This window comes from Catenibacterium sp. GCM10023432, assembly GCF_042651925.1.
Lineage (GTDB): Bacteria > Bacillota_I > Bacilli_A > Erysipelotrichales > Coprobacillaceae > Catenibacterium > Catenibacterium mitsuoka.
In genome coordinates this window covers 1-42,132 of the sequence record NZ_JBHSEB010000081.1, presented here as the reverse complement: position 1 = coordinate 42,132, position 42,132 = coordinate 1, and the positions used below count along the sequence as shown (strand labels likewise).

Here is a 42,132-nt window from a genome sequence, read left to right as displayed (position 1 = left end):
TACGAATATCGTTACGGTATTTTTGCTGAATAAGATAACCTAAAGCAACAATTTTCTTAAAAAGAGCGTTAAAAATAAAGAAATCAATATCAACAAAACTATTAATTTTGTCGGAAAAAATTCAATTATTGGACCACCAAAAACAAATAACAGCTATCGAATATTAGGGATGTCTAACACTGTTTTTAACATTCTTAAAATAGTCCAACAAGAACAAAATGAAAGAAAGCAATTTTTAAAAGAACAATATATTAATCCTGATATAGTTTTCTCTACTCCATTAGGAGATTATATACATAGAAATAATATCAATAAGAGATTAAACGCAATAAAAAAAGGAACTGATTATGAATATATAACAGTTCACTTCTTAAGACATGCTAATGCAACATTGTTACTTATGAACGATGTAGATATAAAAGTAGTCTCTTCTCATCTAGGCCATAATGATATTCAAACAACAGCTAATATATATGCTGATGTCTTAAAATCCAAGGAACATCAGATAGCTCAACTAATCGAATTCAATCTTGAAGATGACCAATAAAAAACAGGCTTTTTTATTTAATATATCCAAATTAGTGCGTAAATAAGCGTAAAATTTGAATATCAATTAAAAAAGTGATGATTATATCGGCACTTTTTGAGATTTGAATTTATTCTACACCAACAATAAATGAGTAAACTGGCTGTTTACCAACATGAACTTCACATTCTACATCTTCATAGTTTTCTTCAATGAAGCTTGCAGCTGCTTCCTGTTCTTCTTCTGTTACGTCTTCACCACAAATAAGTGTAACGATTTCAGATTCTTCATCTACAAGATTGCTTAAAACATTCTTTAATGCTTCTAGCTTATCTGGTACGCAAGCCACAATTTTCTTTTCACATAAAGCCATATAGTTATTTGCTTTAATTTCTAAACCATCAATTGAAGTATCCTTGATTGCGAAAGTCACCTGACCAGTCTTTACATTCGCAATAGCTTCCTTCATTTCGTCCACATTTTCATCTAATGTTGCTTCTGGATTATACATGATGGCAGCAGATAATCCCTGAGGAATAGTCTTAGTAGGTAATACTACAACGTCTACTTCTCCTTCTAATACTGTAGCCGCCTGCTGCGCAGTCATTACGATATTAGAGTTATTTGGAAGAATGATGACATGATTTGCATTCACACCCTTGATTGCTTTAACGATATCTTCAGTTGCTGGGTTCATTGTCTGACCACCAGATACAACATGATCACAATTTAATTCAAGGAACATATCCTTAATACCATCACCTGCAGCAACAGAAATAAGAGCCATTTCCTTAGCAGGAGCCATTGGGATTTCTTCTTCTTTTTCTTTTTCAGATACTTCAGTATTCACTACAGTTACCTTAGTGAATTCACCAAAACGAAGACCTGTATTTAATGCATTACCAGGCTTTAATGTATCTACATTACCAATAACCTTGTTATCTTTCTGTGCTACATCTACGTTCTTACCTGGTAAATTCTTTAACTCATTGATGAAACCATCTAAGTTGAATGCATTCATCTTTCTGTCATCAATCTTTAATGTGAACTGTACACGATAGCCATAAGGCTTTTCTTCTTCCTGTACAATTTCCACATCACTTGCCGCACCAACATTATCTACTTTTTCAATCACTTCACCAGCAAGAGCAGCCATGAAACCAGTTAATACTAATAATAAACCAGCTCCTCCTGAGTCAACTACACCTACTTCTTTTAATACCGGAAGAAGTTCAGGTGTATTATCTAAAGACTTTTCAGCACTCTTTACAAAGTAAGAGAACCAGTCTTCAATTTCCATATCTGGCTGGACATACTTAGCAGCTGCATCAGCAGATTCTCTGATAACTGTTAAGATTGTTCCTTCTACTGGACGCATAACTGCTTTATAAGCCACTTTAGCACCAGAAGAGAATGCATCAGATAATTCTGCAACATTGGCTGTTTCTTTTCCCTTAAGTGATTTAGCTACACCTCTAAAAATCTGAGAAAGGATAACACCAGAGTTCCCTCTTGCTCCCATTAATAAGCCCTTAGAAAGAGTTTTAGCGATATCACCAATAGATGTATCATCAGCAAGTTTTTCAACCTGTTCAGCTCCAGAATTAAATGTAAGAGACATATTAGTACCTGTATCTCCATCTGGTACTGGGAAGACGTTTAAAGCATCTACCTCAGGATGATTATTATGTAATACGATAGCCCCGCTTAAGACCATCTGTTTAAACATTTTACCGTTAATTTCCTTCATGCTTCATCCTCCTAGTCCATTACACGGATGCTCTGAACATAAACATTCACAGCTTCAATATCAATATCTAGAGTCTTTTCTAGTACATATTTAACTTTCTTCTGTACTTCATATACGATTTCAGAAATCTTCACACCGTAACCCACAATAATATAAAGATTAATAATAGAACCAGTCTGACCTTCTTCAACAACAATTCCTTTAGAATAATTATCTTTACCTAGAAGATCATAAAAACCATCCATCATCTTCTGGCTAGCCATACCTACAACACCATAACATTCTGTTGCAGCTCCACCACAAATAGTAGCAATAACGTCAGTTGAAATATCTATATTTCCAAGATCAGTTGTTTTTTTAATCATATTGATTCCTCCATTTTTATTCTTTTTTCATAATAGTAATTATATATCATATACACAAACATTACAAACAATTAGGATTATAGCAAACAATAAAGATTTTTCAATCCTTATTTTGTTCATATATTCAACTTTTTTTACATTTTGGACAGATTAATAAAAAAAATGATTGATTTTTGATGAGGTAGATGGTAAGATACACGAGTATGTGAAACAAGTAAAAGGATGGTGAATTCAATGTCTAGAAAATGTCAGATTAGCGGTAAAGGACCTATGTCTGGTAACAACCGTTCTCATGCATTAAACGCTACAAGAAGAAAGTGGAATGTTAACTTACAGAAAGCTACTGTCATCATCGATGGTAAGCCTACAAAGGTAAGAGTTTCTGCAAGACAGTTAAGAACTTTAAGAAAGAGCGCTTAATCGATATAATAATAGAGGCTGGTAACAGCCTCTTTTATTTTACTATGTCTAACACTTCTATAAGTTTGTCTATTTCATATGTGACAGCTTGAGAAGTGTTTTTTTGATGTGCTGGATTAAAGTAGCATGTATCTATTCCTGCATTCTCTCCACCCTTTATATCGCTTGTAAGTGAGTCTCCAATAATAATTGTGGTATCAGGATCATAGTGGGTCTTTTCTTTAATATAATTAAAGTAAGTGAGATCAGGTTTTTCATATCCTACATCTTCTGAGATGAATATATCATCAAATAAATCATAAAGACCCGTACCCTTTAATTTGCCTAACTGAGCGACTTTTGAACCATTTGATGCTGCATACTGCTTACAATGTGGTTTAAGCGCCAAAATGGCTTCTAAGGCAAATTCATTCAAACAATAATAAGTCCCTAATGCTTCCTGATAATCTTTATTAAAATGAACACCATCAATAGAAACATTAAGTAATGCAAAAAAATCCACAAAACGTTTCACCATGAGTTCATTTCTTCTTGAATGATCCTTTTCAATCATCTTCCAACATTCTTTATTAATCTTTTTGTATTCTTCAAATTGTGCTTCTGTCATAGATACACCATGCTTCTCCAAACATTTTTCCATGCTGATTTTTTCAGACATTTCAAAATTAAGAAGTGTGCCATCTATATCCCATAATATGGTTTTATATTTCATACTATCCTCCTTATTTTATTATACAAAAAAGACAGGAATACTCAATATTCCTATCTCTTGAATGATTTTTTAAATTGATCAAAAATAGATTCTTTTTCATCTAATTCCTTAAGTTTCATGTAAAGATCTTTTTCTTTCTTGCTGAGTTTCTTAGGAATAGAAACATTGACCTGAACATACTGATCACCATAAGTATCGCTACGCATGTTCTTGACACCTTTACCCTTAAGTCTCATGACTGTACCAGTTTGTGTTCCTGCTGGAATCTTCATAGTCACATCACCATAAACAGTAGGTACTTCTACTTCACAGCCAAGAGTTGCATCGACTGCAGAAACTGGAACTGATATAGAAATATCATTACCATTTCTCACAAAGTATTTATGTGGACGAACATAGATTTCTACATATAAATCCCCATTAGGACCGCCATTGACGCCACGCTGACCTTTACCAGCGACACGTAACTGCTGATGAGAATCAATACCAGCTGGGATAGTTAATTCAACAGTGACATTCTTATTAATATATCCTGAACCATGACAATGTGGACACTTATCCTTGACTACCTTACCTGTACCATGACAGTCTGGGCAGACTGATTCATTAATGATAGTACCAAATGGCGAACGCTGCTGTACTCTAATACGTCCTGTACCACCACATCTAGAACATGTATGCACATCATTAGGATTCTTCGCACCTGTACCATGACAATGAGAACACTGTTCATCATAGTTAATCTTAAGTTCAGTCTTTTTGCCCTTGATAGCATCCATGAAATCAATTTCTATCTGAACATAACGGTCTTCACCTTTTTGTGGTCCTGTAGGTCTTCTAGAACGTGACTGTCCTCCGCCAAAGAATGAACCGAAGATATCACCAAAGTCCATATCTTCAAATCCACCAAATCCCTGGCCACCAAATCCTCCAGCACCTGCACCACCCTGTTCAAATGCTGCATGTCCATAACGGTCATAAGCGGCCTTCTTATTCTCATCAGAAAGAACTTCATAGGCTTCATTGACTTCCTTGAACTTTTCTGCTGCATCAGGCGCCTTATTCACATCAGGGTGATATTTCTTTGCCATCTTACGATAGGCACGTTTTATTTCATCTTTTGAAGCATCCTTGGATACACCAAGGACTTCATAGTAATCTCTCTTATCTGCCATAAATCACACCTCATTTAATATAAGCCAAGGGGGATTCCCTTGGCTTTCTTGTTAGTTCTTTTCAGTAAAGTCTGCATCAACGAAATCATCGTTATTGTTGTTAGATGAAGTGTCTGCACTCGCTGTGTTACCAGCATTCTGCTGCTGATACTGAGCAGCAGCCATCTGCTGAGCAATATTTTCAAGTTCGCTCATCTTAGATTCAAGAGTAGCCATATCATTATTATCTAATGCAGTCTTAAGTTCATCTCTTAAAGCTGTAGCCTGCTTCTTCTGATCTTCTGGAAGGTTAGCACCCTGCTCAGCTAAAGCCTTATCAATCTGGTTGATCAAAGCTTCTGCTTTGTTCTTAGTTTCGATGTCTTTACGTTTCTTTTCATCGTCAGCTTTGTTGCTTTCTGCTTCCTTAACCATTCTATCGATTTCTTCTTCACTTAAACCTGTAGAGTTCTGAATAGTGATAGACTGTTCTTTGTTTGTCTTCATATCTTTTGCTTTAACGTTTACGATACCGTTAACGTCGATATCAAATGATACTTCAATCTGAGGAACGCCTCTTGGAGCTGGTTCAATACCATCAAGCTTGAATAAGCCTAACTGCTTATTATCTTTAGCCATAGCACGTTCACCCTGTAATACGTTGATATCTACAGCTGGCTGGTTATCAGCAGCAGTTGAGAAGATCTGTGATTTAGTAGTTGGGATAGTTGTGTTACGTGGAATTAATACTGTCATAACACCACCCATTGTTTCGATACCAAGTGATAATGGTGTAACGTCAAGTAATACGATATCTTTAACATCACCAGTGATAACACCACCCTGGATTGCAGCACCCATAGATACTACTTCATCAGGGTTAACTGACTTGTTCGGTTCTTTTCCTAATAATCTCTTAACTGATTCCTGTACTGCAATAATACGAGTAGAACCACCAACTAATAAGATCTGATCGATTTCTGATGGAGTAACGTCAGCATCATTTAATGCCTGTCTTACTGGAGTTTCAGTTTCAGCAACTAAATCAGATGTTAATTCATCAAATTTTGCTCTTGTAAGAGTCATATCTAAATGAAGTGGTCCATTAGCACCAGCTGTGATATATGGTAATGAAATCTGAGTCTGCATCATGCCAGATAAGTCTTTCTTAGCCTTTTCTGCAGCATCTTTAACTCTCTGCATAGCCATCTTATCAGCGCTTAAATCAACACCGTTTTCTTTCTTGAATTCACTAACCATGTAGTCCATAACTTTCTTATCGAAGTCATCACCACCTAAGTGGTTGTTACCTGCAGTAGCTAATACATCGAAAGTACCATCAGCTAAGTCAAGGATAGATACATCGAATGTTCCACCACCTAAGTCATATACTAATACTTTCTGTTCCTGTTCAGTCTTGTCTACACCATAAGCAAGAGCTGCTGCTGTAGGTTCGTTGATGATACGTTCAACATCAAGACCTGCAATCTTACCAGCATCTTTTGTAGCCTGACGCTGTGAGTCATTGAAGTAAGCTGGAACTGTGATAACTGCACGAGTCACAGGTTCACCTAAATAACTTTCAGCAGTAGCTTTTAAGTTCTGAAGAATCATTGCTGAAATTTCTTCTGGTGTATAATCACGACCATTGACATGTTCTTTATAGCTTGTACCCATATGTCTCTTGATTGATGCTACAGTATCAGGATTTGTAACTGCCTGACGCTTTGCAGCTTCACCAACAATGATTTCACCATTCTTGAATGCGACAACTGATGGAGTTGTTCTCATTCCTTCTGGATTTGCAATTACTTTTGCTTCACCATTTTCCATTACACTGACACATGAATTTGTTGTACCTAAATCAATACCAATAACTTTACTCATAATAAGTTCTCCTCCTATTAATCCTTATTCACTTTCACTAAAGTTGCTCTAATAACTCTATCTTTTAACATATAACCTTTTTGTAATTCTTCAGTCACAATATTTGGACCAAAGTCAGGATTGTCATCCTGCATGACTGCCTGGTGCATATTAGGATCAAATTCCTTTCCCTGTGCTTCAATCACAGTTACACCATTCTTGCCTAGAATATTCATTAACTGGTTTAAAATCATCTTGTTACCCTTAAGAATATTCTTACCTTCTTCGCTTTCAGGTTCTACAGTTAGTGATCTTTCATAGTTATCAATAACTGGTAGTAACTCTTCAATAAAAGACTGCATTGCATACTTTAACTGATTTGCATGTTCTGTTTTAAGTCTTTTCTTTAAGTTCTCCATATCAGCGAATACTTTATAATAATCTGTCTTCCACTGATTGATTTGAGATTCTAAATCTTTGATTTTTTCATCTTTAGGATCCACTTTTTCTTCAGTTGTCTCTTCTTTTACTTCTTCAACTGCTTCTTCAGCTTCTTTAACTGCTTCTTCAGTTTCTTTAACAGCTTCTTCAGCTTCTTTAACAGCTTCATCTTTATTCATTTCTTCTGCCATGGTCTCACCTCTTCTACTCATCATTTTCCTTGATGATTCTTTCAATATTTTCAGTAATATATTCTACAAGCGATACAACTTTCTTGTAAGGCATACGCGTTGGACCGATTACAGAAATCGTTCCTTTGTTAGCTCCTCCTGTATCAAAAGAAGATGAAATAACAGATACATCATCAAGTCCAGATACATTTGAATCATCACCAATTAATACCTTGATACCATCATCGTCAGTTGGTGCTAAGAAATTCCAGTTTGATGAATTTTCAAATGCACTCACTAGTTTTCTTAACTTATTGACATCATTGTATTCTGGCTGATATAACAAATGATCTTTACCAGAGAAATATACATTGTTTCTTGCAAATTTCATAAATGCTTCTAAGAAAGCATTAAACAAGATTTCATGTTCCTTGATTCTCGTATTGAGGATTGGCTTGACATCATTTTCTAACTTATCTGCGACCTGATTGATTGGTGTACCTACTAGTGTATCATTCATAACCGATACACAGGCTTGTAAATCATCCAAACTCAATGTCTCAGATAAAGTGAAAACTCGATTTTCTACATGTCCCTTATCCGTCACTATGATGGCTGTCACATTTCTTGTTCCAATAGGAACTAATGTGATATTCTGCAGACATTCATAACTTGAATTAGGTCCTAGAGCAACCGCCGTCAGATCAGTCAACTGGCTTAACATTTCGCAGCTTTCTTTAATCAAACTATTCAATGATTGATGTGTATCACTAAAGATTGTTGCAACCTGATTCTTCACCTGTTCATCAACATTTGGCTGAAGCAAAGTATTTACATAATAGTAGTAGCCCTTCTTAGAAGGAACACGACCAGAAGATGTATGCGTCTTTACTAGAAAGCCAAGTTCTTCAAGTTTGCTCATTTCATTTCGGATAGTGGCGCTTGAATAAGGTAATTCATATTTTGTCATCAATAGTTTAGATCCAACAGGTTCTGCTGTTTCAATAAACTCTTCGACAATATATTTAAATATTAGCATTTGTCTTGCCGATAGCACTCTCAAGCACCTCCTTAGCACTCTTTTTCCTCTTGTGCTAGATTCATTATACATTCTTTTTTAGCAGTGTCAAGCCTTTAGTGCTAGTTTGTGCTAAAAAACGGTTTCTATTTTCTAGAAACCGTTGTACTACTCTGGCAAGAAATCAAGGAGGATGGAATTAAGAAGATCAAGCGTATGATTTGTTTTTAAATGATTATTTTCAATAACCAGATTGTGGTTATCTAGATTCTTAGAGAGAGCTTCTTTATAGACCTCTTCTATAGCATGATGGTATCTTCTTTTAAATTCATCAAGGTCCAACCCTTCTTCAAGACGTAAAGACATCATAAGATGATTAAACATTGTATCTTCGATTGTTTCTTTTTCGATATATATTGTATTCTTCCCCTGCAGGTAATCAGTGAGACTGCGTGAGTGAGAAATAAGTTCATCATCTATTTTACCTGTGGCACCAATACCGACACCATAATAGTTCTCATAATGCCAATAGACTTTATTATGATAAGATTCATGATTTCCTAATGCATAATTAGATACCTCATAACGATGAAAACCTGCACGAGAGAGTGTCTCTACAATATAATCACTCCATATTCCTTCAGTTTCTTCATCAAGTGGTTCATAATTGTCATAAAGTCTTGTATGTTCTTCTAATATAAGAGAATAGTAGGATAAATGATTGATAGGAAGTGATAAGGCAATCTGTAAATCTTCTTTCACATCTTCTAATGTCTGTTCTGGTAATCCATACATCAAATCAATAGAGATATGCTTAAAGCCAATAGCCTTCGCATTTCTTACGACTTCTTTTGCTATAGAAGATGTATGATAACGTTCAATTCTTTTTAATAATGTATTATCAAATGTCTGTACACCTACACTTAAGCGATTAGCTCCATGAAGATGCATAGTTTCTAGTTTATCTAGCGTTGCTGATTCAGGATTGACTTCTATAGTATATTCTAGAGTTCCATCACCCACAAAAGGATCTATCATATTTAATAACATCTTTAATTGATTTAAAGAAAGTGCACTTGGTGTGCCTCCTCCTATATAAATAGTTTCCATCGGATGATGAGGAAGTGTATCAAGTTCTTCCTTTAGACGTTCTAGATACTGTAATACAAACTCTTCACGATAATAGACCTTTGCAAAATCACAATAAGAACAGATATGATCACAAAAAGGAATATGAATATAAAGTGCTTTTGTTTCCATATTATATCCTCATCAAGAAGAGTTCTAATCCTCTATATTTATCCACTGTCCCAGTCTTGATTGCATAATCAAGTTCAGATAAAGCATAAAGTTTTTCAATAAGTTCTGTAATATCAAAATGTGCCGCATTTTTACGGATTGGATAGATTGCACGAGGATTAAGTCCAAGGGCAGATGCAATATCAGTATCACGATAGCCCTTCTTACTCATAATAGAGACCTGATAAAGATTACGTAATGAATTCGCAATTAACCCAATCAACTGTAAGGGTTCATGGTTTTGAGAAATCAAATCCTGATAAACACGCATCGTATTTCTTAAATCATGATTCATAAGCGCATTTGTCAACTTAAATACATCTTCTTCAACACGTGGTGGAACAAGTCTTTCAACATCTTCCTTCTTTATATTATGTGTATAAAGACATAGTTTTTCTACCTGATTAGAAATAGTCAAAAGATCATTTCCACAGCGATCTAACAACAAAGTAAGTGCATCATCATCAATAGAGGCATTTCTACGAATGATTGCTTCTCTAGTAGTTTTATAAAGCTGATCAAAAGTCAGTTTTTCCATTTCATACCATTTTGCATGCTTACGTAATGATTTGACTACCTTCTTTCTTTCATCAAAATTACGCTGATCCTGATATATAACAAAGATTGTTGTCGGATTATCATGTTCAATATAATCTAAAAACAGCTTGATATCTTCATCTGTGACAAGCTTCTTTTTAGGCTTCTCTTTTGTAAGAAAGATTGGATTCTTTAAGACAACCATCTTATATTCTGTTAAGAAAGGCTGTGTTAAGGCATCTTCAATGATTTCCTTCATTGGTGTTTCACCTGCATGATAGACCATATAATTCATATCATCACTTGTACATTGATATTTCTTTTTTAAATCCTCTAATCTTTGTGCAAGTAATAGTTTTTCTTCTCCGTATAATACAATATTCATAGTTTTCCATCCTTTTGTCCTATTCTACCATATATTCATGATTAACGGTAAATAAGATGTTCTCCTAAATAAGTGATAATAGAAAAGCTGCCATCAAGATCAGTACGCAGTATTTTAATCTTTCTTTCTTCTAATCGTTTAATCACAATACGAGCTGGATGACCATAAAGATTATGTTCTCCTACACCAATCATCGCAATACGTGGATGTACCATTTGAAAGAATGTTACAGAAGAAGAATAACCACTACCATGATGAGCTACTTTTAAAACATCTATATCTATTTCTCCATATTTCTTATAAAGATCTTCTTCTACATTACTTGGGATATCACCCGTAAATAAATAGTTATAGCCTCCTGTTGTTACTAGCATGACTAAAGAATTTTCATTGGTAGAAGGATAAATCACATCACTTTTAAGCATTTTAATTGTAATCAGCTTATTCTTCTCTTCTTCCTGATAGGAGTCAATGATACGCTTGACTTTATATTTCTTCTTTAACGAATCCAAAGCACCGTAGTGATCATAATCGTGATGAGATATATAAACTCTATCAATGCACGGAACACCTTGAGATTTAAGAAATGGAATAACATTATGACTAGCAATATCATATTCCCTGTTACCCCCTGTATCAATCAAATAATTTCCTTGATTAAAAGGTAGGCGGATCAATGAACAATCCCCCTGCCCTACATCAATAGTAGAAACCTGAGTATATGGCTTATAGATACTATATATATGAAAGCTGATCATAAGTGCACATAATAGAGACATAGAAAACTGAACACTCTTCTTTTCTTCTAATAATAAGAAAATATAAAATAAGATGGCATAATAAAGAATAATAAATGAGAGCGTTGGTTTTTGAAAGATAATTTCTGCATTGAATGAAGTGATAAAGTTCAAAACCATCTGCTGGTAGTTGATCATCATCTTCATAATTAGATCTATTGGAAATATGAGAGAGAGGAGTGTCACAATATAGAAACAGGATATAAAAGGAGTAAGAAGAACCGTTAAAAAATAAGAAAAGATATTAATAGAGAAATTAAGCGTGAGGACAATAGGAATACCACCCAAATAGATAAGGAAAGAGCGATATGGGAAATGTTTAGTCATAATGACAAGGAAATAAATAAAGTAAGAGAAAACAAAGGAAATACTAAAGATGATATAAGGATTCTTAATAACATTAAATAAAACAAGTAACGATAGTACATCTAATTGATTGAACTTCTCTTTTACAAGATCATAGATGACGAGCATATAAAAAGCACGATGAAGAGATATATTATAAGGTATAGAAAAGACATAAAAACCTATGAGTATTTTGATAACGATATCCGCAATATCAACGCGTACAAATGTTTTAATAAGACTCAAACACTTATAAAGTAAATGTATATGCATACCTGAAAGAGCAAACATATGGATAAGAGAAAGACTTGTGAGGAGTGAATAGTCTTCTTTAATGGCTTCATCTTTTATTCCTAGAACAAAGAGTTTCTGATAACTTTTAATAGACTTTGAAGAAGAGAAATGTTTTTCTAGTAAATGACAAAAGGAAGGATGGGATGAAACAGTGGTAATATGGGTGATTTTAGCCTTTGCGACGATATTGTTAGCTTTGAATGAATGATATTCATCATAACCTATCGGATCCTTGCGATGCTTAATTTCAAGAAATCTAAGTTTAACAAGTACTTCGTCATTGTATTGAAATGAATGATCAGTATAGGCTTTAATCTTCCCATAATCAGTATTTAAAATAACATAATTATCTCTTATATCTTTCACCCTTCCAGAAACAATAGTAGGCACTTCTGATGAAGTCACTGGTCTTAATATAATAGGTAATAAAAAAAGAAGAAACAACATCTTTCTTCCAAATCGTTTTACTAGATAAATTAAATAAGCAAATAGAAATATATAAAATAGAGGATGAACAAGATAAGCAACTGACAGCAATAAGACAAATACAGCATAATATACTAAATGATATCTTAAAGGCACAGATAGTCACGATAGATGAGATATTTCTTCTCACCGATTCCTTGTATATTCATGATGTCTTCTATTGAATAAAAAGGCTGTATCTGTCTATAGTCAATAAACTTCTGTGCCGTTTTCTCTCCCACTCCTTTTAAAGTCATAAAGTCTTCTAAAGTTCCTTTATTAAGTGAAATCATATTTGCTCTTTTTTCTGGTAAATAAAAACGCATTTCTGCTTGAATACTTCTATTCATATTTAAAGAATCCATGCAGGCATTTTCTTTAACCCCTACTTCCTTTATTAAATCACTCATCGTCATACCTTCTTTAATTGGGACTTCACCTGTTTGGTTAAAAGCACCTTCTAATGTGATATAGACTTCTGATTTTTGTGTAGAGCTGACTCTTTCAGGCTTTTGATAACTATATATAAATGAGGCAATACTCAAAAGAATCAGCCCAATAATCTTAATTTGACGCATAAAAAAAAGAGAATTGATCTAATTCTCTCTTGTAATATGAAAATGTCTATAAGCAAGATCTGTCGCAATTCTGCCTCTTGAAGTACGTTTGATCAATCCTTTTTGTAGTAAGTAAGGTTCATAGACATCTTCTAATGTCATTCTTTCTTCACCAATACTTGCAGCAAGTGCTTCTAAACCAACCGGCCCACCCTGAAAACGATTGATAATACCAAGTAAGTATTTATGATCGACATCATCCAAGCCTAAATTATCAACCTTTAAACGGTCTAGCGCCTGCATTGTACGGTCTTTTGTAATGATTTCATCACCATAAAACTGTGCAAAGTCTCTTACACGTCTAAAGAGTCTATTCGCAATACGTGGTGTTCCTCTTGAACGTCTAGCAAGTTCCATCTTTGCTTCTTCTTCCATGGTCATATCGTAGACTTTACTTGTACGAGAAATAATATCTCTAAGTTCTTCATCTTTATAATAATCAAGTTTAGCCACAATACCAAAACGGTCACGTAATGGGGCTGAAATATCTCCTGCACGTGTAGTCGCTCCTACTAATGTAAAAGGAGGTAAATCAATACGTACAGAACGTGTTGTGGCATCTTTACCAATCATAACATCCACGCAGAAATCTTCCATTGCTGGATACAGTATTTCTTCTACAACTTTATTCAAACGATGAATTTCATCAATAAAGAGAACATCGCCTGGTTCTAAAGATGTAAGCAAAGCGACAAGATCTCCCGTTTTTTCAATAGAAGGTCCTGTTGTAATCTTGATATGCGTTCCCATTTCATTTGCAATAATCATCGACATAGTAGTTTTACCAAGTCCTGGAGGACCATAGAACAGAACATGATCAAGTGTTTCATCACGCATCTTTGCAGCACCCACAAAGACACGAAGGTTTTCTTTTAAATCATGCTGACCTACATATTCATCAAAAGAAGCCGGTCTTAAAGAGCTTTCTTCATCTTCGATATGCTCATTAATATCTAAAACATCACGATCCATAAGATTCTCCTTTCATTATTGTGTTAATAAGGCTAATGCACGTTTCACATAGCCATTTGTATCTAGATTTTCACTCGATAATACTTTCATAGCTTTTTCTACATCACTCTGTTTATAGCCTAATGCGATTAATACTTCAGTAGCTTCTTCATAATCCGGAGAGCCAAGAGGCTTCATTGCACGTTTATCAAACTTACCATGTAGATCAAGAATGATCTGCTGTGCCGCCCTAGGTCCAATACCTGGTATCTTCTTAAGATATGCTGTATTTTTACCTTCTATCGCATCAATAATCGCATCAATCTCACCTGTCGCAAGAATACCGATAGCCGTCTTACAGCCTATCCCTTTCACAAGAATAAGCTTTTGAAATAATTCTTTTTCTTCTTTCTTCTTAAAGCCAAATAAAGTAATATTATCTTCTTTGACCTGTTGATATATATATACTGTTGCATCATCACCCTTTTTAAAATTATAAGGATTAGATACATGTACTTCATAACCTATTCCATGATTATCTATGACAATATGATCTGAATACAAATCTGCAATGATTCCTTTGATATAACTATACATAAAATTCTCCTTTACGCATTCCCTAATTCTATCATATGTCAAAAAAAAATACCATTTCTAGAAATGGTATTAATTATAAAATTCAAATTCGAAGTCATATAGGCGTACAGTATCGCCATCTTCACAGCCTGCTTCTCTTAATGCATCATCGATACCCATATTACGGATCTGTAATGCGAATCTCTGGAAACCATCATCTGTAGTAAATGAGGCCATCTGTACAAGTCTTTCAACCTTCTTACCAGTGACTTCCCATACACCATTACCTTTATTATGGATAGTGAATGGTTTTTCTTCTTCCTTATAAGTATAAAGAACACTTTCCTGTTCTTCTTCCTGATTAAAGAAGTCTGGTGCAGTTTCTAATGCATCAGCAACTGCATAAAGGACAGCATCGATGCCTTCATGAATTGGTGCAATGATTGGGAATACTTTCTGATCTCCAAGTTTTTCCTTGAACTTCTTTAAGTTTTCTTCTGCTTCATCGCCATCCATCTTATTAGCAACAATAATCTGTGGTCTTTCTAATAAGCGATATTCATATTCACCTAATTCTTTATTAATAGTGACATAATCTTCATAAGGATCTCTGCCTTCGCTACCGCTCATATCAATAATATGCACGATAACACGACATCTTTCGATATGTCTTAAGAACTGATGACCTAATCCTTTACCCTGTGATGCCCCTTCAATAAGACCAGGTAAGTCAGCCATAACAAATGAACGACCATCCTTAACCTGTACAACACCTAAATTAGGCACAATAGTAGTAAAGTGATAATCAGCAATCTGCGGTCTTGCTTTTGAAACAACAGATAATAAAGTAGACTTACCAACACTTGGGAATCCTACTAATCCAACATCCGCAAGTAACTTTAATTCTACTCTTAAATTGAATTTTTCACCTGGTTCACCATTTTCACAGATTTTAGGTGCTGGGTTACGTGATGAAGCGAATCTTGCATTACCACGACCACCACGGCCACCTTTTGCGATAACAGCACGCTGACCATCTTTTGTAAGATCGGCAATAATATTGCCTGTATCATCATCATAAACACAAGTGCCCACTGGCACTCTGATGACTAAATCATCTGCATCAGCACCATGCATCTTTTTAGCATGACCTTTTTCACCATTTTGTGCTTTATATTCACGATAATATCTTAAGTCTAATAAAGTAGATAATGAGTTTGTTGCAACGAAGATAACACTTCCCCCACGACCTCCATCTCCTCCAGATGGACCTCCTTTAGGAACATGTGCTTCACGTCTAAACGCAACTGTACCATTACCACCAGTACCAGCTTGAACATAAATCTTTACGCGATCAATAAATTTCATGTATCCACCTTCTTTCTTCAAAAAAAGAATCCCATAGGGGATTCTTGAGATTAAGCTACTGGATAAACAGATACCTGTTTCTTGTTTTTACCAAGTCTTTCGTATTTAACGACACCATCAACTTTAGCGAATAAAGTATCGTCTCCACCTTTACCAACATTAGTACCAGGATGAACCTTAGTACCTCTCTGTCTATAAATAATTGAACCAGCTGTACAAGTCTGTCCATCAGAAAGCTTAGCACCTAAACGCTTTGATTCAGAGTCACGACCGTTCTTAGTAGAACCTACACCCTTTTTAGAAGCGAATAACTGTAAATCTAACTTTAACATAGTATTATACCTCCCTAGTGTTAATTTTAACATATTGTTCATATGAGTATTCAACAGTTTCTAGAATTTTTATCAAAGTTTCTAGAATAATCTGATAATCTTCACGATTATTGAATATCTCGAAATAAGAGTAACCACTCTCTACATTGGCAAGATTGCCATCTTTCATGAAGCCTTTGGCTTCAAGCATATTGTAAATACCTACTACTGCAGTACTGATTCCAGCACAAGCAATATCTTTTCCATATTCATTTTGTTCAGCATGCCCTTCAACCTTGATAGATTGAATCTGACCTGCATGATACACAACATCTACGTGAGTCATTAAGCGTTAATTTCTTTGATTGTTAACTTAGTATAAGGCTGTCTATGACCCTGTTTCTTATGATAATGCTTTTTAGGCTTATATTTGAATATAGTGACTTTCTTTTCCTTACCCTGTTTTTCAACAGTTGCAGTAACCTTAGCACCTTCTACATAAGGATGACCAACTTTAACACCGTTATCACCAACTAAAAGAACCTTTTCGAAAGTGTATTCAGTGCCTTCTTCAACATCTAACTTTTCTACAAAAATAGTATCTCCGGCTTCAACCTTTAACTGTTTTCCACCAGTTTCAATAATTGCGTACATCAGTGTACCTCCTTCATATTTTTTTCTCTTAGACTCGCCAACCAAGGCAGCACTTGCATTTAATACCTCTTATGTGCGGTTGTAGTCAGAGGTCTACAACGCTGATTATAATATCATTTCTTACCCTTATCGTCAATATTTTTTTCAATTTTCTTGAATTCTTGTCTAGGACAGGTACGATTATACACTTCTCTTAGGTGTTCTTGTGATACATGCGTATAAATCTGGGTCGTAGATAAAGAGGAATGCCCTAATAGTTCCTGTACAACACGGATGTCCATGCCTGCATCTAGTAAATGAGTCGCAAAGGAATGGCGAATTGTATGAGGATGAATCTTACGTAAAGGATCATAAAGATACATTGTGCGATCAATAATATTCTCTACTCCTCTATTTGTCAGTTTCTTTCCTCTCCTATTCACAAATACATAATCATGTGTTTCATGATATTCATTGATAATGCTGATACGATCATCATTGATATACTGCAGTAACCATTTTTTTGCATAATCATGAAATGGTACTTCTCTTTCTTTGCTTCCTTTACCAAGCACTCTAATCATTTGTCTATTAAAATCAATCTGCGACAAGCGCATTGACACTACTTCACTTACACGAAGTCCTGATGCATACATGAGTTCTAAAAGAGCTTTATTTCTTACTCCTAGAGATGTATGTGTATCAATTGAATCTAGATAGCCCATCATTTCATCAACATAAAGGAAATCAGGGTTTCTAGAGCCTGTTTTTAAAGAATGCACCTGTGAAAAAGGATTAGAGACTACAATGTTCTGTTGACATAAATATTTAAAGAAAGATCTAAGAGAACTCAAATAATGATTGATTGTTGTATGAGACAAATGTTTCTCATTTAAATAAATCAAGTAATTCTGAATTACATAATAGTCTACTTCCTGTAAAGAAATACTTTCTTTACCTATAAATAAGAGAAAATCAGTCAGTTCTCTTTCATAGGATTGTAAAGTAAGTACAGAGTAGTTCTTTTGATATTTAAGATAGTGAAGAAAAGCTTTCTTTTCATCCATTGATAAATTCTTCCATCTTTTCTAATGCACGCTGTGCATATTTTTCTTTCTTTTCTTTTTTCTTCACTTTACCTTCTAAATCAGGAAGAATACCAAAGTTAGCCTTCATCGGCTGAAAATCACTTGGGGACGCATGTGTAATATAATAAGCCAAAGAGCCCATGACTGTTTCTCTAGGATAAGTAAGAAGTTCTTCTCCCTTTAAATATCTCACCATATTCTTACCAGCCACAATACCACTCTGCGCAGATTCTACATATCCTTCTACACCTGTCATCTGACCTGCAAAGAATAAATCTTCACGATTCTTGAACTGATATGTAGGATTTAAATAAGTAGGTGAATTGAAGTAACAGTTACGATGCATGATACCATAACGAACAATAGAAGCATTTTCTAGCCCTGGAATCATATGAATAATACGGTCCTGTTCACCCCATTTAAGATGTGTCTGGAATCCTACAATATTATAAAGAGAACCCACTGCATTATCCTGTCTTAACTGAACAACTGCTTCAAAACGCTGACCATCCTTTTCTAGTCCTACAGGCTTCATTGGACCAAAAAGAAGTGTCTGCTTTCCTCTTCTTGCGATTTCTTCAAAAGGCATGCATCCTTCAAAGAACTTTTCTTCAAAATCATGAGGCTTTACAACTTCTGCATTGATAAGTGCATCATAGAAAGCATCAAATTCTTCTTTAGTCATTGGGCAGTTGATATATTCTCCATCCCCCTTATCATAACGTGATTTATAAAAGGCTTTATTAAAATCAATAGATTCTTTTGTGACAATTGGAGCCGCTGCATCATAAAAATAGAAATAATCCTGATTACCCATTAAATCCATAATTTCTTTTGCAAGTGCATCACTCGTCAAAGGTCCAGATGCAATAATAGCAGGTCCATCTGGAATACGAGTCACTTCTTCACGATGAACAGTAACAAGAGGATGATTTTCAATAAACTCTGTCACCGCATGAGAAAAGCCTTCACGATCAACTGCCAAAGAACCGCCAGCAGGAACTGCATGGTCCCTCGCCATCTTGATAATCAAGCTGTCATTCATTGTCATTTCTTGTTTTAAAACACCTACTGCATTCTTTAAGCCATCTGCACGTAATGAATTAGAACATACCAATTCTGCAAAATCACTTGTTTTATGTACATCTGTCTTCTTAACCGGTCTCATTTCATAAAGATGTACAGGAATACCTTCTTTAATAAGCTGGTAAGTGGCTTCAACACCAGCAAGTCCACCACCAACGACATTTACTTCCTTGATCATATTTTCCTCCAATGAAAGAAAATGAACTGCATGGGCAGTTCATTATTCTTCTTTCTTTTTCTTTTCTTTAATAATTGTTTTGCACTTTGGATAATTAGAGCAGGCTTTAAATGGACCAAAACGACCCTTCTTCCATACAACTGGACTGCCACAGTTAGGACATGTTTCACCTGTCTCTTCAAGTTTTTGAGGCTTGATATATTTACACTTAGGGTAATTAGAACATGCTTCAAAACGTCCAAAACGGCCCATTTTATATATCATAGGAGAACCGCATTGAGGACATGTCTCGCCTGTTTCTTCATTGATTTTATTTTCATCAGCCTTGACATATTTACATTCTGGATAATTAGAGCAGGCAACAAATTCACCAAAGCGACCTTTTCTAATGACAAGATCTCCACCACATTCAGGACATTTTTCTCCTGTCTTTTTAGGTTCAATCTTTTCCATACCGTCATATGCTTTTTCTAATAGCGGTTCAAAAGCCTGTTCAAATTCAGTTAAGGCATGAACATAAGTATCCTGTCCCTTTGCAATTTCATCAAGTTCATTTTCCATCTTTGCAGTATAGTCTACATTGATGATTGAATCAAAATATTCAAGAAGCTTCTTATTAGTCAAAAGTCCTGACTCTGTAGGCTTGAATGTCTTCTTTTCTAAAGTGACATATTCTCTTGTGACGATTGTATCGATAATAGTCGCATAAGTAGAAGGACGACCAATACCTAATTCTTCCATCGCCTTGATAAGCTTTGCTTCTGTATAACGTGCTGGTGGTGTAGTGAAATGCTGTTCTTTATTGATCTTCTTTGCATCAATCAATTCATTTTCATCCATATCTGGGAGTAATTCGTTCTTACTCTTATCATATTCACCATAAACCTTTAACCATCCATCAAACTTTAAGATAGAGCCTGATGCATTAAACTTATAATCATTGTTATCTAATACTAAAGATGTACTTGCAGACTGGCTTGGTGCCATTAATGAAGCAAGCGCACGTGCATAGATTAATGAATACAGCTTATACTGTTCCTGTGTAAGGTATTGTTTAATACTTTCTGGTGTACGATCAATACTTGTAGGACGAATTGCTTCATGAGCATCCTGTACATTTTCAGTCTTCTTAGAAACTTTAACACTTCCTACATATTCTTTACCATATGTCTTTTCAATATAATCCATTGCAGCTGCAGTAAATTCAGGTGATAAGCGAATAGAGTCTGTTCTCATATAAGTAATTAAACCGACAGTCTCAGTTCCAATATCAATCCCTTCATACAACTTCTGAGCAATAGACATTGTACGTCTTGCTTTAAAATTTAATTTAGAAGATGCTTCCTGCTGCAGTGTTGAAGTAATAAATGGTGCATATGAATTTCTCTTCTTTGTCGTTTTCTTAATCTTCTCTACAGTAAATGTAGGTGTCAATGCATCATAAATGGCTTGTGCTTCTTCACTATTATGGATTTCTAATTTCTTAGTTTTATACTTAGTGAGTTCTGCATTGAATGGAATATTATCCTTTTCAAAATCAGCATCAATCTTCCAGAATTCTTCTGGGATGAATGCATCAATTTCTGCTTCTCTCTCACAGATTAATCTTAATGCAACGGACTGTACACGTCCTGCAGACTTAGATTTAATCTTCTTCTGTAGAAGTTTAGAAAGCTTAAACCCGATAATTCTATCTAAGACACGTCTTGTTTCCTGAGAATGAACAAGATCCATATCAATCTTGCGGGGATTATCAATCGCTTTTGTAACTGCATTCTTTGTGACTTCATGGAATTCTACTCTTTTTGTAGTCTCAGGATCTAATCCTAACACTTCTGCCAAATGCCATGAGATGGCTTCTCCTTCACGGTCCGGATCGGTTGCGAGATAAACATCATCTGCTTTTTTGGCACATGCTTTTAATTCTTTTACAACATCTTTCTTATCTTTACTAATAACATAATGAGGGGCAAACTCATTTTCTATATCTACACCTAAGCCGCCTTTGCCAGAGATAGCCAGATCTCTGATATGGCCTTTTGATGATTTTACAACAAAATCATCGCTTAGGTATTTACTAATTGTTTTAGATTTAGATGGTGATTCGACAATTACTAAATGACTCATACATCTAACCTGCCACTCAAAATGTGATTAAATATACTCACATCGAGATAATGTAAGTTCTCACGAACATTACTTACTATGTCATCGTGCATGCTTTGGATTGACAAAAATCATATCTACTCACAAGTACTTGTACACTCCATAGTCGTAAATTCCCGAAATAGCCTTCGGTACATACCTACGCTTGCGTTTATTTATGCAACTTCGTAAGTCGTAGCATCTCTCAGATTAGTAGCAGCATTGAAATCTCTGTCTTCGATATAGCCGCAATCACATTTGAAAATTCTATCTGAAAGCTTTAAATCTTTCTTGATATTCTTGCAGCAGTGACATGTCTTAGATGATGGGAACCATCTATCTACTGTTCGTTGTTCAATTCCGTACTCCTTGCATTTAGCTAGAAGCTTTGATTTAAATTCATAAAACTTCTGCGAAGCAGCTGCCTTTGAAAGATGCTTGTTCTTCATCATTCCTGATACGTTTAGATCTTCAATCGTAATATAAGATGGCTTTGTTTTCACTATCTCTGCGATTATCTTATTGATGTAGTCAGTACGAATATTGTCTATTCTCTGATGAAGCTTCTGTATCTTAAGCCTTTGTTTTTGTATATTTCTTTTTTGAGTGGACCCTCCTTTCTTTATATTTTCATACTTTCGAGAAAGACTTCTCTGTTCTCGAATAAGCTTTTTTTCAAGCTTCCTTAATTTTGCAGATTTATTGATGTTCTTATAAGTCTTTCCATTAGAGACAATCGCAAAGTCCTTTAATCCAAGGTCAATGCCAATTCCTTCACTGGAATGACTGGCTATCCTTTTATTCTTGATTTCTATAAGAACTGAAACATAGTATCTGTCAGCTTTTATTGAGACATGACCGCTCTTAATTACATATCCGTCTTTTGTGGTTGGAATATATCCTTTCTCTTTGATACGGACCCAGCCAAGTGACGGAATCTTGATTCTGTGTCTTTCGCAAAGGCAATCTTTAGGATTATTCCTTACGAAATACATCTTCACATCAGATCTGCCTTTCTTCTTGAATTTTGGAAAGGCGCTCTTGTGATTAAAGAAGTTTTCAAATGCGGTCTGTCCGTTATTTACTGCCTGTGTTACCGATTTTGAATAAGCTTCCTTAATCCAGGAATATTCTGGATGGCTCGAAAGATACTCAGTGTTGAGCCATACTCTAAACTGGCTGCTGCTCATAAACTTTTTGCCACTTTCATAAAGTTCCTTCTCTATCTCAACGTTATAATATCTTAACAGATACGCCTAAAAGTTCAGCAAAATCCTTTAATTTGTAATTTATGATATTTGATATGTTCATTTTAACGCTCCCTCTATGAGCATATTTAAACACATTCAAACACAAAATGGTCGATATATTCAGTTACTTATAGTTCCCTCCTTCATCACATTATAATATGGGATTTTTTTATTTTGTCAACATCTTAGTGAGAATAAGAAGCGAAACGCTTCCTATTCTTCTAAGATATCTTCTACATTCATAACTAGTTTTGCACCCTGCTGAATCAGGGCATTACAGCCTTTTGAGTCATACACACGCCCTGGAACTGCAAGTACATCCTTGCCCTGTTCCAAGGCAAAACCAACTGTAATCATCGTGCCGCTTTTAAGATCAGCCTCTGTAACAAGAAGTTTCTTAGAGAGTCCTGCAATAATACGATTTCGTTTAGGAAAATGATCTTTACGAGGTGGCGTACTTCCAGGGTATTCACTTAAAACAAGTTCATTCTTCAATACATAATACAGATCTTCATTCATCGGTGGATAAGGATAATCGATTCCACTACCAAGCACTGCGACAGTATGTCCCTTTGATCGAATAGCTGTGCGGTGGCTGACGCCATCAATTCCCTTAGCCATTCCCGATACAATCACAATATCATTCTTCACAAGTTCTTTTACAAGTACACGTGTCGCCTGAACACCATACTCGCTGCAGTCTCTTTTACCAATAACCGCAATACAGTCTTTATCTAGTAAAGATAATGATCCATAATAATAGAGTACAAATGGTGGACAGTTGATATATTTAAGCTGTTGTGGATAATCATCACTAATAATAGTCGTATAAGAACTCTTAATAGTTTTAAAGAGTTCTTCTTTTAAAGATTCATCCACACGTTCCTTACGTTCTAAGGCCTTATAAATCAAATCAAACTGTCCCTTATACTTCAATGAAAAATAAAGTAGAATATCTTCCATATCAATCACCTCCTACTATATCTATTCTTAATAGAAGGCTTATTTTCTCAAAAAAGAGAAAGATCTTTAATCTTTCTCTTCAAAATCAAAGGATAATTGTTCATTCAGTACTTTCTGTACTGGCGCAAAAGAACGACGATGAATTGGAGTGACACCATACTTTTCTAATGCTTCTTTATGGGCTTTAGTAACATAACCCTTATGTTTTTCAAATCCATATTCTGGATATTGCTTTCCATATTCCTTCATCATGCGGTCTCGAGTGACCTTTGCAAGGATACTTGCTGCCCCAATAGAAATACTTTTCGCATCTCCTTTAATAATAGAAAGATGTGGAATATCTCCCAAGGGCATTGCATCACTTAATGTAAAATCAGGCTTTAATGAAGCAATAATACGTTTCATACCTGTACGAGATGCTTCATAGACATTAAGTGTATCTACTTCTTCTACTGATAAAACCTCTATTTGATAAGCAAGCGCATTTTCTATAATTAAATCATAGAGTGCTTCTCTTTTCTTTTCTGTGAGCTTCTTAGAGTCGTTAATACGTTCATCATAGAAATCTTCTGGAAAGATGACACCACCTACAACAAGTGGCCCAGCCATCGGTCCTCTTCCTGCTTCATCTACGCCCAGTATTCTAGAGTAGCCTGCAACTCTAGCTTCGTTTTCATATTTTAAACGTTCCTGTTTATTCATCGCTAAGCTCCCATGTGATTTTTCCAAGAGAACCGTTCTTTAAATCATTAAAGAATGTTTCCTGTACACGGTCATAATCTGTTTCGCCTCTTAATTTCTTAATATGACGATAATCTGAGATATGATCATATACTGGAATTACCCAATCTGAATCTAAATCAATAGTCAAATTATAACGTTGTTTCAACATGTCTGGATAATGTTTTGCCAGATAACCTATTGCATGAATAAATAAATCATCAAGTGGAAGGATTTCCATCTTAATAGAGCCACATAATGCGACGTTCATTGCTTTATTGATATCTGTGAATTTAGGTTCTAGTACACCTGGTGTATCGAAAAGTTCAAAATCCTTATCAACACGGATAATCTGCTGAGCCTTTGTAACACCCGGCTTATTTCCTACTGCAGCGGCTTTTCTTTTCGCAATCTTATTGATAAAAGTAGATTTACCAACATTAGGAATACCAGCCACTAGAGCACGAATTGGCTTAGGTTTTAAACCTCTTGCGGCTTCTTTTTCACGCTTTTCTTTTAACTGATAGCGACACATGTTCACAATCTTCTTTTCTTCCTTGAAGTTCTTTAAATCAACTGCGATAGCGCTATGTCCTTGTCTTTTAAATTCTGCAATAAGAGCTTCTGTTGCCTTAGGATCAGCTAAATCCTTCTTTGTAAGAATATAAAGACGAGGTTTATTCTTGATCATATGATCAAGTTCTGGATTATGTGTTGAAAAAGGAGCACGTGCGTCAACAAGTTCAATCACAATATCTACTAACTTTACTTTACTTTCGATTTCTCTTTGGGCTTTAGCCATATGCCCTGGATACCACTGAATCTGCTTTGCCATAAGTTCCTCCTCAATCATTTCTCTTAATATGCTGGATTGGATAAATAATATATCCATTTTTTGCACGAATATCTTCTATATGAACTGGTCCAAAATATCTTGAATCATAGGACATAGGACGATTATCACCTAGAATAAAGTATTCATCGTGTCTTAATTTAATTCTAAAATCTTTTGTATAATGTGTTAAATCATATTTAATCTTTTCTTTTTTCATGAAAGGAATCTTAAGAAAAGGTTCTTCTACTAATTGACCATTAATATATAAATGATCATTCTTGTAGCTGATTTCCTCTCCTGGAAGACCAATAACACGTTTAATGACATCTTCTTTTAATGAGCTGCTGCGAACATCAACGATATCAAAACGATGAATCTGTTTATAAGATGTCACTCCCGTCATTAAGATACAGTCACTATCATGAATAGTTGGCATCATGGATGTTCCTTTCACCTTAACCGGAAGTACGACAAATGTAAATAGACATAATATAAGTAGCGCCATTCCAGGTAAACACAGTTTTTTTATTTTATTCATAATATAGAAAAAAGAATGGGGTAAGCCCCCATTCTCTTATCGAATTTCTTTGATTCTAGCAGCTTTACCAGATAATCCACGTAAGTAATGTAATTTAGCTCTACGTACTTTACCAACCTTAGCTACTTCGATATGATCGATGATTGGAGAGTTTACTGGGAATACTCTTTCAACACCTACACCATAAGAAATCTTTCTAACAGTGAAAGTTTCACCAATACCATGACCCTTTTTAGCAATACAAACACCTTCGAACATCTGAAGACGAGTCTTATTACCTTCCTGGATCTTTACGAATACTTTTAAAGTGTCACCAGCTTTGAACTGAGGTACATCAGTCTTGATCTGGCTCTTAGTAATTTCATTTACTAACTGCATGTTCATGATAACATTTCCTCCTACACAAATTTAGTCTTGGAAGCTCATTCGTATATATAACCAGCGGAACTTCTGTGTCTTACGACTTGCCTATTATAGCACCGTCTTTTTTATAAATCAATTACTTTTTTAATTCTTTTAGAATTTCTAATTCTTCTTCTGTAAATGAGCGTTTTTCTAATAAATCAGGACGTTTGATCATAGTTTTACGTAATGATTCCTTTAAACGCCATTTACGAATATTTTCATGATGACCACTTAAGAGGACATCAGGAACCTTGCTGCCTTCATATTCATAAGGTCTTGTATATTGTGGATATTCCAATAACCCATTAGAGAATGAATCATCTTCATGACTTGCCTGAGTAATCACTCCATGAAGTAAACGAATCACACTATCCATGACTACCATCGCACCAAGTTCTCCACCTGTGAGTACATAATCACCAATAGAAAGTTCTACATCTACATAATCACGAATACGTTCATCAAAGCCTTCATAATGACCACAGATAATAACAATATGCTTCTGCTTCAAAGCCAATTCTTCCGCATAAGCCTGATGATGAGTCATACCCTGAGGACTCATTAAAATAACAAGTGAATCCTTTGTGACTACTGTCTTTAAACAATCTAATAATGGCTTACACATAAGCACCATACCCTGTCCGCCACCATAAGGTGTATCATCCACACTCTTATGACGATCTGTCGCAAATTCTCTAAAATCATGAATAGTCACTTCTACATGATCACTATCGATAGCTCTTTTAATAATAGATGTTGTCAAGAATCCTTCAAACATCTCTGGAAATAATGAAAGAACATCAATCTTCATCTAAGAAGCCTCCAATCAATGAGACATCAATACGCTTATGTTCAATATCCTTATTCTTTACAAAAGCATCAATATAAGGAATCATTACCTGTTTACCATTCACATCAACACCAATAATAGCCTGTGCCCCCTGATATACATCAGTGACCTTACCAATATAAGTGCCATTATTATAGACTTCACAATCTACAATATCAGAAATATAATGCATGCCTTCAGGTAATAAAGACGTATCTTTAGGAGCATAACAAATACATCCCTTATACTTTTCTACTTCATTAATATCTGTAAATCCTTTAAAGGCAATCATATCAAAACCCTTATGGATATAGTGCTTACTGATTTCAAAATCGAGATATTCTCTTGGTGTCTTAACAAGAATATGGCTGCCAGGGGCAAAGCGCTGTTCTCCAAAATCAGTTGAAGAAGCAATCTTTAAATCACCCTTGATTCCAAATGTATTAATGATTTTACCAATTTCTACAAGTTCCATTTGTACCTCCAAAAAAAAGGAAGTGTACACTTCCTTTATTCCTCACCATATGATTCAAATTTGATATCTAATCTTTTATGCATACCACGTGTACTTATAGACATAAGCTGTCTGATAGAATTAGCCATAACACCTTTTCTACCAATTAATTTAGAAATATCATCATGTGATGCATAAACATATAGAACAATCGCATTATCATCTAATGAAGGCATTTCTCTAACCTCTAACTTATCACGATTATTGACAAGTTCAAGACACATGTCCTGTAATGCCTTAACGTAATCCATAATTATTTAGCCTTCTTAGATTCAGCAAATTCTTTGATTACGCCTTCTTTAGAAAGGATGTTCTTAACTGTGTCAGAAGGCTGAGCACCGTTACCTAACCACTTTAAGATTTCTTCTTTCTTTAAAGAAACCTTAGCTGGGTTCTGTCTTGGATCATAAGTTCCTAACTGTTCAATGAAACGACCATCTCTTGGCATTCTTGAATCAGCTGCAACAATTCTATAAAATGGTGACTTCTTAGCACCCATTCTCTTTAATCTTAATTTAACTGCCATTGTATTTTCCTCCGATTAATTTAATTTGCCTTCTTATAATACCATATTCAAACTAGGTGTCAAGTATTTTCACTTGACACATTTATTTTTTTGAAAGTCATGATGACTTTAAAGAGATCACCATCTATTTCTATATCAAATGTACCACCCTGAGCAACAACAAAACTTTTCGCAATGGCAAGTCCTAGGCCACTACCTGTTTCATGGCGGGATTTATCTCCACGTACAAAACGCTCCTGGATTTCTTCGCTAGAGAAGTTCATTTCTACCTCACTCATATTCTTGAATATGATTGAAACATAGTCTTCTTCCTCATGAATATCAATATAAGCACGACTATGTGGCATGGCATACTTTCCAATATTAGTTAATAGGTTTTCAAAGACACGGTATGTCTTATCTCCATCTAAGTGTACGACAACATCCTCGACATTCTTAATAACCTGAATATCCTTAGATTCTAAGACTTCAATACATTCAGCTAAGGATTGATCAACTAACGCTTGTAATCTTAAATCAATAGGATGTAGGTCAATATTACCGCTTGTTGCTTTAGAAACATCAAAAAGATCTTGAATAAGATTAGAGAGTCTATTTGTATATTTTTCTAATTGGTTTAAATATTCAGTTCTTGTTGTTTCATCAGCTTGTGTATTCTTAAGTAAAATAACATAGTTCTTAATACATGTAAGAGGAGTTTTCAAATCATGCGAGACATTAGTAATAAGTTCCGTCTTCATATTCTGTGATTTTGTTTCTTCCTTCACAGCTGCTTCAAAACCAGTTTTCAGGTTATTTAAGCGATCACGCATACTATTGAAGATTCCTAGATCATCTTCTATTTCTGTATCAAAATGACCATGAGAAAGCTGTTCTGTAAAGTTAAGCATATTTTTATAATCATTCTTTACCTTCATTGTCTGCTTTCTTATATATAAGAAAGAGATCATAACATAAACAATCGCAAAGATTGTCTTACTTGGTGAGAGGACATACAAAATAATAACGAGCAATGCATTGCAGATAGTAAATTTCAAGATATCCTGATTGATATTATCCTTCAAATCAAATTCAGTCACTTTATTACCTAGTTCCTTTGTTTTTGCATAAAGTGCATAAGTACATGTATTATTCTTAAAATAGTTCATTCCATTCATAAACATATACTTAACAGTAAAGCATAACATTGAAAACAAGAAATAGAAAATGACCATACAGAAGAAATAGAGACCATAACTGATAGATGTAGCATAAGCTATATTATGTCTTGCAAGGGCACCTTGAAGTTCTCCCATCATCACAAGAGCACCTGTTACTCCTGATGCCCCCATAAAAATAAAACTAGTTAATCCAATAATGATAATAACAGTTAATAGCTTCCATTGTTTAATTGTGCGATATGGATTAATAACTTCTTCTACTTCTAATGAATTCATTAAAATATATATAAAGATAACTAAACCCAGAAGAAGAGCAACTCCTGAAAGGACTGCAATATCATATTCATCCACAAAATTACGTTCAATATATGTCATAGGCGATTCATACATTGTACAATAATAAGTCATTTCTATATCTTTAGGTAAATTAATACTTACCTGATTTAAATCTACATACGTATTATATACTTTAAGTAAAGATCTTTTTCCATCTTTTCCTTCTTCGAGCTTATATCCTGCATCAAGGTTACTAATAATATCACTTTCATCAAAAAGAGCTACAGTATCCGTGTAAAAATATTTCGAACGCGCACTAGATTTAAAAAATTCTTCATAGGCGACAGGATAATAAGATTTCTGATTCTTATAATACTGTCTTGTCTTTTCATTATATGCTTCATAGTGAAATCCATCATCATTCTGTTCCATATCTAAAACAGTTTTGAATATTTCATTCATCGTCGCAGTAGCTGCTTCTTGTGATTTTTCATCTAGCCCCTTAAAATTTAAAGGCTTATAATCAGGATCTGTTTTTGATTCAACTGCCATTGTAAGAAACTGCAGCATATATTCATTTGTATTGTCTGCGACTCTTTTCTTATAACCATCCTGCTGTTTGACTGTGATATAAATCATACAGCTCGGACAAGCCAATAATAAGACAATTAAACCAATAATAAATATACGTCTTTTCTTCATTCTCATCACTCCATCTTTTCTATTTTATAACCGACACCCCAGACAGCCTTTAAATATTCAGGATGCTTAGGATTAGCTTCAATCTTTTCTCTGAGTCTTCTTACATGAACCATGATTGTTTCTGTATTAATGGCTGTTTCTTCCCAGATAGATTCATAGATTTCTTCTGCAGAATACACCTTACCAGGATAACTCATTAATAGTTCTAATATCTGGAATTCTTTCTTAGTGAGTCTAACAGAACGTCCATTCACAAAGACTTCTTTAGTTGCCTGGTCTAATACTAAACCTCCTACAACAAGTTGATTGTTTGGCTTTTGTATATTTCCCTTTAAATTTAAGATCTGTTCATAGCGTCTTAAATTAGAATTCACTCTTGCAATCAATTCCATAGGTTCAAAAGGTTTAGTGATATAATCATCTGCCCCTAGATTAAGTCCTGTAATCTTATCAATATCTTCTGTCTTAGCCGTTAAGAAGATTACAGGGATATCTGATACTTCGCGAAGTTTCATTGTCATAGTCAGTCCATCCATAACAGGCATCATAATATCTACAATAGCTAAATGAATATCGTTATGTTTAAGTGCTTCAAGCCCTTCTTTTCCATTTTCCGCTTCAATGACTTCATAATTCTGGCTCTTTAAAAAGATCTTAACTGTTTCTCTAATACCTAATTCGTCTTCTACAAGTAATAGTGTATGTTTCATTAACTGAACTCCCCTTCTTCATAATCAGCGCGTCAATGTACTTAAATAAGCGATAATGCTGATCATAATAACAGGAAATAATAATATGAACATAAATGTTTCAAACATATGTATCCCTCCTTCGCTTATAAGTATAGTGACTAAAAATAAAAAGATTCGTGATGAAATTCTTAAATAATTCTAAAGAAAAAACCTCCGAGGAGGCTTTATTTCTTCTTTTTCTTATGTCTAGTCTTTTTACGATAAGGATTGAACTGCTGCTGAGTCTTCATTGGTCTTTGTGTTCGCATACCAGTTGTAGGATCAATGTTACCTAACTGCTTCATGACCTTACGTGACTGTTCAAACTGTTTTAATAGCTTATTAACTTCAGTCACAGGCTGACCACAACCCTTGGCAATTCTTTCTTTACGTGATGAATTAATCATATCAGGATTTGCACGTTCTGCTTTAGTCATAGAGTAGATGATTGATTCAGTCATCTTCATCTTAGCAGCGGCATCATCATCATTTAAATTAGGAATCTTAGGCATTCCTGGAATCATCTTTAATAAACCAGATAAAGGTCCCATCTTCTGAAGCTTCTTCATCTGTTCAAGCATATCATCTAAACCAAAAGTACCAGCCTTCATCTTATTGAAAGCTTTCATACTTTCTTTTTCATCATAGACATCCTGTACCTTTTCTACAAGGGAAACAACATCCCCCATACCAAGGATACGATCTGCCATACGGTCAGGATAGAAATAATCGATTTCATCTAATTTTTCACCTGTACCGATATATTTGATAGGAACATGAGTGACATGTCTAATAGAGAGGGCACCCCCACCACGTGCGTCACCATCTAGCTTAGTTAAAACGGCACCAGTGATTCCTAATTTTTCATTGAATGTTGAAGCAACATTCACGATTTCCTGACCAGCTAATGAGTCAACAACTAAAAGGATTTCATCAGGATGGGCAATTTCTTTAACGTTAGCAAGCTCCTGCATCAACTTTTCATCAATCTGTAAACGACCAGCGGTATCGATGATTACTACATCGTTGTGATCATCACGCGCTTTAGCTAAAGCTTCAGTAACGATTGTTTCTACAGGTGTATCAGTGCCTTTAGAAAATACCGGGATATTAAGCTGTGCACCTAATGTCTTTAACTGATCAATGGCAGCAGGACGATAAATATCACCAGCAACCAATAAAGGTTTCTTACCTTGTTTTTCAGTGATTAATTTGGCAATCTTACCAGCCGTTGTTGTTTTACCTGAACCCTGTAAACCAACCATCATGATGATTGTAGGATTTTTAGAGTAGTCTACAGTCACCATTTCTGTACCAAGTAATGATACTAACTCATCATGAACAATCTTAACAAGAACCTGTCCTGGTTTTAATGAACCAATAACGTTCTGACCAATTGCTTTTTCTTTTGTATTTGCGATAAACTCTTTAACTACCTGGTAGTTAACATCGGCTTCAAGTAAAGCCAAACGGATTTCACGAAGCATCTCCTCCATATTTGCTTCAGTAAGAGTTGCTTGTCCTGTTACCTTTTTTAATGTCTCTTGGAGTCTATCTGATAAAGATTCAAAAGCCATAATTACCTCCCTAGATATTCTTCAGCATTTCAAGATATTCGTCAATATCTTCATGCTTCTTATTCTTTTCTTCTTCAATCTTATTAATCAAATCAAGTCTCTTGCGATGATTTTCAAGAATATGTAATTTAGATTCATACTTCTCTAAACTCATCACAGAACGCTTAATATTATCAAAAACAGCATTCTTAGAGACGCCTAAGTCTTCGGCTATTTCTGATAGAGACAGATCTTCCTCATAGTAGAGAGAAAGATACTGCTTCTGTTTATCTGTCAACAATTCTCTATAACAATCCATCAAGAGGATGACTTGTTCTTTCTTTTTTAATTCTTCATCCATCATCTTACTCCATTAGATCATTACATAAACCATAAATATACTGTTCAAGATCAAATTCCTGTAAATCATCAATCTTTTCACCTAAACCAATAAACTTAACAGGGATATTGAGCATATCCTTAATTGAAAGAATAATACCACCCTTGGCAGTACCATCCATCTTAGTAAGAACAATACCAGTAATATCTGTAATCTTAGAGAATTCTACAGCCTGTGAAATACCATTCTGACCTGTTGTTGCATCTACAACAAGTAATGTTTCCTGAGGTCCTTCTGGCACAACTCTCTTGATGATACGATTCATCTTTTCAAGTTCCTTCATTAAGTTTACTTTATTCTGTAAACGTCCTGCTGTATCACAGATAAGTACATCATAACCGCCTTTTTTTGCCTGTTCAAGCGCATCAAATATTACTGAAGAAGGATCTCCCCCTTCTTTGCCCTTGACACAAGGAATATTTAAACGGTTTGCCCATTCAGCAAGCTGTTCAATGGCACCAGCTCTAAATGTATCACCGGCAGCCACCATAACCTTCTTGCCTTCTTCATGCATGATCTTATTGGCAAGCTTCGCAATAGTAGTTGTTTTACCTGCTCCATTAACACCAACCATCAAGATAACTGTTAAATCATTTTCTGCATAGTTGATCTTAGTTGTCATATATGAATCATTGGCATAGATAACAAACATCTTATCAACGATAATATCATTAATCGCATGAGGATCCTTGATATTTTCAAGACGTACTTCCTTCTTGATTTCATCCACAATCTTCATAACCATGTTGACACCAACATCGCTCATGATCAGGATATTTTCTAACTCATCAAAATATTCATCGTTGATTTCACGATATCTTGCTGCCAAAGCATTGATCTTAGATGAGAAAGAAGCAGATGATTTATCAAGACCAGCAACATACTTCTCATTCTGCTTTGTAGATTTTCCTACAAATGTTTCTTTAATCTTTTGAAAAAATCCCATAATGCATCCTCCTAACTGCTTGCATATTCAGTCGCATCCTTAAGCTTAACACTGACAAGCTTAGTGACACCTTTTTCCTGCATTGTAGCCCCATATAATAGGTCACATTCAGCCATAGTTCCTTCACGATGTGTAACGACAATAAACTGTGTCTGATCTGAGAAACTACGTAAATACTTCGCAAAACGCTCTACATTCGCAATATCAAGTGCGGCTTCTACTTCATCGAGAATACATAAAGGAGATGGCTTCACACTAATCATCGCAAATAAGCAGCTTAATGCGATTAATGCGTTTTCTCCTCCTGAGAAAGAATGCAGTTTTGCAGCCTTTCCAGGTGGCTGTGCTTCAATATCAATACCGGTTTCTAGAATGTTATCTGGATCAGTATATTTAAGTGAAGCATGCCCTCCGCCAAATAAATAACGGAATACATCGTTGAATGCCTTATTAATGGCTTCAAATGAAGTGCTGAACTTCTCAACCATAATAGCATCCATATCCTTAATAGCTTTTAATAAGCTATCCTGTGCTTCTAATAATTGTGAACGCTGCGTACTTAATGTCTCATAACGTGTACTTACATCATTGTATTGTTCAATAGATTCCACATTGACATGACCAAGAGATGCAATACGTTGTCTTAAGTCACGTACCTTATCCTTTGCCTTATCTATATCAATGGACATATCAGCTTTTTCCTGTGCATGTTCAAATGTCATAGCATAAGCATCATTGAGTCTTAATAAGTAGTTCTGAATCTCTGTTTCTAAACGGCTCTTAGCAACCTTCTTATCTGTACTCTGGCTTTCTACATTCTTTAAAGCAGCACGGTGTTCACGTAAACGACGAGACACTTCTTCATTTTCATTCACATAACCCATACGGATTGTACGTTTCGCCTGAATTGTTTCTTTTAATTCATCACGACGTCTCTTCACATCATTCAAACGATCAAGTAATTCATTGTTTTGAGTTCCTCTGATCACTTCATCAAGTTCTACACTCTGATGTGTGAGGTTTTCATAATCAGCCTTAGCTACTTCATACTCACTCTTCTTGTTTGTGACAACAAGTTCAAGCTTTGCGAGAGACATCTGTTTCTGCATATAAAGCTGTCCGATTTCTCTTCCCTCATTTTCTAATGTATGCAGATCAGTCTTCATCTTGTTGAGGTCTTTTTCCTGCTGATCTAATGCACAAGAAACACGTTCTAATTCCCTTTTAGACATCATTGCGTTGTTTGTATGCTTAGATGCCCCACCTGTTAAGGAACCACCGACATTGATGATATCTCCTTCAAGTGTAACCACACGATAACGATGATAAATAGATTTTGCGATTTCTGTCGCATGATCTAGATGATCAGCTACAATTGTATTACCTAGCTGGTTTAATACAACATCACTGATAGACTTATCATAAGTCACAAAATCACTCATTACACCTAAGTATCCAAGAGACTGTTCAGCAAGCATTTTTGCTTCTTCTCTTAATAATCTTGGTTTCATTGTGTCAATAGGTAGGAATGTCGCACGTCCTGCCTTATTCTTTCTCAAGAAATAAATAGCTTCTTTTGCCTGATCATTTGTACGAGTGACAATGAACTGTGTCGCACCACCAAGGGCAGTCGCAAGTGCTGTTTCATAGGTCTCTTCTGTTTCAATCAGATCACCTAAAGCACCACAGATACCAGATAAAGAATTCTTTGCACCTAAAATAGTACGCACACCATAGCTATAGCCGCTCTTATTCTCAATAATATCAGTTAATCTTGTCTTTTCAGTTCGAGAATTATGAATTTCAATATTCTTCTTTTCAATAAGAGATCGAAGATTAGACTGCTGCTTCTTATTTAAAGAATCCTTTTGAGAAAGGTCATTCTTTTCCTTTTTAACATCATTATAACGCTTCACTCTATCGTTATATTCAATGATAGCGTCTTGAAGTATAGATTTCATACTTGCTTTCTTTGCTTCTATATCTTCCTGGCTTGTTGTTTCTAATATATGCTTACGATTAGCATCAATTTCTACCTTCTGTGTTTCAAGGTTGCTTACTTCATTCATCGCTTCTAATAGCTTTTCCTGAAGTTCATTGACTTCCTGATCGAGCGCATACATCTTTTTTTCAAGTTCTTCACTCTGCTTTTCATCAAGAATAACAGCACCATCATTGGTAATACGTTCATTTTCTAGGTCTTCTAACTCTTTGTTTAAAGTCTTTAATTCTTCAGAAAGAGTACTGATTTCCTTAACAAGTACTGAAACTTCTACTTCCTGAAGTTCTTCTTTGAACTCTAAATATGTTTCAGCCTTTTCTTTTTGTCTTTTCAATGGTCCTATCTGTCGTTCTAATTCACTACAGATATCCTGAACACGGTCTAAATTGTCTGTGGTACGTTCAAGTTTTCTGACTGTTTCAATCTTACGCTTCTTATATTTTGCAACACCTGCTGCTTCTTCAAACATCGCACGTCGATCTTCAGGTTTGCTTTTTACAAACTCATTGATATTATTCTGAGAAATAATAGATAAAGAATCTCTTCCTAGACCCGTATCCATGATCAAATCAGTAATATCCTTTAAACGGCACTGTTCTCTATTTAATAAGAACTCAGAATCACCTGTACGATAAAGACGACGTGTAATTTCCACTTCAGTAGAATCAAAATCAAGGAAATGATCTTCATTATTAAAGACAAGTGTCACTTCTGCTTCACCCTGTGCTTTACGATCTTCACTTCCTGAGAAAATGACATCTGTCATTGTTTCTCCACGCATCGCCTTGGCAGACTTTTCTCCTAGTACCCAGCGGATGGCATCAGTAATATTTGATTTACCACATCCATTAGGTCCCACTATTCCAGTAATACCTGGCATGAATTCAACTACACTTTTATCCGCAAAGGATTTAAAACCATGAAGTTCAATTCGTTTTAAATACATGTTATTCCTCTCTAATCTATAATAACTTTGCCGTCTTCAAAGCCCTTGACGATTGCAAGAGACTGTACTTCATATCCAGCTTCTTCAATTCTATGTCTTCCCTGCTGGAAGCCTTTTTCAACGACAATACCAATACCTTCTACTATTGCACCTGCCTGATGGCATAAATCAATCATACCCATAACAGCTTCACCATTGGCTAAGAAATCATCTATAATTAACACATGATCTTCTGGGCTTAAATACTTCTTAGAAATCTGTCCAATATAATCCTTATTCTTTGTGTAAGAATGAATTTCTGTTGTATAGAAATCGTTGTCAGTAATTGAAGAAGAACCCTTCTTAGTAAATACTACATGACAATTATTGAATTTCTGTGCAACGACAACAGCTAAACCAATACCACTTGCTTCGATAGTGACAATCTTGTTAATTGGTTTATTTTTATATCTTTCATAGAATTCATCTGCAATCTTATTAAATAACTCTACATCAATCTGATGATTTAAAAAGCTATCTACTCTTAATACATTTTCATTAATAACATATCCGTCTTCTAAAATCTTCTTCTTTAACTCTTCCATCTTCACTAATCCTTTTTCTTTTTTGTGAGTCCTGTAAACATCTCATATGGGATATAAACAGTAAATACAGAACCAACATCTTCTTGTGATTCTACATCTATTTTATAGTGATGTAAATCAATAATCCTTTTTACTATCGATAAACCAAGTCCATTTCCTTCAATTGTACGTGATTTATCCTGTCTATAGAATCTTTCAAAGATATGAGAAATGGCATCCTGGCTCATTCCCACACCTGTATCTTCAAATCTTACCTGTAGTTCAGTTGGTGTTCTTCTCACTTCCACTGTAACTACACCATGCTCATTGGTATACTTGATTGCATTACTTAATAAATTGATCCATACCTGTTCCATACGGCTCTCATCGGCTTTAATAATGAATTCTTTTTTAGGATGAATGAATTCTATTTCAATATCCTTACTTAAAGCCGCATTATCTTCCATCTCAATAACACGATTAAGTTGTTCAATAAGTGGAAACTCTGTCTTATCCAGTGCTGTATCTTCTCCATCTAATAAAGTAAGCTGCAGCATATTCTTAGATAAATGAGATAAACGATTTGAATTGAACAATATAATATCTGCATATTTTTTTCTTTGTTCATCTGTCAGATTCTCATTCTTTAATATTGTCGCAAATCCGCTAATAGCTGTTAAAGGAGTCTGGAACTCATGAGATACATCCGATATAAATTGTTGTCGGATTGTTTCCTGCTTAGCGAGTCTTACTGCCATTTGATTGAAGGAAGCATACAATGAGGATATTTCATCCTTTCCTTCATAATTGACACGCACCTTATAATTCCCTTTCGCAAGCTCATCAGTGACCTTTGTGAGACGTGAGATTGGTTTCACAATAATATCTGCAACAATCAGGAAGACAATACTTCCTGTCATCATAAAGATGATTGCAGCACTCGCATAAGACTTCATAAAGATATCTTTTGTAGCAGAAAAATCCTTCTGAACTGTAATCACATATGTTTGATTATCAATCTTAAATGCTTTTGCATATTGCGAAATGATTCCTTCACTACGTAATGACTTATCTTTTGAAGTCGCAAGTGTCTTTAATTCATCATCTTTAAGTATAAGTTTCTTATTAACATGTCCATAGCTTTTTGTCTGTCCTTCACATGTGACAGTAAAAGACATTTCTGATGTTTCTGAATAATCCGCTAAAATCTTATCCTGATCCTTATCATCAATTAACTTGATCAAATCTGCAATATGATCGGAAGAGTGTTCTAATTCTTCTAAAGCCAATTGATCAGAATCATGGTTATATGATCTTATTGTAAAAAAGCAACAGATAGAAAAACTTAATAAAGACGTTAATAAAAAGCCAATTACAAGTTTACTATAAATAGACTTCATTACTCAACCTCTATTTTATAACCTAAGCCACGTACTGTCACAACTTTGAATCCTGGAAGATGACCAAGATTCTCACGAATACGCTTAATGTGAACATCTACTGTACGATCAAAACCGTCATAATCCATCCCCCAGATTTTTTCAATAAGCTGTTCTCTTGTAAAAATCTGATTTGGATTCTTAGCCAATTCAAAAGCTAACTCAAACTGTTTTAAAGGAAGATGAATGACCTGCTCTTGATAGCGTACTTCATATTTATCACCATCAAAAATCACATCACCAATCTTCACCACATTTGAAGAATTAATACTATAACGTTTTAGGATTGTTTTAACACGTGCCATTAATTCATCAGGGTCAAAAGGCTTAGTGACATAGTCGTCAATACCTAAAGAGAATCCTCTTAGTTTATCCTTTGATTGAGACTTAGCTGTCAACATAATGACTGGAATTTCACGATACTGTCTCATCTGTTCGACAAGTTCAAAGCCATCCATTCCTGGCATCATAATATCTACAACAGCCAAATCAATATATTGGTTTTCTACTATATCCAATGCTTCTTCTGCATTCGCCGCTTCAATTGTATCAAAACCTGCTTTATCGAGATAGAAGCGCACTAATTCTCTAATATGCATTTCATCATCTACAACCATGATTTTAGATTTCATCTTATTTCACCTCATTTGTCCTCATTATATCATACTTATTGCATCATGAAGAGATGAAAGTAAGTCCTCAATCTGATCTAGACTCGAAAGTGTTGCACCTGAGGCAAGGGCATGTCCTCCCCCACCAAACTTAGCAGCCACTTCATTAATAATCGCATTTCTAGAACGAATAGAGACACGATAGACATTATCTTTCGTATTTTCTGTAATAGCACACCAGACTTCAAATTCCTTGACATTCGCAAGTGTATTGACGTAGCTAGAGCCTTCTTCACGACTAATACCTAATTCTTTAAGATCTTCATCCTTCAATATATAGTAAGCCACTTTATCATTGACTTGATAATTGTTCAAGATAAACTGTGTGACTTTTAAATCTTTTTCCTCTCTTAAATACATTGTTTGATAGATTTCTTCAATATTAATACCTGATTCTAATAAGTAAGATGCTGCCTTGAATGTACGCGCATCTGTGGAACGATACATGAAACGATTTGTATCACCAATAATACCCATATATAAAGCACGTGCACCTTGTTCATTTAAAGAATAGCTATCCTTCACTTCTTCTAATAATAGGGAAACAATCTGAGAAGCACTTGATGCAGTAGCATCTTCAATATTGATATCTCCATAAGAATCAACAACGATATGATGATCAATCTTAATGATTTTATCACATACAGAAATATCACCATCAATACGTTCACGATTGGCTGTATCAATCACAATACCTAGAGCAGGAAGTTCTTTTTCTTCATCTATAGTGACATTAAACTTTTCCCATAAAACATTTTCAAAGTTTCCTTTTAACACAACATTGATTTCTGGAAAGTTTTCTTTTAAGAAATAATACATACCTACAGTAGAACCAAAAGCGTCATAATCAGGATTAATATGACGATATAAGAATACTTGTTTATATTGTTTTAACAAATTAATTATTTTATCCATAATTTAACCCACCTTTTCACCCATTTTAACATATTTTTATACAAATAAAAAAGACAGAAATCAATATATGACTTCTGCCTGTCATTTTATCCTAAATTTAATAATTTCATAGTATCTCTAGCGATTTCTACTTCTTCGTTTGTAGGGATTACAAAGACATCAATCTTAGAGAATTGATGAGAAATCAATCTATTTTCGTCTGAACGAATCGCATTTGATTCTTCATTGAGGAATACGCCCAGTGCACGAGAGCAATCATCGATAATCAAACGTCTTAAATAAGCAGCGTTTTCACCTACACCCGCAGTGAAAGCAATCGCATCTAAGCCACCTAATTCAACGAAATATTGGCCAATATATTTAGAAACAATACGCGAATATAATAAACCAGTTAATAATGCACGTTCATCACCTTCATTGAATAAGGCGTTTTCAATATCACGTGAATCTGATGAAATACCTGAAATACCAAGCATTCCTGATTTCTTATTATAGATGTCTAATACTTCATCAGGTGTTTTATTTAGTTTCTTGCATAAGTAAGGCATGATAGATGGGTCGATTGTACCACATCTAGAACCCATCATTACACCTGCTAGTGGTGTGAATCCCATTGATGTATCAATACACTTACCATCTAATACCGCAGAAAGTGATGCACCGTTGCCTAAATGACATACGATAATACGCGAATGTTTAGGGTTACCCAATTCTTTTATAACCTGTTCAGAAACATATTTATGACTTGTACCATGTGCGCCATATTTTCTAATTTTATAGTCTGTGTAATATTCTAATGGTAATGGATATAAATATCTTTCTCTATCCAATGTCTGATGGAAAGCTGTATCAAATACGAATACATGTCCTACTCCTGGAAGAGCTTCTTTGAATGCACGATATCCTACTAAGTGTGCAGGGTTATGTAAAGGTGCTAATTCACATAACTCTTCTACCTTACTTACTACGTCTTCATTTACCACAGCACTAGAATCAAAGTATTCACCACCATGTACTATACGATGTCCTACCCCTTCAATTTCTTCTAGCTTTTCAACAATTTTTTCCTTCACTAATGCATCTAACAATAAAGAAACAGCGACCTTATGATCCGGAATAGGTAATTTTTCTGTTTTCTTCTGTCCATTATGTTTAATAGTAAAAATTCCTTCTTCTAGTCCAATTCTTTCCACAATACCTGAGCAGATTACTAGTTCTGAAGGCATTTCTAATAACTGGAATTTTAATGATGAACTACCAGCGTTTACCGCCATGATTTTAGCCATATTATAACCTCCTTAAAATCATATAATTTTATTCTACTAAAATTTTATATAAAATACAACAATAACTTGTAAGCGTTCTCATACAAATATATAAATTTTTATTGAAATTTATACAAAAAGTACTTGCATAGTATATTTATACATGGTATATTTAGAAGGCAGTCCGATGCAGACATACTCAAGAGGCTGAAGAGGCTCCCCTGCTAAGGGAGTAGGTGGGGTAACCTGCGCGAGGGTTCAAATCCCTCTGTCTGCGCCATTGCAAATGGTCTGGTAGTTCAGTTGGTTTAGAATGCCGCCCTGTCACGGCGGAGGTCGCGGGTTCGAGCCCCGTCCAGACCGCCATTTGTAATTTAACACTTCTTCGGAAGTGTTTTTTTGTATGTATATACAATAGGGTAGACAAGAAATAATATTAAAAGTTAATTAACTATTATTTCAGTGCCTCCCGTTGCACCGTAC

At 35.0% G+C, this 42,132-nt stretch carries 43 protein-coding genes, 2 tRNA genes, 1 pseudogene and 1 other annotated feature; of the genes and pseudogenes, 4 read left to right on the top strand and 42 right to left on the bottom strand.

What is annotated here, in order from left to right; translation table 11 throughout:
* The first annotated feature begins 82 nt into the window (after nt 1-82).
* Nucleotides 83-547, top strand: a complete 465-nt coding sequence (locus tag ACFOZZ_RS10805) for a tyrosine-type recombinase/integrase (protein ID WP_376815234.1) — start codon at nt 83-85, stop codon at nt 545-547.
* Nucleotides 548-656: 109 nt separating this feature from the next.
* Here ACFOZZ_RS10805 and ACFOZZ_RS10800 read toward each other — a convergent pair whose 3' ends face one another.
* Together ACFOZZ_RS10800 and ACFOZZ_RS10795 are read right to left on the bottom strand one after the other, a co-directional pair.
* Nucleotides 657-2,276, bottom strand: a complete 1,620-nt coding sequence (locus ACFOZZ_RS10800; protein WP_376815233.1) for a DAK2 domain-containing protein — start codon at nt 2,274-2,276, stop codon at nt 657-659.
* An 11-nt stretch (nt 2,277-2,287) separates the two neighbouring features.
* On the bottom strand, nt 2,288-2,641 hold the full coding sequence (locus ACFOZZ_RS10795) for an Asp23/Gls24 family envelope stress response protein (RefSeq protein WP_006504692.1): 354 nt from the start codon (nt 2,639-2,641) through the stop codon (nt 2,288-2,290).
* A gap of 234 nt (nt 2,642-2,875) precedes the next feature.
* Between ACFOZZ_RS10795 and rpmB the strand changes: the two genes are divergently transcribed.
* Nucleotides 2,876-3,061 carry a 50S ribosomal protein L28 gene (rpmB, locus tag ACFOZZ_RS10790; protein WP_100054604.1) on the top strand — a complete coding sequence of 62 codons (186 nt, stop codon included), beginning with the start codon at nt 2,876-2,878 and terminating at the stop codon, nt 3,059-3,061.
* A gap of 34 nt (nt 3,062-3,095) precedes the next feature.
* On the opposite strand, the gene ACFOZZ_RS10785 is transcribed toward rpmB, so the two are convergent.
* The 40 genes and pseudogenes from ACFOZZ_RS10785 to ACFOZZ_RS10595 all read right to left on the bottom strand — a co-directional run bounded on the left by ACFOZZ_RS10785 (nt 3,096) and on the right by ACFOZZ_RS10595 (nt 41,670).
* The gene (locus ACFOZZ_RS10785) at nt 3,096-3,773 is read right to left on the bottom strand and encodes a YjjG family noncanonical pyrimidine nucleotidase (protein WP_278778677.1); all 678 of its coding nucleotides are present in this window, start codon (nt 3,771-3,773) and stop codon (nt 3,096-3,098) included.
* Nucleotides 3,774-3,823: 50 nt separating this feature from the next.
* Nucleotides 3,824-4,948 (bottom strand): molecular chaperone DnaJ, encoded by a 1,125-nt coding sequence (gene dnaJ / locus ACFOZZ_RS10780; protein WP_278860366.1) that lies wholly within the window; start codon nt 4,946-4,948, stop codon nt 3,824-3,826.
* 51 nt (nt 4,949-4,999) lie between these two features.
* On the bottom strand, nt 5,000-6,814 hold the full coding sequence (gene dnaK / locus ACFOZZ_RS10775; RefSeq protein WP_278778681.1) for a molecular chaperone DnaK: 1,815 nt from the start codon (nt 6,812-6,814) through the stop codon (nt 5,000-5,002).
* Nucleotides 6,815-6,831: 17 nt separating this feature from the next.
* On the bottom strand, nt 6,832-7,425 hold the full coding sequence (gene grpE / locus ACFOZZ_RS10770; protein WP_238703681.1) for a nucleotide exchange factor GrpE: 594 nt from the start codon (nt 7,423-7,425) through the stop codon (nt 6,832-6,834).
* Between the two features lie 13 nt (nt 7,426-7,438).
* Entirely contained in the window at nt 7,439-8,461 is a 1,023-nt protein-coding gene (hrcA, locus tag ACFOZZ_RS10765; RefSeq protein ID WP_055233447.1) for a heat-inducible transcriptional repressor HrcA, read from the bottom strand.
* Nucleotides 8,462-8,590: 129 nt separating this feature from the next.
* Entirely contained in the window at nt 8,591-9,682 is a 1,092-nt protein-coding gene (hemW, locus tag ACFOZZ_RS10760; RefSeq protein ID WP_055288868.1) for a radical SAM family heme chaperone HemW, read from the bottom strand.
* A 1-nt stretch (nt 9,683) separates the two neighbouring features.
* The gene (holA, locus tag ACFOZZ_RS10755; RefSeq protein ID WP_055233445.1) at nt 9,684-10,643 is read right to left on the bottom strand and encodes a DNA polymerase III subunit delta; all 960 of its coding nucleotides are present in this window, start codon (nt 10,641-10,643) and stop codon (nt 9,684-9,686) included.
* A gap of 41 nt (nt 10,644-10,684) precedes the next feature.
* A complete protein-coding gene (locus ACFOZZ_RS10750; protein ID WP_376815232.1) occupies nt 10,685-12,661 on the bottom strand; it encodes a ComEC/Rec2 family competence protein in 1,977 nt (658 codons plus the stop codon).
* Nucleotides 12,652-13,089, bottom strand: coding sequence for a ComEA family DNA-binding protein (locus ACFOZZ_RS10745; protein WP_376815231.1), 438 nt, complete (start codon nt 13,087-13,089; stop codon nt 12,652-12,654). The genes ACFOZZ_RS10750 and ACFOZZ_RS10745 overlap by 10 nt, the downstream gene beginning before the upstream one ends.
* A 51-nt stretch (nt 13,090-13,140) precedes the next feature.
* Nucleotides 13,141-14,133, bottom strand: a complete 993-nt coding sequence (gene ruvB, locus ACFOZZ_RS10740) for a Holliday junction branch migration DNA helicase RuvB (protein WP_055288865.1) — start codon at nt 14,131-14,133, stop codon at nt 13,141-13,143.
* Nucleotides 14,134-14,148: 15 nt separating this feature from the next.
* Complete coding sequence (ruvA, locus tag ACFOZZ_RS10735; protein WP_376815230.1) at nt 14,149-14,709, bottom strand: Holliday junction branch migration protein RuvA; 561 nt, start codon at nt 14,707-14,709, stop codon at nt 14,149-14,151.
* 69 nt (nt 14,710-14,778) lie between these two features.
* Complete coding sequence (gene obgE, locus ACFOZZ_RS10730; RefSeq protein ID WP_055233442.1) at nt 14,779-16,056, bottom strand: GTPase ObgE; 1,278 nt, start codon at nt 16,054-16,056, stop codon at nt 14,779-14,781.
* 50 nt (nt 16,057-16,106) lie between these two features.
* Nucleotides 16,107-16,388, bottom strand: a complete 282-nt coding sequence (gene rpmA / locus ACFOZZ_RS10725; RefSeq protein ID WP_022425801.1) for a 50S ribosomal protein L27 — start codon at nt 16,386-16,388, stop codon at nt 16,107-16,109.
* 4 nt (nt 16,389-16,392) lie between these two features.
* A complete protein-coding gene (locus tag ACFOZZ_RS10720) occupies nt 16,393-16,713 on the bottom strand; it encodes a ribosomal-processing cysteine protease Prp (RefSeq protein WP_286696992.1) in 321 nt (106 codons plus the stop codon).
* A complete protein-coding gene (gene rplU, locus ACFOZZ_RS10715) occupies nt 16,713-17,021 on the bottom strand; it encodes a 50S ribosomal protein L21 (protein ID WP_040389617.1) in 309 nt (102 codons plus the stop codon). Before rplU ends, ACFOZZ_RS10720 begins: the two co-directional genes overlap by 1 nt.
* Before the next feature lie 20 nt (nt 17,022-17,041).
* Nucleotides 17,042-17,112 (bottom strand) — a sequence feature (ribosomal protein L21 leader region).
* 22 nt (nt 17,113-17,134) lie between these two features.
* A complete protein-coding gene (gene xerA, locus ACFOZZ_RS10710; protein ID WP_055233440.1) occupies nt 17,135-18,067 on the bottom strand; it encodes a site-specific tyrosine recombinase/integron integrase in 933 nt (310 codons plus the stop codon).
* On the bottom strand, nt 18,060-19,352 hold the full coding sequence (trmFO, locus tag ACFOZZ_RS10705; RefSeq protein ID WP_279068280.1) for a methylenetetrahydrofolate--tRNA-(uracil(54)-C(5))-methyltransferase (FADH(2)-oxidizing) TrmFO: 1,293 nt from the start codon (nt 19,350-19,352) through the stop codon (nt 18,060-18,062). The genes xerA and trmFO overlap by 8 nt, the downstream gene beginning before the upstream one ends.
* A 42-nt stretch (nt 19,353-19,394) precedes the next feature.
* Complete coding sequence (topA, locus tag ACFOZZ_RS10700; RefSeq protein ID WP_279068279.1) at nt 19,395-21,479, bottom strand: type I DNA topoisomerase; 2,085 nt, start codon at nt 21,477-21,479, stop codon at nt 19,395-19,397.
* Between the two features lie 194 nt (nt 21,480-21,673).
* Nucleotides 21,674-22,687, bottom strand: coding sequence for an RNA-guided endonuclease InsQ/TnpB family protein (locus ACFOZZ_RS10695; RefSeq protein ID WP_376815229.1), 1,014 nt, complete (start codon nt 22,685-22,687; stop codon nt 21,674-21,676).
* A gap of 46 nt (nt 22,688-22,733) precedes the next feature.
* Nucleotides 22,734-22,808, bottom strand: a pseudogene (locus ACFOZZ_RS13325) (IS607 family transposase); the annotation flags it as partial.
* A gap of 152 nt (nt 22,809-22,960) precedes the next feature.
* Nucleotides 22,961-23,710, bottom strand: a complete 750-nt coding sequence (gene dprA / locus ACFOZZ_RS10690) for a DNA-processing protein DprA (RefSeq protein ID WP_055233988.1) — start codon at nt 23,708-23,710, stop codon at nt 22,961-22,963.
* 66 nt (nt 23,711-23,776) lie between these two features.
* Nucleotides 23,777-24,412, bottom strand: a complete 636-nt coding sequence (locus tag ACFOZZ_RS10685; RefSeq protein ID WP_278778702.1) for a ribonuclease HII — start codon at nt 24,410-24,412, stop codon at nt 23,777-23,779.
* Entirely contained in the window at nt 24,405-25,265 is an 861-nt protein-coding gene (gene ylqF, locus ACFOZZ_RS10680; RefSeq protein WP_055288881.1) for a ribosome biogenesis GTPase YlqF, read from the bottom strand. Before ylqF ends, ACFOZZ_RS10685 begins: the two co-directional genes overlap by 8 nt.
* A gap of 10 nt (nt 25,266-25,275) precedes the next feature.
* On the bottom strand, nt 25,276-25,770 hold the full coding sequence (lepB, locus tag ACFOZZ_RS10675; RefSeq protein ID WP_376815228.1) for a signal peptidase I: 495 nt from the start codon (nt 25,768-25,770) through the stop codon (nt 25,276-25,278).
* Nucleotides 25,771-25,839: 69 nt separating this feature from the next.
* Nucleotides 25,840-26,187: a 50S ribosomal protein L19 gene (rplS, locus tag ACFOZZ_RS10670; protein WP_006504716.1), complete on the bottom strand. Its 348-nt coding sequence runs from the start codon at nt 26,185-26,187 to the stop codon at nt 25,840-25,842.
* A 115-nt stretch (nt 26,188-26,302) separates the two neighbouring features.
* A complete protein-coding gene (gene trmD, locus ACFOZZ_RS10665) occupies nt 26,303-27,019 on the bottom strand; it encodes a tRNA (guanosine(37)-N1)-methyltransferase TrmD (RefSeq protein ID WP_055233985.1) in 717 nt (238 codons plus the stop codon).
* Nucleotides 27,009-27,512, bottom strand: coding sequence for a ribosome maturation factor RimM (gene rimM, locus ACFOZZ_RS10660; RefSeq protein WP_006504718.1), 504 nt, complete (start codon nt 27,510-27,512; stop codon nt 27,009-27,011). The genes trmD and rimM overlap by 11 nt, the downstream gene beginning before the upstream one ends.
* A 35-nt stretch (nt 27,513-27,547) precedes the next feature.
* Complete coding sequence (locus tag ACFOZZ_RS10655; protein WP_055233984.1) at nt 27,548-27,802, bottom strand: KH domain-containing protein; 255 nt, start codon at nt 27,800-27,802, stop codon at nt 27,548-27,550.
* A gap of 2 nt (nt 27,803-27,804) precedes the next feature.
* A complete protein-coding gene (rpsP, locus tag ACFOZZ_RS10650) occupies nt 27,805-28,077 on the bottom strand; it encodes a 30S ribosomal protein S16 (RefSeq protein WP_006504720.1) in 273 nt (90 codons plus the stop codon).
* A gap of 59 nt (nt 28,078-28,136) precedes the next feature.
* Entirely contained in the window at nt 28,137-30,215 is a 2,079-nt protein-coding gene (locus ACFOZZ_RS10645; protein ID WP_278860564.1) for a sensor histidine kinase, read from the bottom strand.
* 5 nt (nt 30,216-30,220) lie between these two features.
* Nucleotides 30,221-30,925, bottom strand: a complete 705-nt coding sequence (locus tag ACFOZZ_RS10640; RefSeq protein WP_278778711.1) for a response regulator transcription factor — start codon at nt 30,923-30,925, stop codon at nt 30,221-30,223.
* A 206-nt stretch (nt 30,926-31,131) separates the two neighbouring features.
* Nucleotides 31,132-32,523, bottom strand: a complete 1,392-nt coding sequence (gene ffh / locus ACFOZZ_RS10635; protein WP_376815227.1) for a signal recognition particle protein — start codon at nt 32,521-32,523, stop codon at nt 31,132-31,134.
* A 10-nt stretch (nt 32,524-32,533) separates the two neighbouring features.
* Complete coding sequence (gene ylxM, locus ACFOZZ_RS10630) at nt 32,534-32,863, bottom strand: YlxM family DNA-binding protein (protein WP_055233981.1); 330 nt, start codon at nt 32,861-32,863, stop codon at nt 32,534-32,536.
* 4 nt (nt 32,864-32,867) lie between these two features.
* Nucleotides 32,868-33,848, bottom strand: a complete 981-nt coding sequence (ftsY, locus tag ACFOZZ_RS10625; protein ID WP_278860562.1) for a signal recognition particle-docking protein FtsY — start codon at nt 33,846-33,848, stop codon at nt 32,868-32,870.
* Nucleotides 33,849-33,859: 11 nt separating this feature from the next.
* Entirely contained in the window at nt 33,860-36,796 is a 2,937-nt protein-coding gene (locus ACFOZZ_RS10620; protein WP_376815226.1) for a chromosome segregation protein SMC, read from the bottom strand.
* A gap of 11 nt (nt 36,797-36,807) precedes the next feature.
* A complete protein-coding gene (locus tag ACFOZZ_RS10615; RefSeq protein WP_055233979.1) occupies nt 36,808-37,380 on the bottom strand; it encodes a xanthine phosphoribosyltransferase in 573 nt (190 codons plus the stop codon).
* Between the two features lie 5 nt (nt 37,381-37,385).
* A complete protein-coding gene (locus ACFOZZ_RS10610; protein ID WP_279068804.1) occupies nt 37,386-38,759 on the bottom strand; it encodes a sensor histidine kinase in 1,374 nt (457 codons plus the stop codon).
* Nucleotides 38,759-39,430 carry a response regulator transcription factor gene (locus ACFOZZ_RS10605; RefSeq protein ID WP_055233977.1) on the bottom strand — a complete coding sequence of 224 codons (672 nt, stop codon included), beginning with the start codon at nt 39,428-39,430 and terminating at the stop codon, nt 38,759-38,761. Before ACFOZZ_RS10605 ends, ACFOZZ_RS10610 begins: the two co-directional genes overlap by 1 nt.
* A gap of 24 nt (nt 39,431-39,454) precedes the next feature.
* Complete coding sequence (locus ACFOZZ_RS10600; protein WP_376815225.1) at nt 39,455-40,384, bottom strand: DHH family phosphoesterase; 930 nt, start codon at nt 40,382-40,384, stop codon at nt 39,455-39,457.
* Nucleotides 40,385-40,470: 86 nt separating this feature from the next.
* Nucleotides 40,471-41,670, bottom strand: a complete 1,200-nt coding sequence (locus ACFOZZ_RS10595) for an acetate/propionate family kinase (protein ID WP_055233975.1) — start codon at nt 41,668-41,670, stop codon at nt 40,471-40,473.
* 168 nt (nt 41,671-41,838) lie between these two features.
* Between ACFOZZ_RS10595 and ACFOZZ_RS10590 the strand changes: the two genes are divergently transcribed.
* Together ACFOZZ_RS10590 and ACFOZZ_RS10585 are read left to right on the top strand one after the other, a co-directional pair.
* Nucleotides 41,839-41,929 (top strand) — tRNA-Ser (locus tag ACFOZZ_RS10590).
* Nucleotides 41,930-41,937: 8 nt separating this feature from the next.
* Nucleotides 41,938-42,015: transfer RNA gene (locus tag ACFOZZ_RS10585), tRNA-Asp, on the top strand.
* Nucleotides 42,016-42,132 lie beyond the last annotated feature (117 nt).

Coding starts and splice junctions, on each gene's coding strand:
- ACFOZZ_RS10800 (WP_376815233.1), bottom strand. CDS start 2,276: ATGAAGGAAATTAACGGTAAAATGTTTAAACAGATGGTCTTAAGCGGG.
- ACFOZZ_RS10795 (WP_006504692.1), bottom strand. CDS start 2,641: ATGATTAAAAAAACAACTGATCTTGGAAATATAGATATTTCAACTGAC.
- rpmB (WP_100054604.1), top strand. CDS start 2,876: ATGTCTAGAAAATGTCAGATTAGCGGTAAAGGACCTATGTCTGGTAAC.
- ACFOZZ_RS10785 (WP_278778677.1), bottom strand. CDS start 3,773: ATGAAATATAAAACCATATTATGGGATATAGATGGCACACTTCTTAAT.
- dnaJ (WP_278860366.1), bottom strand. CDS start 4,948: ATGGCAGATAAGAGAGATTACTATGAAGTCCTTGGTGTATCCAAGGAT.
- dnaK (WP_278778681.1), bottom strand. CDS start 6,814: ATGAGTAAAGTTATTGGTATTGATTTAGGTACAACAAATTCATGTGTC.
- grpE (WP_238703681.1), bottom strand. CDS start 7,425: ATGGCAGAAGAAATGAATAAAGATGAAGCTGTTAAAGAAGCTGAAGAA.
- hemW (WP_055288868.1), bottom strand. CDS start 9,682: ATGGAAACAAAAGCACTTTATATTCATATTCCTTTTTGTGATCATATC.
- holA (WP_055233445.1), bottom strand. CDS start 10,643: ATGAATATTGTATTATACGGAGAAGAAAAACTATTACTTGCACAAAGA.
- ruvB (WP_055288865.1), bottom strand. CDS start 14,133: ATGGATCGTGATGTTTTAGATATTAATGAGCATATCGAAGATGAAGAA.
- ruvA (WP_376815230.1), bottom strand. CDS start 14,709: ATGTATAGTTATATCAAAGGAATCATTGCAGATTTGTATTCAGATCAT.
- obgE (WP_055233442.1), bottom strand. CDS start 16,056: ATGAAATTTATTGATCGCGTAAAGATTTATGTTCAAGCTGGTACTGGT.
- rpmA (WP_022425801.1), bottom strand. CDS start 16,388: ATGTTAAAGTTAGATTTACAGTTATTCGCTTCTAAAAAGGGTGTAGGT.
- ACFOZZ_RS10720 (WP_286696992.1), bottom strand. CDS start 16,713: ATGACTCACGTAGATGTTGTGTATCATGCAGGTCAGATTCAATCTATC.
- rplU (WP_040389617.1), bottom strand. CDS start 17,021: ATGTACGCAATTATTGAAACTGGTGGAAAACAGTTAAAGGTTGAAGCC.
- xerA (WP_055233440.1), bottom strand. CDS start 18,067: ATGGATGAAAAGAAAGCTTTTCTTCACTATCTTAAATATCAAAAGAAC.
- trmFO (WP_279068280.1), bottom strand. CDS start 19,352: ATGATCAAGGAAGTAAATGTCGTTGGTGGTGGACTTGCTGGTGTTGAA.
- topA (WP_279068279.1), bottom strand. CDS start 21,479: ATGAGTCATTTAGTAATTGTCGAATCACCATCTAAATCTAAAACAATT.
- ACFOZZ_RS10695 (WP_376815229.1), bottom strand. CDS start 22,687: ATGAGCAGCAGCCAGTTTAGAGTATGGCTCAACACTGAGTATCTTTCG.
- dprA (WP_055233988.1), bottom strand. CDS start 23,710: ATGGAAGATATTCTACTTTATTTTTCATTGAAGTATAAGGGACAGTTT.
- ACFOZZ_RS10685 (WP_278778702.1), bottom strand. CDS start 24,412: ATGAATAAACAGGAACGTTTAAAATATGAAAACGAAGCTAGAGTTGCA.
- ylqF (WP_055288881.1), bottom strand. CDS start 25,265: ATGGCAAAGCAGATTCAGTGGTATCCAGGGCATATGGCTAAAGCCCAA.
- lepB (WP_376815228.1), bottom strand. CDS start 25,770: ATGGCGCTACTTATATTATGTCTATTTACATTTGTCGTACTTCCGGTT.
- rplS (WP_006504716.1), bottom strand. CDS start 26,187: ATGAACATGCAGTTAGTAAATGAAATTACTAAGAGCCAGATCAAGACT.
- trmD (WP_055233985.1), bottom strand. CDS start 27,019: ATGAAGATTGATGTTCTTTCATTATTTCCAGAGATGTTTGAAGGATTC.
- rimM (WP_006504718.1), bottom strand. CDS start 27,512: ATGGAACTTGTAGAAATTGGTAAAATCATTAATACATTTGGAATCAAG.
- ACFOZZ_RS10655 (WP_055233984.1), bottom strand. CDS start 27,802: ATGGATTACGTTAAGGCATTACAGGACATGTGTCTTGAACTTGTCAAT.
- rpsP (WP_006504720.1), bottom strand. CDS start 28,077: ATGGCAGTTAAATTAAGATTAAAGAGAATGGGTGCTAAGAAGTCACCA.
- ACFOZZ_RS10645 (WP_278860564.1), bottom strand. CDS start 30,215: ATGAAGAAAAGACGTATATTTATTATTGGTTTAATTGTCTTATTATTG.
- ACFOZZ_RS10640 (WP_278778711.1), bottom strand. CDS start 30,925: ATGAAACATACACTATTACTTGTAGAAGACGAATTAGGTATTAGAGAA.
- ffh (WP_376815227.1), bottom strand. CDS start 32,523: ATGGCTTTTGAATCTTTATCAGATAGACTCCAAGAGACATTAAAAAAG.
- ylxM (WP_055233981.1), bottom strand. CDS start 32,863: ATGGATGAAGAATTAAAAAAGAAAGAACAAGTCATCCTCTTGATGGAT.
- ftsY (WP_278860562.1), bottom strand. CDS start 33,848: ATGGGATTTTTTCAAAAGATTAAAGAAACATTTGTAGGAAAATCTACA.
- ACFOZZ_RS10620 (WP_376815226.1), bottom strand. CDS start 36,796: ATGTATTTAAAACGAATTGAACTTCATGGTTTTAAATCCTTTGCGGAT.
- ACFOZZ_RS10615 (WP_055233979.1), bottom strand. CDS start 37,380: ATGGAAGAGTTAAAGAAGAAGATTTTAGAAGACGGATATGTTATTAAT.
- ACFOZZ_RS10610 (WP_279068804.1), bottom strand. CDS start 38,759: ATGAAGTCTATTTATAGTAAACTTGTAATTGGCTTTTTATTAACGTCT.
- ACFOZZ_RS10605 (WP_055233977.1), bottom strand. CDS start 39,430: ATGAAATCTAAAATCATGGTTGTAGATGATGAAATGCATATTAGAGAA.
- ACFOZZ_RS10600 (WP_376815225.1), bottom strand. CDS start 40,384: ATGGATAAAATAATTAATTTGTTAAAACAATATAAACAAGTATTCTTA.
- ACFOZZ_RS10595 (WP_055233975.1), bottom strand. CDS start 41,670: ATGGCTAAAATCATGGCGGTAAACGCTGGTAGTTCATCATTAAAATTC.